Origin of the sequence: Paraburkholderia sediminicola (assembly GCF_902859805.1) — a bacterium.
Classification (GTDB): Bacteria; Pseudomonadota; Gammaproteobacteria; order Burkholderiales; family Burkholderiaceae; genus Paraburkholderia; species Paraburkholderia sediminicola.
This window is the reverse complement of sequence record NZ_CADIKC010000003.1, coordinates 113,261-170,181: the sequence shown is the minus strand read 5'-3', so window position 1 is coordinate 170,181 and position 56,921 is coordinate 113,261. Positions and strand designations below refer to the sequence as shown.

52 protein-coding genes (1 of these 52 cut by a window edge) are annotated in these 56,921 nt (G+C 62.3%); 22 read left to right on the top strand and 30 right to left on the bottom strand.

What is annotated here, in order from left to right:
- The 3 genes from xerD to queG form a co-directional block, all read right to left on the bottom strand.
- Positions 1–636: the 5' portion of a site-specific tyrosine recombinase XerD gene (xerD, locus tag R8871_RS13045; RefSeq protein WP_175050863.1), read on the bottom strand. It extends 300 nt beyond the left edge of the window; the window shows 636 of its 936 coding nt (coding positions 1–636); the start codon lies at positions 634–636; its stop codon lies beyond the left edge, outside the window.
- A complete protein-coding gene (locus tag R8871_RS13040) occupies positions 633–1,103 on the bottom strand; it encodes a methylated-DNA--[protein]-cysteine S-methyltransferase (RefSeq protein ID WP_175050862.1) in 471 nt (156 codons plus the stop codon). The genes xerD and R8871_RS13040 overlap by 4 nt, the downstream gene beginning before the upstream one ends.
- A gap of 109 nt (positions 1,104–1,212) precedes the next feature.
- Entirely contained in the window at positions 1,213–2,454 is a 1,242-nt protein-coding gene (gene queG / locus R8871_RS13035; protein WP_175050861.1) for a tRNA epoxyqueuosine(34) reductase QueG, read from the bottom strand.
- Positions 2,455–2,471: 17 nt separating this feature from the next.
- On the opposite strand from queG, the gene tsaE reads away from it, so the two are divergent.
- Positions 2,472–3,080: a tRNA (adenosine(37)-N6)-threonylcarbamoyltransferase complex ATPase subunit type 1 TsaE gene (gene tsaE, locus R8871_RS13030; protein ID WP_175050860.1), complete on the top strand. Its 609-nt coding sequence runs from the start codon at positions 2,472–2,474 to the stop codon at positions 3,078–3,080.
- Positions 3,062–4,639: an N-acetylmuramoyl-L-alanine amidase gene (locus R8871_RS13025; RefSeq protein ID WP_175050859.1), complete on the top strand. Its 1,578-nt coding sequence runs from the start codon at positions 3,062–3,064 to the stop codon at positions 4,637–4,639. Before tsaE ends, R8871_RS13025 begins: the two co-directional genes overlap by 19 nt.
- Positions 4,640–4,728: 89 nt before the next feature.
- Here the strand turns inward: R8871_RS13025 and R8871_RS13020 are convergent, their stop codons facing one another.
- The gene (locus R8871_RS13020; RefSeq protein ID WP_175050858.1) at positions 4,729–5,610 is read right to left on the bottom strand and encodes an EamA family transporter; all 882 of its coding nucleotides are present in this window, start codon (positions 5,608–5,610) and stop codon (positions 4,729–4,731) included.
- A gap of 177 nt (positions 5,611–5,787) precedes the next feature.
- Here R8871_RS13020 and R8871_RS13015 point away from each other — a divergent pair, with 177 nt between their 5' ends.
- Positions 5,788–6,663 (top strand): pirin family protein, encoded by an 876-nt coding sequence (locus R8871_RS13015; RefSeq protein ID WP_175050857.1) that lies wholly within the window; start codon positions 5,788–5,790, stop codon positions 6,661–6,663.
- Between the two features lie 156 nt (positions 6,664–6,819).
- Complete coding sequence (gene trxA / locus R8871_RS13010; protein WP_093635688.1) at positions 6,820–7,668, top strand: thioredoxin; 849 nt, start codon at positions 6,820–6,822, stop codon at positions 7,666–7,668.
- Between the two features lie 11 nt (positions 7,669–7,679).
- Here trxA and tcdA read toward each other — a convergent pair whose 3' ends face one another.
- Entirely contained in the window at positions 7,680–8,549 is an 870-nt protein-coding gene (gene tcdA, locus R8871_RS13005; protein WP_175050856.1) for a tRNA cyclic N6-threonylcarbamoyladenosine(37) synthase TcdA, read from the bottom strand.
- 245 nt (positions 8,550–8,794) lie between these two features.
- On the opposite strand from tcdA, the gene pdxH reads away from it, so the two are divergent.
- From pdxH to R8871_RS12990, 3 genes are all read left to right on the top strand, one after another.
- The gene (pdxH, locus tag R8871_RS13000; RefSeq protein WP_175050855.1) at positions 8,795–9,436 is read left to right on the top strand and encodes a pyridoxamine 5'-phosphate oxidase; all 642 of its coding nucleotides are present in this window, start codon (positions 8,795–8,797) and stop codon (positions 9,434–9,436) included.
- Positions 9,437–9,576: 140 nt separating this feature from the next.
- On the top strand, positions 9,577–10,791 hold the full coding sequence (locus tag R8871_RS12995) for an SAM-dependent methyltransferase (protein ID WP_175050854.1): 1,215 nt from the start codon (positions 9,577–9,579) through the stop codon (positions 10,789–10,791).
- 103 nt (positions 10,792–10,894) lie between these two features.
- Positions 10,895–12,253, top strand: a complete 1,359-nt coding sequence (locus tag R8871_RS12990) for a DUF72 domain-containing protein (RefSeq protein WP_246287557.1) — start codon at positions 10,895–10,897, stop codon at positions 12,251–12,253.
- Between the two features lie 139 nt (positions 12,254–12,392).
- Here the strand turns inward: R8871_RS12990 and msrA are convergent, their stop codons facing one another.
- The gene (gene msrA, locus R8871_RS12985) at positions 12,393–12,941 is read right to left on the bottom strand and encodes a peptide-methionine (S)-S-oxide reductase MsrA (protein WP_175050853.1); all 549 of its coding nucleotides are present in this window, start codon (positions 12,939–12,941) and stop codon (positions 12,393–12,395) included.
- A gap of 256 nt (positions 12,942–13,197) precedes the next feature.
- Here msrA and R8871_RS12980 point away from each other — a divergent pair, with 256 nt between their 5' ends.
- Positions 13,198–13,707 (top strand): flavin reductase family protein, encoded by a 510-nt coding sequence (locus R8871_RS12980; RefSeq protein WP_175050852.1) that lies wholly within the window; start codon positions 13,198–13,200, stop codon positions 13,705–13,707.
- A gap of 91 nt (positions 13,708–13,798) precedes the next feature.
- Here the strand turns inward: R8871_RS12980 and R8871_RS12975 are convergent, their stop codons facing one another.
- Positions 13,799–14,308: an Lrp/AsnC family transcriptional regulator gene (locus R8871_RS12975; protein ID WP_175050851.1), complete on the bottom strand. Its 510-nt coding sequence runs from the start codon at positions 14,306–14,308 to the stop codon at positions 13,799–13,801.
- Positions 14,309–14,438: 130 nt separating this feature from the next.
- Between R8871_RS12975 and kynB the strand changes: the two genes are divergently transcribed.
- The 4 genes from kynB (at position 14,439) to R8871_RS12955 (ending at position 18,234) form a co-directional block, all read left to right on the top strand.
- On the top strand, positions 14,439–15,077 hold the full coding sequence (gene kynB, locus R8871_RS12970; protein WP_175050850.1) for an arylformamidase: 639 nt from the start codon (positions 14,439–14,441) through the stop codon (positions 15,075–15,077).
- 76 nt (positions 15,078–15,153) lie between these two features.
- Positions 15,154–16,404, top strand: a complete 1,251-nt coding sequence (gene kynU, locus R8871_RS12965) for a kynureninase (protein ID WP_175050849.1) — start codon at positions 15,154–15,156, stop codon at positions 16,402–16,404.
- Between the two features lie 10 nt (positions 16,405–16,414).
- On the top strand, positions 16,415–17,359 hold the full coding sequence (kynA, locus tag R8871_RS12960; protein WP_175050848.1) for a tryptophan 2,3-dioxygenase: 945 nt from the start codon (positions 16,415–16,417) through the stop codon (positions 17,357–17,359).
- A gap of 389 nt (positions 17,360–17,748) precedes the next feature.
- On the top strand, positions 17,749–18,234 hold the full coding sequence (locus tag R8871_RS12955) for a hypothetical protein (protein WP_175050847.1): 486 nt from the start codon (positions 17,749–17,751) through the stop codon (positions 18,232–18,234).
- 106 nt (positions 18,235–18,340) lie between these two features.
- Here the strand turns inward: R8871_RS12955 and R8871_RS12950 are convergent, their stop codons facing one another.
- From R8871_RS12950 to R8871_RS12920, 7 genes are all read right to left on the bottom strand, one after another.
- Positions 18,341–19,078 (bottom strand): SDR family oxidoreductase, encoded by a 738-nt coding sequence (locus tag R8871_RS12950; protein ID WP_175050846.1) that lies wholly within the window; start codon positions 19,076–19,078, stop codon positions 18,341–18,343.
- Entirely contained in the window at positions 19,075–20,619 is a 1,545-nt protein-coding gene (locus R8871_RS12945; protein WP_175050845.1) for an FGGY-family carbohydrate kinase, read from the bottom strand. Before R8871_RS12945 ends, R8871_RS12950 begins: the two co-directional genes overlap by 4 nt.
- Before the next feature lie 51 nt (positions 20,620–20,670).
- On the bottom strand, positions 20,671–21,774 hold the full coding sequence (locus R8871_RS12940) for an alcohol dehydrogenase catalytic domain-containing protein (protein WP_175050844.1): 1,104 nt from the start codon (positions 21,772–21,774) through the stop codon (positions 20,671–20,673).
- 34 nt (positions 21,775–21,808) lie between these two features.
- Positions 21,809–22,816 (bottom strand): ABC transporter permease, encoded by a 1,008-nt coding sequence (locus R8871_RS12935; RefSeq protein WP_175050843.1) that lies wholly within the window; start codon positions 22,814–22,816, stop codon positions 21,809–21,811.
- On the bottom strand, positions 22,803–24,323 hold the full coding sequence (locus R8871_RS12930; RefSeq protein ID WP_175050842.1) for a sugar ABC transporter ATP-binding protein: 1,521 nt from the start codon (positions 24,321–24,323) through the stop codon (positions 22,803–22,805). Before R8871_RS12930 ends, R8871_RS12935 begins: the two co-directional genes overlap by 14 nt.
- A 70-nt stretch (positions 24,324–24,393) precedes the next feature.
- Positions 24,394–25,347: an ABC transporter substrate-binding protein gene (locus tag R8871_RS12925; RefSeq protein WP_175050841.1), complete on the bottom strand. Its 954-nt coding sequence runs from the start codon at positions 25,345–25,347 to the stop codon at positions 24,394–24,396.
- A 123-nt stretch (positions 25,348–25,470) separates the two neighbouring features.
- Complete coding sequence (locus tag R8871_RS12920) at positions 25,471–26,451, bottom strand: AraC family transcriptional regulator (protein WP_175050840.1); 981 nt, start codon at positions 26,449–26,451, stop codon at positions 25,471–25,473.
- A gap of 387 nt (positions 26,452–26,838) precedes the next feature.
- On the opposite strand from R8871_RS12920, the gene dalD reads away from it, so the two are divergent.
- The 3 genes from dalD (at position 26,839) to R8871_RS12905 (ending at position 30,878) form a co-directional block, all read left to right on the top strand.
- Positions 26,839–28,251, top strand: coding sequence for a D-arabinitol 4-dehydrogenase (gene dalD, locus R8871_RS12915; protein WP_175050839.1), 1,413 nt, complete (start codon positions 26,839–26,841; stop codon positions 28,249–28,251).
- A gap of 113 nt (positions 28,252–28,364) precedes the next feature.
- Positions 28,365–29,846 (top strand): xylulokinase, encoded by a 1,482-nt coding sequence (gene xylB, locus R8871_RS12910; RefSeq protein WP_175050838.1) that lies wholly within the window; start codon positions 28,365–28,367, stop codon positions 29,844–29,846.
- 78 nt (positions 29,847–29,924) lie between these two features.
- The gene (locus R8871_RS12905; RefSeq protein WP_175050837.1) at positions 29,925–30,878 is read left to right on the top strand and encodes a sugar-binding transcriptional regulator; all 954 of its coding nucleotides are present in this window, start codon (positions 29,925–29,927) and stop codon (positions 30,876–30,878) included.
- Positions 30,879–30,929: 51 nt separating this feature from the next.
- Here R8871_RS12905 and R8871_RS12900 read toward each other — a convergent pair whose 3' ends face one another.
- The 7 genes from R8871_RS12900 to R8871_RS12870 all read right to left on the bottom strand — a co-directional run bounded on the left by R8871_RS12900 (position 30,930) and on the right by R8871_RS12870 (position 37,376).
- A complete protein-coding gene (locus R8871_RS12900; RefSeq protein WP_175050836.1) occupies positions 30,930–31,226 on the bottom strand; it encodes a DUF1330 domain-containing protein in 297 nt (98 codons plus the stop codon).
- 72 nt (positions 31,227–31,298) lie between these two features.
- On the bottom strand, positions 31,299–32,408 hold the full coding sequence (locus R8871_RS12895) for an ABC transporter ATP-binding protein (RefSeq protein ID WP_175050835.1): 1,110 nt from the start codon (positions 32,406–32,408) through the stop codon (positions 31,299–31,301).
- 70 nt (positions 32,409–32,478) lie between these two features.
- Entirely contained in the window at positions 32,479–33,180 is a 702-nt protein-coding gene (locus R8871_RS12890) for an HAD family hydrolase (protein WP_175050834.1), read from the bottom strand.
- A complete protein-coding gene (locus tag R8871_RS12885; protein WP_234475103.1) occupies positions 33,177–34,010 on the bottom strand; it encodes a carbohydrate ABC transporter permease in 834 nt (277 codons plus the stop codon). Before R8871_RS12885 ends, R8871_RS12890 begins: the two co-directional genes overlap by 4 nt.
- Before the next feature lie 38 nt (positions 34,011–34,048).
- Positions 34,049–34,984 (bottom strand): carbohydrate ABC transporter permease, encoded by a 936-nt coding sequence (locus tag R8871_RS12880; RefSeq protein ID WP_175050833.1) that lies wholly within the window; start codon positions 34,982–34,984, stop codon positions 34,049–34,051.
- Positions 34,985–35,173: 189 nt separating this feature from the next.
- Entirely contained in the window at positions 35,174–36,496 is a 1,323-nt protein-coding gene (locus R8871_RS12875) for an ABC transporter substrate-binding protein (protein ID WP_175050832.1), read from the bottom strand.
- A 97-nt stretch (positions 36,497–36,593) separates the two neighbouring features.
- A complete protein-coding gene (locus tag R8871_RS12870; RefSeq protein WP_175050831.1) occupies positions 36,594–37,376 on the bottom strand; it encodes an L-iditol 2-dehydrogenase in 783 nt (260 codons plus the stop codon).
- A 310-nt stretch (positions 37,377–37,686) separates the two neighbouring features.
- Between R8871_RS12870 and R8871_RS12865 the strand changes: the two genes are divergently transcribed.
- From R8871_RS12865 to R8871_RS12850, 4 genes are all read left to right on the top strand, one after another.
- On the top strand, positions 37,687–38,166 hold the full coding sequence (locus R8871_RS12865) for a Fur family transcriptional regulator (protein ID WP_175050830.1): 480 nt from the start codon (positions 37,687–37,689) through the stop codon (positions 38,164–38,166).
- 87 nt (positions 38,167–38,253) lie between these two features.
- Positions 38,254–39,228, top strand: a complete 975-nt coding sequence (locus R8871_RS12860) for a metal ABC transporter solute-binding protein (protein ID WP_175050829.1) — start codon at positions 38,254–38,256, stop codon at positions 39,226–39,228.
- On the top strand, positions 39,225–40,196 hold the full coding sequence (locus tag R8871_RS12855; RefSeq protein WP_175050828.1) for an ABC transporter ATP-binding protein: 972 nt from the start codon (positions 39,225–39,227) through the stop codon (positions 40,194–40,196). The genes R8871_RS12860 and R8871_RS12855 overlap by 4 nt, the downstream gene beginning before the upstream one ends.
- Positions 40,189–40,971, top strand: coding sequence for a metal ABC transporter permease (locus R8871_RS12850; RefSeq protein WP_154558653.1), 783 nt, complete (start codon positions 40,189–40,191; stop codon positions 40,969–40,971). Before R8871_RS12855 ends, R8871_RS12850 begins: the two co-directional genes overlap by 8 nt.
- A gap of 63 nt (positions 40,972–41,034) precedes the next feature.
- Here R8871_RS12850 and fghA read toward each other — a convergent pair whose 3' ends face one another.
- The 3 genes from fghA to R8871_RS12835 all read right to left on the bottom strand — a co-directional run bounded on the left by fghA (position 41,035) and on the right by R8871_RS12835 (position 44,747).
- Positions 41,035–41,886 (bottom strand): S-formylglutathione hydrolase, encoded by an 852-nt coding sequence (fghA, locus tag R8871_RS12845; RefSeq protein ID WP_175050827.1) that lies wholly within the window; start codon positions 41,884–41,886, stop codon positions 41,035–41,037.
- 35 nt (positions 41,887–41,921) lie between these two features.
- Complete coding sequence (locus tag R8871_RS12840) at positions 41,922–43,028, bottom strand: S-(hydroxymethyl)glutathione dehydrogenase/class III alcohol dehydrogenase (protein WP_175050826.1); 1,107 nt, start codon at positions 43,026–43,028, stop codon at positions 41,922–41,924.
- 225 nt (positions 43,029–43,253) lie between these two features.
- Positions 43,254–44,747, bottom strand: coding sequence for a xylulokinase (locus R8871_RS12835; RefSeq protein WP_175050825.1), 1,494 nt, complete (start codon positions 44,745–44,747; stop codon positions 43,254–43,256).
- Between the two features lie 425 nt (positions 44,748–45,172).
- Here R8871_RS12835 and R8871_RS12830 point away from each other — a divergent pair, with 425 nt between their 5' ends.
- A complete protein-coding gene (locus R8871_RS12830) occupies positions 45,173–46,585 on the top strand; it encodes a nucleobase:cation symporter-2 family protein (protein ID WP_175050824.1) in 1,413 nt (470 codons plus the stop codon).
- Between the two features lie 189 nt (positions 46,586–46,774).
- Here the strand turns inward: R8871_RS12830 and R8871_RS12825 are convergent, their stop codons facing one another.
- From R8871_RS12825 to R8871_RS12815, 3 genes are read right to left on the bottom strand one after another with little or no spacing between them, the layout of a single operon-like run.
- Complete coding sequence (locus R8871_RS12825; RefSeq protein ID WP_175050823.1) at positions 46,775–48,292, bottom strand: efflux transporter outer membrane subunit; 1,518 nt, start codon at positions 48,290–48,292, stop codon at positions 46,775–46,777.
- 1 nt (position 48,293) lies between these two features.
- Positions 48,294–51,515, bottom strand: a complete 3,222-nt coding sequence (locus R8871_RS12820; protein ID WP_175050822.1) for an efflux RND transporter permease subunit — start codon at positions 51,513–51,515, stop codon at positions 48,294–48,296.
- An 18-nt stretch (positions 51,516–51,533) separates the two neighbouring features.
- Positions 51,534–52,766, bottom strand: coding sequence for an efflux RND transporter periplasmic adaptor subunit (locus R8871_RS12815; RefSeq protein WP_175050821.1), 1,233 nt, complete (start codon positions 52,764–52,766; stop codon positions 51,534–51,536).
- A gap of 429 nt (positions 52,767–53,195) precedes the next feature.
- On the opposite strand from R8871_RS12815, the gene R8871_RS12810 reads away from it, so the two are divergent.
- On the top strand, positions 53,196–53,873 hold the full coding sequence (locus R8871_RS12810; protein ID WP_175050820.1) for a TetR family transcriptional regulator: 678 nt from the start codon (positions 53,196–53,198) through the stop codon (positions 53,871–53,873).
- A 4-nt stretch (positions 53,874–53,877) separates the two neighbouring features.
- Here R8871_RS12810 and R8871_RS12805 read toward each other — a convergent pair whose 3' ends face one another.
- Positions 53,878–54,510, bottom strand: coding sequence for a cysteine hydrolase family protein (locus R8871_RS12805; RefSeq protein WP_175050819.1), 633 nt, complete (start codon positions 54,508–54,510; stop codon positions 53,878–53,880).
- Between the two features lie 185 nt (positions 54,511–54,695).
- Between R8871_RS12805 and R8871_RS12800 the strand changes: the two genes are divergently transcribed.
- Positions 54,696–55,694: a helix-turn-helix domain-containing protein gene (locus R8871_RS12800; RefSeq protein WP_175050818.1), complete on the top strand. Its 999-nt coding sequence runs from the start codon at positions 54,696–54,698 to the stop codon at positions 55,692–55,694.
- 27 nt (positions 55,695–55,721) lie between these two features.
- Here the strand turns inward: R8871_RS12800 and R8871_RS12795 are convergent, their stop codons facing one another.
- Together R8871_RS12795 and R8871_RS12790 are read right to left on the bottom strand one after the other, a co-directional pair.
- Positions 55,722–56,483 (bottom strand): CoxG family protein, encoded by a 762-nt coding sequence (locus R8871_RS12795; protein ID WP_175050817.1) that lies wholly within the window; start codon positions 56,481–56,483, stop codon positions 55,722–55,724.
- Positions 56,484–56,515: 32 nt separating this feature from the next.
- Positions 56,516–56,914 (bottom strand): DUF427 domain-containing protein, encoded by a 399-nt coding sequence (locus R8871_RS12790; protein WP_175050816.1) that lies wholly within the window; start codon positions 56,912–56,914, stop codon positions 56,516–56,518.
- Positions 56,915–56,921: the final 7 nt, after the last annotated feature.

The window sequence follows — 56,921 nt, the reverse complement described above, 5'->3', positions numbered from 1 at the left end:
CGGACGCGCTTCGCGCAGATAGCGTTCGATCCAGCCGTGCGCCTCTTCGCCGAAGGGAATCAGGCGCTCTTTCGAACCCTTGCCCATCACGCGCACTACGCCTTCGTTCAGACCCACTTCCACCGTCTTTAGCGTGACGAGTTCGGTGACACGCAAGCCGCTCGCGTACATCAATTCGAGCATGGTGCGATCGCGCAGACCCAAGGGTGTGTCGATATCCGGTGCACCGAGCAGCGCTTCGACTTGCGCCTCGGTGAGCGTCGACGGAAAACGCGGCGGTTGCTTGGCCGATCGGATACGCACCGTTGGATCGGCCTTTGCGCGATGCTCGCGCACGGCCCACCCGTAATAGCGGCGAAACACCGAGAGCCGCCGGTTCGCCGAGGTGGATTTGTCTTTCTGACGGGCCGCGCTGTAGGCGTTGAGATCAGCCTCGCTGGCCGTGTCGAGCGACGTGTTGCGGGTTTGCGCGAGCCATTCGCAGAACAGGCGTAGATCGCGCCGGTATGCATCGAGCGTGTTGCGCGACAAGCCGTGCTCGAGCCACAACGCGTCGCAGAAGGCGTCGATCGAGGCCGAGCTGGATAGAAAAAGAGGTGACGCGCTCGGCGCGTCTTCGGTCACGGTGTCGCTCATGCGTACGGAATGCCTTCGTGCGCCAGAAGCCAGCGCTTGACGTTGCGAAAGAAGCCGTCTCCGGCGTGATGCGCGAATCCGCCGATGCCGCTCGCACTGACCACCCGATGACACGGAATCACGATCGGAAAGTAATTGGACCCGCAGGCCTGGCCGACCGCGCGCGGGACGCTACCTAGCTGCCGCGCCAGTTGACCATAGGTCAGCACGACGCCCGGCGGGATGTCGCTGATTGCTTGCCACACGCGCCGTTGAAACGGGGTGCCCACCGCTGCCAGCGGCAATTCGAACTTCGCGGACGCCCGCTCGAAATATCGCTCGATCTGCTCGACGGCCTGCTTTGCCAGCGGCGTGTCCGGCGTCACGCTCTGCACGGACTCCGGCAGATAGACGATCTCACGCACAGCATCGCCTTCGAGGCGGATGCCGACCTTGCCGAACGGTGCATCAATCACTGCATTGAACATGGTTGCTTGCCTCTTGACACGACCGGCGCCTTTTAACCATCAAGGTAGCGTACCTGCTTGGGGTGCAGGCGGCTGCGCGCAGAAAAACCGCCGCCGAATGGCCGCTACTTTACGCCGCTTCCAACGCCCATTCCACATGCTCGCGCACCACGGCAGAAGGGTCCTCAACGCGCAACTTCAGCGCATCGACAATCGCCTCGCGCGCGTCCCCACTCAAACTCTCCGGCGAAGCCCGCAGCGCATTACCCATCCCCACCGCCAGATTGCGCAGCCAACTCTCATAGCCGATGCGACGAATCGCACTGCCCTGCATGCGCGTATCGAACTCGTCGGCGGACCACGCAAATAGTTCGACCAGCGTCGCGCGATCGAGTCCATGCCGCACATCGAAATCGGCGACCGGCGCGGCTTGCGCAAACTTGTTCCAGGGACACACGAGCTGGCAATCGTCGCAGCCATACACACGATTACCGATCAGCGGCCGCATTTCCAGGGGAATATTGCCCTTCAGTTCGATCGTCAGATACGAAATACAGAGGCGTGCATCGACCTTATAAGGCGCCACGATCGCACCTGTCGGACATGCGTCGATGCAGCGCGTGCAACTGCCGCAATGCGAACCCGGCGTTTCGGGCGCATTGTCGGGCAAAGTCTCGGCATCAGTCGGCAAGGGCACGTCGACGTAGATCTCACCGAGGAAAAACAGCGAGCCGGCATCGCGCTGCAGCAGTAGCGTGTGTTTGCCGCGCCAGCCGATTCCGGCCTTCTGGGCAAGTTCTACTTCGAGCACGGGCGCCGAATCGGTAAATACGCGGTAGCCGAACGCGCCGATCTCCGCCTCGATTTTCTCGGCCAGATGTTGCAAACGGTTACGCATTACCTTGTGATAATCGCGGCCCCGAGCATAGATCGACACCACCGCAGCCGACGGGTCCGCGAGCCGCGCATGCTCGGCTGCGCGCCAGTCTGACGGCGCTGACGGTGCTTCGTGCAAAGCGCTTTCGGGCGCCTTTCCGCTCAATGTCTCTGCGGGTAAATAGGCGATGCGCGCGGTAATCACACGTCGCGTGCCGGCCACAAGCTCGGCGGGGCGCGCGCGTTTCATGCCGTGTTTCGCCATATAATCCATCTCGCCGTGGCACCCCGCTTCCAGCCATGCTGCAAGCGGCGCTTCGGCAGCGGAGAGGTCGGTGTCGCTGATGCCGATCGCCCCGAAACCCAGTTCACGGCCCCACGTTTTGATGTTGAGCGCGAGCGCATTCAGCGCCGCTTCATCGAAATGACGCTCGGCACGCACATCGTCGTTTGACGCAGGCGTGCAGGAAACAGGGGACTCCGGACTTCGGTTCATCACGCCATTTTACGAGAATGCCCGTCAATCCCGATCTCGCGATCCAACCGCCCGCCGATGTCCTGCTCGAACGCTCCTTCGCGCTCGCGGATGAGGCCGCCACCAACGCATTCGGCGAGCGCTTCGCGCAGGCGATCGAAAGCGTGCGCGAGGTGCAGCAAAACCCACGGCAAGAGGCGCAGCAAGCAGCACAACAACACACGCCAGGCGCCACGGGTCATCAGGCATTCCACGGACTGCAAGTCCAACTCGTCGGCGACCTCGGCGCCGGCAAAACCACACTTGTGCGCGCGACCTTGCGCGGCCTCGGCCACACCGGCCGCGTGCGCAGTCCCACCTACACACTCGTCGAACCCTACGTGCTCGAGCGGCCCGCTGGGGAACTCGCGCTCTATCACTTCGATCTGTACAGATTCACCGACCCGGCCGAATGGGCCGACGCGGGCTTTCGCGAGTACTTCGACAGCGGCGCGATCTGCCTCGTCGAATGGCCGCAGCGTGCCGGGCGTCTCCTTGGCGTGCCGGATCTCGTCTTCGCGCTCGACCTGGACCACGAGGGCGACGGCCGGGTACTCGTTGCACGGGCATACAGCGAATCAGGAAAGGCATGTCTCGAAAGATGTTGATCAAACCGTTCCGCTCGATCGAATCGGCGGCTACCGCAACACATAACTGGCGGCGCCGGCAGATTCTGCGCGCGGGTGCGTCCACGCTGGTGCTCGGCCTTGTCGCTCCACGCCTCGCGTGGGCAAGCTCGGTGCTGGGTGTGCGGGTCTGGCCGGCGCGCGATTACACGCGCGTGACGATCGAATCGGACCAGCCGTTGCAGAACGCGCAGCAGTTGCTGCAGGGTCCTGACCGGCTGGTGGTCGATCTGAGCGGCCTCGATCTGGATCAGGCGCTGAAGGATCTGGTATCGAAGATCACGCCGAACGATCCGCAGATCCAGTCGGTGCGTGTCGGGCAATATCAGCCGCACGTCGTGCGTATGGTGTTCGATCTGAAGGGCTCGGTGAAGCCGCAGGTGTTCACGCTGCCGCCGGTCGGCGCGTACAAGTACCGGCTGGTGTTCGACCTGTACCCCGCTGTCGCGCCCGACCCGCTGATGGATCTGCTCGCGCAGACCGAGCGCAAGCAGCAAACGCTGGACGAAAACAACGCGCCGCCCGCCACGCTGAGCGGCCCCGGCACTACGCCGCCCACCGCCGACAACAGCGAAGCCTTCTTCGAGCGTTACGCGCAGAACGGCAGCGGCGGGACGGCGCCGAGCGCACCGCGCCCGCCGGTGCACGTTGTGCCGACACCGGCTCCGCCCATCCTCGGCAAGCCTTCCACCCCGACGGCGCCCGTCGCACCGCCCACAGCAATCGCTCGCAACAAGGGAGGCACGGGCGGCAGCAACCTCGGTGGCGACGACAACGACGGCGACGATAACTACGCCTTCACTAATCCGAAAACCGGCAAGAGCAACACGGTGCGTCTGCTCACCGTCGCGGTCGATCCGGGTCACGGCGGCGAAGACCCGGGCGCAATCGGCGGCTCGGGCACCTACGAGAAACACGTCGCACTCGACATCGCGAAGAAACTGCGCGCGAAGATCGACGCACAGCCGAATATGCGCGCCATGATGACGCGCGACGCCGATTTCTTCGTGCCGCTGAACGTTCGCGTGCAAAAGGCGCGACGCGTCGGCGCGGACCTCTTCGTGTCGATCCACGCGGACGCGTTCACCACGCCCGACGCGAAGGGCTCGTCGGTGTTCGCTTTGTCGGAGCATGGCGCATCGAGCGCCGCGGCGCGCTGGATGGCGAACAAGGAGAACTCGTCGGATCAGATCGGCGGGATCAACATCAAGTCCGCCGACGCGACCGTCAACCGCGCGCTGTTCGATATGTCGACCACCGCGCAGATCCGCGATTCGATGCGCTACGGCAATTTCGTGCTGAAGGAAATCGGCGGCATCAACAAATTGCACAAGGGCTCGGTCGAGCAGGCTGGGTTTGCTGTGCTGAAGGCGCCGGACATTCCGTCGATCCTCGTGGAAACTGCCTTCATCAGCAACCCGGATGAAGAGCGGCAACTGAACGACGACGCGTATCGGGAGAAAATGGCCGATGCGATCATGACCGGCATCAAGCGCTATTTCGCGGCGAATCCGCCGTTGGCGAAGAACCGCATGACCTGACATTAGCCTGCGTGACACCGCGCCATGCAGGTGATAAAAAAACGGCCGCTCGATGCGGCCGTTTTTTCTGCTTCACGCTTAAGAGGCCATCAACGCGCCGGTGAAAATCGCTGTACGACCCAACCGCCGAACACATTCACCGCCAACCCCGCCATCACCAGCAAGGCGCCCACGATCTGCGCCACGGACAACTGCTCGTCGAGAAACAACGACGCCGACGCCAATCCGACAATCGGTACCAGCAGCGAGAACGGCGCCACCTGGCTCGCCGGATAGCGCGACAGAAGCCGGCTCCACAGCCCGTAGCCGATCAGCGTCGCGATAAACGCGAGATACACGATGGCGAAAATCGACATCGCACTGATCCCCGACAGCGCCGCGACGATCCGCTGCGGCCCCTCAAACGCGTACGACAACGCAAAAAACGGCAACGGCGGAATCAGGCTGCCCCACACCACCAGCCCGACCAGATCGACGTTCCCGACCTTCTTCGTGACGATGTTGCCGAGCGCCCACGAACACGCCGCGCACAGCGTGAGGACGAAGCCCGCGAACGTCATCGCATGGCCGCCTCGCATGCCGATGACTGCGAGGCCGCCCGCCGCGATCAGCAAGCCGACGATGTTTGGCACGCGAAAGCGCTCATGCAGAAACAGCGCCGCGAAGATCAGCGTGAAGAATGCCTGCGCCTGCAAGACGAGCGACGCGAGTCCTGCGGGCATGCCGACGTACATCGCAGAGAACAGGAAAGCGAATTGCCCGAATGAAATTGTCGCACCGTAAGCGAGCAGCCAGCGCCACGGCATCTGCGGCCGCTTGACGAAAAACACCGCCGGCACGGCGGCGAGCGCGAAACGCAACGCGCCGAGCAGCATCGGCGGCACGCCATGCAGACCCACCTTGATCACGACGAAATTGACGCCCCACGCAATCACGACGACCAGCGCGAGCAGTAAATCCCTGGGCGACATCCCGGTCTCCATTTCGTTGTTGGATCCGGCAGTTTAGCGGAGCCAGCAGCGTCAGGGGATGGCGCGCATTACGGAATCCCGGAGCGCTAGAGCAGCGCAAACCGTCGCCATTCCGCCCTCCGCAGTAGAATCATCCATTAAGCAAAATCCCACTCACTCTTCCAGCCGAGCCTGCCCATGTCTTCCTCGATCAAAGCAGTTCTCAAACCACATCTGCGCGACGTCGGCAGCCTCACCGTACGGCGTGTGCTGCCTGCCATGGCGGCGCGCCTGATCGGCCCGTTCATCTTTTTCGACCACATGGGCCCCGCCACGCTCGAACCCGGCGTCGGGCTCGACGTGCGTCCGCACCCGCATATCGGCCTCGCCACGGTCACTTATCTGTTCGAAGGCTCGATCATGCATCGCGACAGCCTCGGCTCCGAGCAGAAGATCGTCCCGGGCGACGTCAACTGGATGACGGCGGGACGCGGCATCGTCCATTCCGAGCGCACGCCAGACGAAGACCGCGCGAGCGGCCTCGCCATGCACGGCATCCAGACCTGGGTCGCGCTGCCGCTCGACGACGAAGACACCGAACCGTCCTTCGCGCATCACGCGGCCGATACCCTGCCGGTGGTCGAGCGCAACGGCGTCACACTGCGCGTGATCGCAGGCACAGCCTTCGGCGAAACCTCGCCGGTCGCGACCTTTTCCGGCACGCTCTATGTGGCCGCGGAGTTCGCCCCGGGCGGCGCCTTCGCGCTCGAACCGGAACACGAGGAACGCGGCGTCTATCTGGTGGACGGCGATCTGGAAATCGACGGCACGCCGCTCGAAGTGGGCCAGATGGCCGTGCTCGCACTCGACGAAACCGTCACGCTGGCCAGCACCCACGGCGCGCGCGTAATGCTGCTAGGCGGCGAGAAGCTGGATGGCGAGCGCTTTATCGAATGGAACTTCGTCGCCAGTTCGCGCGAGAAGATCGAAGCCGCGAAGCTGGCGTGGACTAATCAGGAGATGGGCAAGGTGCCGGGCGAAACCGAATGGATTCCGCTGCCGGCCAGAAAATGAGTGAGCGAGGCGGCGCCCATGCGGTCGCCACCGGCAAGCCCACCGTCTATGCGAGCATGCGCAGCCGCGGTGGCTTGCATCCGCCGCGTTGAACCATTGAATTCGCGGCATACGGCCCCATCTAGCCGACAAACCGTTTTTATCGACGAGGACGCAATGGACACCACTCTGGCCACATTCGAACAGGACGTCATCACGGCGTCGACACTGGCCCCCGTGCTGGTCGATTTCTGGGCGCCATGGTGCGGCCCCTGCAAGACGCTCGGCCCGATGCTCGAAAAGCTCGAAGCCGAAGCCGCCGGCAAATGGAAGCTGGTGAAGGTGAACGTCGACGAGAATCAGGAACTGGCCGCGCACTTCCAGGTGCGCAGTATTCCGCACGTCATGGCGTTTGCCGACGGCCAGCCGGTCGATCAATTCGTGGGCGTGCTGCCGGAAGGCCAGTTGCGCGAGTTTATCGAGCGCCTCGTGCCGCAAGGCGCGGACGCGGCACGTCTTGAAGCGCAAGCCGCGTTGGCCGAAGGCCGTCGTGAGGATGCGTATGACGCGTTGCAAGCGGCCCTTGCCTACGACCCTGGCTTCGACGAAGCGCGCATGGATCGCATCGAAATGCTGCTCGAAGATAACCGCATCGACGAAGCGCGCAATGAAGTCGACCTGCTGTCGCCGAAAACCACGCAAGGGATCGACGCCCGCTTCAACGCGATCAAAACACGGCTCGATGCGGTGGACGCGGCGGCTGACCTGCCGCCTACGGATGCACTCGAAGCCAAAGTTGCAGCGAACCCGGACGATCTCGAAGCACGCTTTGACCTGGCTAGCGCGTTCATCGCACGCCGTAAATACGAAGGCGCGCTCGAGCATCTGCTAGCCATCGTGCAGCGCGACCGTACGTTCCGCGACGACATCGGCCGCAAGACGATGCTGTCGGTGTTCGATCTCGCCGCGCATCAGCCGGAGCTGGTGTCGCAATGGCGGCGCAAGCTGAGCGCGTTGCTGTATTAACTGGCTGTGTTTCAGGCGCGGCGAACGAGCCGCGCCTGCTCCGCCAACGTCCGCAACACATGCGCGGCCGCAGCAAAACCGAAGCTCGCCGTCACGCACACGCTCGAACCAAACCCCGCACAGTTCAAACCCACCGGTCCCGTATGTCCCGGCGACGTCGTGACGTGCTCCGCTTCCTCGTCGATATCGCAAACAGCGGCTTCCGGATAGATCAGCGGCTCGTCGGAATAAACCGCGCTCACCTTGAACTTCGCCTTGGGACCACGCGGAAAGCCATGTAGTTTGCGCAACTGCCCGCGCACTTTCGACAGCAGCGGGTCCTGGATGGTCAACGCGAGATCGTCGATCCGAATCCGCGTCGGGTCCAGTTGGCCACCCGCCCCGCCCACCGTAATCAACGGCTGCTTCTTCTCGACGCACCACGCGATCAACGCGGTTTTGGTGCGCACGCTGTCGATCGCATCGATCACGTAATCGAAACCACCGCCGAGCGTCGCCGCAAAATTGTCCGGCTCGACGAAGTCTTCAATCAGCCGCACGTCGCAGAACGGATTGATTGCCGCGATGCGTTCGGCCATCGCCTCGACCTTCGGTTTTCCGTAGTTGCCGTCCAACGCATGGATCTGGCGGTTAGTGTTGCTCTCGGCAACATTGTCGAGATCGATCAAGGTCAGCGTGCCGACCGCGCTGCGCGCCAACGCTTCGGCCACCCATGAGCCGACCCCGCCAATGCCGATCACAGCAACATGGGCCCCTTCGAACGCAGCGAGCGCCGGCGCGCCGTACAGGCGGGCAATGCCGCCGAAGCGCCGCGCGTGATCGGCGGTTTCACTCCCGTCGAGGCTGGTAGTAAGATCGGGCTGCGCGGTGGGGCTGGACATGGTGGAAGGCTCGTTCAAAGCAGGCAAAACATAAAGTGGCAAAAAACGCTCAGGTACGCTCAAGCGTTCGCAGCCCGTATTTTGCCTGATCGCGACGATCCACATGGCCGCACCCTGTCCGGCACAAACGGCCGCGAAACAATGTGGCGCGGATGTCCACACAGCCCGGCGGGGCTTGACCTGGTCGCGCGCAAAAAATTCAAGCCCTGGCTATACTGGGTAGACTGAAGCGTTCGCATAAGAACATGACCTCACTCGCCGAACTTCGAAAAAACTATTCGCTGGGTTCTTTAGACGTTGCCGATATCAACCGCAACCCGTTTCGTCAATTCGACACGTGGTTTCAGCAAGCGGTAGACGCCCAACTGCCCGAACCGAATACGATGACGCTGGCCACCGTCGACTCGCGTGGCCGGCCGTCGGCGCGCATCGTGCTGATCAAAGGTGTCGACGAACGCGGCTTTGTGTTCTTCACCAATTACGAAAGCCGCAAGGGCCGCGAACTGGCCGCCAATCCCTACGCGAGCCTGCTGTTCTACTGGATCGAACTCGAACGCCAGGTGCGCATTGAAGGCCGCATCGTCAAAACCAGCCCGGAAGAAAGCGATACGTATTTCGCGTCGCGTCCGCTCGGTTCACGCATCGGCGCATGGGCATCCAATCAAAGTCAGGTAATTGAAAGCCGTTCGCAGCTCGAAACACGTGAACGCGAAATCAGCCTGCAATACGGCGACCAGCCGCCGCGCCCACCGCACTGGGGCGGCTATCGTTTGGTACCCGAAGCAATCGAATTCTGGCAGGGCCGACCGTCGCGCCTACACGACCGTTTGCTCTTCACGCGTTCAAGCGAAAGTAGCGACTGGCAAATCTCCCGCCTATCGCCTTGAATCGAAATACAACACGTACGCGCGTTGCCAACGCAGCAGCGCGCGACGGCTGGATTGCGCCCAGCGGTATGGGAGTTGCACCGCAGTGAGCTGCGATCCACACAGGCTTTGCTTTAGTTCAACGGACACGGAGAAATCACATGTTCTGGGAGAAAAAGCTGGCGCAGTGGGTGGAAGATGTAAAAACCAAGGCTAACCTGCCAGCACGCCTTGTGCTGTGGGACGGTCAGCAACATGACTTCGGGCAGTTCGCCGCGCCTCAGGTCACGCTACATGTCAAAAGCGCCACAGCGCTGCCCTATCTGCTCGAACCGAGCCTCGACAATCTCGGCGAGGCGTATGTGAAGGGCAAGATCGACATCGAAGGCAAGCTGTCGGACATCATCAATATCAGCTATCAGCTCGCGCGCAATACCGTCACCAGCGCGAGCAAGCTGGCGCGCGTGCGGCGCTACTTCCAGCACTCGAAGTCGTCGGACAAGAAGGCCATTCAGTATCACTACGACGTCTCGAACGAGTTCTACAAGCTGTGGCTCGACGAGAACATGGTGTACTCGTGTGCGTACTTCGAGAATGGCGACGAAGATCTCGCCACCGCGCAGATCAAGAAGATCGACCACATCCTGACCAAAATCCAGTTGCAACCGGGGCAACGCCTGCTCGATATCGGCTGCGGCTGGGGCGCACTCGTGCTGCGCGCGGCGCAGAAGTTCGGCGCGAAGTGCGTGGGTGTGACGCTGTCGCAGAACCAGTTTGATCTTGCTACCGCACGCGTGAAAGCCGCGGGCCTGGAAAACCAGATCGAGATTCGTCTGCAGGATTACCGCGACGTCGAAGGGCAGTTCGACCGCATCACCAGCGTCGGCATGTTCGAGCACGTCGGCCGCAAGAATCTGCCGGGCTACTTCCAGAAGATCCACGATCTGCTCGTCGACGACGGCGTCGCCATGAATCACGGCATCACGTCGAGCGATTCGGACAGCGGCGAAACCGCGCTGGGCGGCGGCGAATTCATCGACCGTTACGTGTTTCCGGACGGCGAGCTGCCGCATATCGGCCTTGCGCTCGAAGCGATGCAGCGCGGCGGGCTCGAAGCGGTTGACGTCGAAAGCCTGCGCCGTCACTATGCGCACACGCTGGACATCTGGGCGGAAAACTTCGAGGCACATGCGGACGAAGCCCGCACGCTGGTCGACGACGAAAAATTCCGCATCTGGCGCGTGTACCTCGCCGGCTGTGCGTACGCGTTCGAAACCGACGACGTCTCGATCTACCAGGTGGTGTGCCGTAAAGCCGGCCGCAGCGCGAAAACCTTGCCGTGGTCGCGTCACTATATGTACGACAAATCACTGTGATACGGTTGCGCCACGGCAACGTGCCGTGGCTGCGTGCCGGGTCTGCGTGTATTGCGTAGGCGGCCCGACGCGGCGCAAACCTTAAACAGCAGGTCGAACATCGATGGACCAGAGCGGGACAAGTGAAGTTGAACAGCCGGTGAGCGGCGAGCAGGACACACAGGCCGATGCACCGCAGTTCGATCTGTTCGGGATGCCGGTCGAGCAGGCGCCGGCTTCGGCGGCGCTTACGGTTGCCACCCCGGCAACGGCCACCGACGAAACGGCCCAGCTCGAGCGGCGGCGCCAGCCGCGCGCGAAGAAGAGCGCCACCACCCTCTGGCAGGAAGATGACGCCCCACCGGCGCCCATTGCCGACTCCGACTCCAGTTCAGTGCCGTCTGCACCGGATACGCCGAAGAAACGTCGTACCCGCGACGTGCTCGCCGCTCCACCCTCTGCCGAACTCCTGGCGCTCGCCGCCGAACTACCGGCGCAGATCCATCTCGGTACGTCGACGTGGTCGTTCCCGGGCTGGAACGGCATTGTCTACGGCGACGAGTACAGCAACAGCAAACTCTCGCGCGAAGGTCTGACGGCCTACGGCGCGCATCCGCTGCTAAAGACCGTCAGCATCGACCGGTCGTTTTATCAGGCGCTCACCGTCACCGAATACCTGCGCTACGCGCAGCAGGTGCCGGAGCACTTCCGCTTCATCGTCAAAGCGCCGATGACAATCACCGACGCCACCGTACGCGCCGAACGCGGCGAGCCGGTTTCGTTAAACCCGTGCTTCCTGAACGCGCAAATGGCAATCGACGAATTCGTCACGCCATGTCTCGAAGGCCTCGGCACGAAAGCCGGCGCGCTGGTGTTTCAGCTCTCACCGCTGCCCGATCAGATGCTCGCGCAACCGGCGGTGTTCATCGAGCGACTCGCCGAATTCCTGACGGAGTTGCCGAAGCTGCCCGAAGGCACGTGCTACGCGATCGAAATCCGCGACGGGAGTTTGCTCACGCCGCGCTTTATCCGCACGCTAAAGGCGGCGGGCGTACGGTACTGCGTGGGGATTCATGCGCGGATGCCGGATCCGCTGCGCCAGGCGGCGGCGCTCGCGCTACTGGACGGCGAGCCCGCCGGCCCGCTGATCGTGCGCTGGAGTTTGCACGGCGGTTTCAAATACGAACAGGCGAAGGCCAAGTACGAACCGTTCAATCAGCTGGTCGATCAGGACCCGTCGACCCGCGCCGCGCTCGCCGAGCTGGCCGCGCGCTATGCGCTGGCCGGCCAGCCGGTGGTGATCGCGATCAACAATAAGGCGGAGGGGTCGGCGCCGTTGAGTTGCGTGGAACTGGCGCGGGAGATTATTGAGGCGTATGCACGGATTGCTCATGAGCACGAGCACGAGAATGACCAGGCGCAAACGCGCCCGGAGTCGGAGCCGAACGAGAATGGGCAGCAAGAAGGCGACGAGGAAGGCTGAACCGCGGCGCAACGCCCACGCGTGACGAGCCTTCTGAGCTCACGTGGCTTGTGTTGAGCTGCCATTCAAGCGGCGGCGGCCCATGTCGAAACCTGAACCGCCGCCCGTCCCGCCATCAACTCTCCATCACTGCGCCGCCTCAGCTCGCCTTGATCCGATGCGCGAACTTCTGACGAAACTTCGCGACCTTCGGCGCCACCACGAACGAGCAGTACCCCTGATTCGGATGCTGCGCGAAGTAGTTCTGGTGATACGCCTCGGCGGGCCAGTAGTTGCCGTCGAGCGGTAGCACCTGGGTGACGATCTGGCCGTCGTAGATACCCTGTTCGCCGATCTCGCGGATCGCCTGCAGCGCCGTTTCACGCTGCGCTTCGGAGTGGGTAAAAATCACAGAGCGGTACTGCGTGCCGACATCGTTGCCCTGCCGGTTCAATTGGGTCGGATCGTGGATCGCGAAGAAAATATCGAGAATCTCGCGATAGCTGATCTTGGCCGGATCGAAGTCGACGTTCACGACTTCCGCGTGGCCCGTCACGCCGTCGCAGACCTGCTCGTAGGTCGGCCGCTGGGTCTGACCGCCCGCATAGCCCGACTCCACCGAGTTCACGCCTTCGACGCCCAGATACACCGCTTCGAGGCACCAGAAACATCCGCCACCGAGGGTGGCGACTTCGCCTGTCTGACTCATGCTGCTTGCTCCTTGATACTCATAGTCGGCCGATGCCGGTCCCAGTTAACCGCAACGCTCATGCCACCACCACGACTTTCCAGCTTAGCGGTTTTTCCATTAACCGGCAGGTGTCGCGGCCAGTCCACCGCGATTGCAGTTAAAATTGGGGCAAATCGACGATTTTCACTATGACTTTTGAATCATTTGTTTCCGGCCGCACGCGCGATGGGTTCACTCCGGGGTTCACCCGGTTTGCGCCGAAGGCTTCCGCCCGATGAAGCGCGCCAGCCCGCCCAATTTCGACCAGCCCGCCTTTAAACAGGCGCTCGGCCAATTCGCCACCGGCGTCACCGTCATCACCACGCGTGCAGCGTCCGGCCAATTGATCGGCATCACGGCCAGTTCGTTCAATTCGGTTTCGCTCAATCCGCCACTGGTGCTGTGGAGCCTCGCCACGCGCTCGGCGTCGATGTCGGTGTTCCGGGAGAACAGTCACTACGTGGTCAACGTACTGGCTGCGTCGCAGCTCGATTTGTGCAAGCGCTTTGCCACCGTGAAGGGCGATCGGTTCGAAGGTGTCTCGCACGCAGAAGGCGACACCGGCATGCCGGTGCTCGACGGCGCGCTCGCCTGGTTCGAATGCCATAACCGCAGCCGCTACGAAGAAGGCGACCACGTGATTTTCGTCGGCGAAGTGGAGCGCTGCGGCATCCACGAGAGTGCCGCGGAGATTGCGCCGCTAGTCTTCCACAGCGGTCAATTCCACGGACTCAAGCCGCTCTGAACGCGGCGCCGCTGTGTTTTAACAGCGGTCCGCAAGCAAGCGGGTAAAACGGGCACACGCAGGCCGCCGCAAGCTGAGCAGCGACTCGCGCTCAGCTGTGCGGCGCGCTATGTCCGGCCGTTTTCGGCACCAGTGACACTGGCACGCCCGAATCTTCTTTCAACGTCTGCAACACGATATTCGAACGAATATCCATCACGCCCGGCGCCTTATAGAGGCGTTGCAGCACGAAATCCGAATAGTGTTTGAGATTGTGGGCGAGCACCCGCAGCAGATAATGGGTTTCGCCGGTCACGACAAACGCGCCGACCACTTCCGGCCAGTCCCGCACCGCCTCCGCAAAACGCTCGTGCCAGTTCTCCTGGTCGTTGCGCATTGACACCTGCACGAACGCTTCCAGTTCGAAACCCAGCACTTCGCGATTCAGACACGCACGGTAATGTTCGATGACGCCCTGCTCTTCCAGCAGGCGCAGGCGTCGTAGACAGGCCGATGGCGAAAGCGAAATGCGCTCCGCCAAATCGAGATTGCTGATCCGTCCTTCTTGCTGAAGCACCGTCAAGATACGGCAATCGGTGGCGTCGAGCGAGATCGCGTTCATATTCGGTCTCCCTTTCCCATTTGACTCAAATTATGTTCCAAGACAGAGCTCAGAAGGAGATTTTTTCGCAATCACATTTCGCGCCAAGCCACCTATCATTCCCGGATAGACACAATCCGCAGATGGAGACATGGACACACTCTGGGACATCACCCCCGCCGTCGATACCGCGACGCCCGTCTGGCCCGGCGATACGCCGGTCGGCATCGAACGCGTATGGCGCATGGAGGCGGGCTCGCCCGTCAACGTCGCGCGGCTGACGTTGTCGCCGCATACCGGCGCCCACACGGACGCCCCGCTTCACTACGACGCCGAAGGCGCGGCGATCGGCCAGGTTGCGCTCGATGCGTACCTTGGACGCTGCCGCGTAATTCATTGCATCGGCGCTTCGCCTGTTGTCACGCCACAACACCTGACTGGCTCGCTCGACGACCTGCCGCCGCGAGTCTTACTACGCACTTACAAAAACGCGCCGACTGCGGTCTGGGACAGCGCGTTCTGCGCGGTTGCGCCGGAAACCATCGATCTGCTGGCAGCGAAAGGTGTGAAGCTGATCGGCATCGATACGCCGTCGCTCGATCCGCAGGAATCGAAGACCATGGACGCGCACCACCGGATTCGCTCGCATCGCATGGCGATTCTCGAAGGCATCGTGCTGGATGCCGTCGCGCCCGGCGACTACGAACTGATCGCGCTGCCGCTGAAGCTGACCACGCTCGATGCGAGTCCCGTGCGCGCCGTGTTGCGTGCGCTGCCCAAATCTCGCTGATCGTCGACGCTTAGCAAACTGAATCTCCGCACTCGTCGCCCCCACCGAATTCCCTGATCTGACTGACTGGACCATCATGAACACTCGTGAAGAAGCATTGGCGCTGGATAGCGCCGACCCGCTCGCATCGCTGCGCGACCAATTCGCGCTGTCGCCGACGACCATCTATCTCGACGGCAACTCGCTGGGCGTGCCGCCGGCCGCCGCCGCTCAACGCGCGCAGACCGTGATCGGCGCCGAATGGGGCGAAGGTCTCATCCGTAGCTGGAACACCGCTGGCTGGTTCGAATTGCCGCGCCGCCTTGGCAACAAGCTCGCGCCGCTGATCGGCGCGGCTGACAACGAAGTCGTCGTCACCGATACGATTTCGATCAACCTGTTCAAGCTTTTATCGGCTGCTGTGCGGGTGGCGAATGCGCGCGATCCGAAGCGTCGCGTGATCGTTTCTGAGCGCTCGAATTTCCCGACCGATCTGTACATCGCGCAAGGGTTGATCGAACAGCTCGACCGCGGCTATGAGTTGCGCCTCGTTGACGATCCGTCCGAATTGCCGACCGCCATCGGCGACGACACCGCTATCGCGATGATCACGCATGTGAATTACCGCACCGGCTATATGCACGACATGGCCGCGCTGACCAAGCTGATTCACGACAAAGGCGCGCTCGCGTTGTGGGACCTCGCGCATTCGGCGGGCGCGGTGCCGGTCGATCTGAATGGCGTCGGCGCGGACTATGCGGTGGGCTGTACGTACAAGTATCTGAATGGCGGCCCGGGTTCGCCGGCGTTCGTGTGGGTGCCAAAGCGTCATCAAAACGATTTCTCGCAGCCGCTGTCCGGTTGGTGGGGTCATCGTGCGCCGTTCAAGATGGACCCGGCGTATCAACCCGACGATGGCATCGGCCGCTTCCTGTGCGGCACGCAACCGATGGTGTCGATGTCGCTGGTCGAATGCGGTCTCGATGTGTTCCTGCAAACGGATATGCAGACGATCCGCGCGAAGTCGCTCGCGCTGACCGATCTGTTTATCGAACTGGTCGAAGCGCGTTGCGGCGAATTTCCTTTGAAGCTTGTAACGCCGCGTGAGCATGCGCAGCGCGGCTCGCATGCGAGCTTCGAGCATCCGCATGGTTATGAAGTGATGCAGGCTTTGATCGCGCGTGGCGTGATCGGCGACTATCGCGAGCCGCATGTGTTGCGGTTTGGTTTTACGCCGCTGTATACGCGCTTTGTTGATGTATGGGACGCGGTGGAGACGTTGCGCGAGGTGCTTACGCAAGAGACCTGGCGGGCACCTGAATTTGCCGCTCGCGGCGCTGTGACCTAAGGAGCGCGCGATGACCGATCATATGCAAACGCCGGGACTGCCGGAAGAGAAACCGGCGCAAGGGTGTCCGTTTGGGCACGGCAGTGGGGTTGCGCCTTCGGCCTCGACTACGGCTACTGCTGCCGCCGATTCCGGCGATGGCTGGCACGACGCGCAGCTCGATTTCTCGGAGTCGATGAGTTACGGCGACTATCTTTCGCTGGGGACGGTGCTGGATGCACAGCATCCGATGTCGCCAGATCACAACGAGATGCTGTTCATCATTCAGCACCAGACGAGTGAGTTGTGGATGAAGCTCGCGTTGTATGAACTGCGCGCGGCGTTGAAGGCAGTGCATCGCGATGAGTTGCCGCCCGCGTTCAAGATGCTCGCTCGTGTGTCGCGGATCATGGAACAGCTCGTGCAGGCATGGAGCGTTCTCGCGACGATGACGCCGTCCGAGTACACGGCTATGCGGCCTTATCTGGGTAGCTCTTCCGGGTTTCAGTCTTATCAGTATCGGCAGATCGAGTTTTTGCTCGGCAATAAGAATGAGCAGATGCTGAAACCGCATGCGCATCGGGCGGATGTTCTGGCTGAGGTGACGGCTTCGCTGGAAGCGCCTTCGTTTTACGATGAAGTTGTTCGACTGCTGGCGCGGCGTGGGTTTGCGATTTCACCTTCCAGGCTGGAGCGGGATTGGACGCAGCCGACTGTGCACGATGCTTCCGTTGAGGCTGCGTGGTTGGAGGTTTATCGGAATCCTTCGCAGCATTGGGAGTTGTATGAGATGGCGGAAGAGCTTGTCGACCTCGAGGATGCGTTTCGACAGTGGCGGTTCAGGCATGTAACGACGGTTGAGCGGATTATCGGGTTCAAGCAAGGTACGGGCGGTACGAGCGGTGCGCCCTATCTGCGGAAGATGCTGGATGTGGTTTTGTTTCCTGAGCTTTGGCATGTGAGGACGATGCTTTAGGCGTCGTCACATCGTTGCCAATGCGCGATGCGTTGTCCTCGTTCACTCAGCGCGAGGAGGCCCGACAACGCACAGGTGAAAATGTAAAGATTGGTCACAACTTGCGCGTTTAGCCTGTGTGGTTGATCTTCTTAAAAAACGGTTGGGTTAGATTGCTACTTGCCGTTGGAAAGACGGCCGGGTGTGAGAGCCTGAACGGTAGTTCGCATAACCTACATTCGTAGGTCGTGCACTTGCTTCAGCACGTCTATTCAATGGGCGGGTCGTAGTGAGGGGGTCGAAAGACCCGCCGGATTGAACTACCGCCGGTCTCTCAAACTCGCTACGTGCCCGCTCACCCATCTGTTAGAGAGTGTCGGGCGTTTCAGGAACACATCGGAAATCGCACCATGACCAAAACTACGAAAAAGACTCAAACGGCATCACGCAAGCCCGTTGATGCGCGCCAGTACGAAAAACTTGCGCTATCGGCTTTTGGCGCGTGCGATCGGCAAATCCAACAACTTCGAACGCTGATTGATCTCGCGGCAAGCATCACGCGATGCCCGGCAACGACGGTCGATGAAAGACGCAGAGAGCGCAACCTGCTGGAACACCTGCTCCATACCGTCGAGCAATACCAGCAGGAAGTTGAATGCGACCGCGAGCTTTATCAGGTCATTGCGCTCGATGCGAAAGGGGTCCCTCACAGTCGCATCACGGCCAAGCTTGCGACGAAGCTTCTTTCAGATGCTGCGGAGGCAGGACGGGACGCAGCGGAAGCTGCGGCCGAAGCTGAAACCGTGTCAGACAAAGCGGTGACGCTTAAGCGGGAGCGCGTAAAGACAGCCGCGTGCGCGCGGGCCGATGCTCAGCAGACGGCAGTGAAACATTGAATGAAGTAGTGGCCACCACACTGCTGAAATGAAGAAGGCGCGAATTGCTCGCGCCTTCTTCATTCAAACGCACTAACCGCCAGCGCTGCGCCGCCAAACCAATCACCTAGCGAGCCGTATACCCCCCATCAATCGGCAAACAAACCCCACTAATCATCGAAGCCGCGTCGCTCAACAAAAACATAATCGGCGCAGCAACCTCCGCGGATTCCGCGAAGCGGTGCAGAGGAATCGCCTTCAACGCAGGATCGCGTTTCACAGGATCACTCCACGCCTGCACCGCCATCGGCGTCAGCGTCACCGTAGGATTGACGCTATTCACCCGGATACCGTATGGCCCCAACTCGATACACAAAGCCCGCGTCACAGCATCGAGCGCCGCCTTCGAAGCCGAATAACTCAAATGGTCATCCAGCGCAACGAGCGCAGCTTGGCTGGAAACATTCACGATACTGCCAGCGCGTTTAGCGTCGATCATCCCGCGAGCCACGTGTTTGGCAACCAGTACCGCCCCACGCGTATTCACTCCCATCACACGATCGAAACTCGCGCCGGTCGTATCCACGCCACGCTCAAGCAAAGCAATCCCAGCACAGTTCACGAGTCCATCAAACGCATCAAGCGAACTCAATGCATCATCAATAGCGGACTCATTGCTCACATCGAGCATCATCGGCTCGCAGCCCGTTTCCTCAGCCAACCGCGCAAGCTCATTCACATTCCGCGCCGCCGCAACCACACTCGCGCCGGAAGCGCACAACGCTTCCACCGTCGCACGCCCAATTCCACTCGACGCACCCGTCACAAGAATCGAGCGGCCGGAAAAATCAAAAGTAGCGTTCATGATGTCTGCAACCGATGCATGACCGGCTTCAATGCCGGATACAAATCCGTATAAACGCCGAACCGCTGCTCGTATAGCGCCATCCGCTGCGCGTTCGGTTCCGCACGTTCAATCAGCGTGACCCATCCGTTCTGCGCCTCTTCACGCGATACCAGACCGACGCCGACACCCGCCAGCAACGCAGCCCCCATCGCCGCCTCCACGTCCTGCTCGATCGTATAGACCGGATAGCCGGTAATGTCGGCAATGATCTGCATCCAAAGATCCGAATGCGCGGCGCCGCCCACGACGATCAACTTGTCATCCAACGATTGCGCGCCTTTACGTCCCGCTTCGATGTTGTGCTTCAACGCGAACGACACGCCCTCCAGCACCGCGCGATACAGATGTGCCCGCGTGTGAAACAGGCTCAGACCGACAAACGCCCCACTCGCCTTCGCATCCCATACGGGGCTTCGTTCTCCCATCAAATACGGCAAGAACATCACACCATCAGAGCCCGCCGGAATCTGAGAAGCACTCTCTTCAAGCAAGCGATGCGGGTCCCCATTCGGCATCGCACGCGCCGCCTCGGTCTCCGCATGACAGAACTGCTCGCGATACCACGTCACTGAAGCGCCCGCCGTAATCGCGCCACCAAAAACATAAATATCGCGTTGGCCGTTGAACACGTGCGGCATGCTGATCAACCCATGCCGCGCATCGACGGTCTGATTGATATAGCCCCAGCACATACTCGTACCGATCATGGCAACGTGCTGCCCCGCGCGCGTCACACCCGCGGCAAACGTCGCCACCGCTGCATCCACACCGCCCGCAACGATCGCCGTGCCCGCTTCCAATCCAAGCTGCCCGGTCCACTGCGACAACAACCCACCCACCACGTCCGACGATTCCACCAACCGCTCCGGCATCATCGTCGCGGGAATGCCGAGCATGTCGAGCGCTTCGTCCGACCAGTCGCGTTTCGCAATATCGTAGATGCCGCCAATATTGCCCGCCGAACTATGATCCACGGCGACCTCGCCAGACAGCATATAAATCACGTAAGCATTCGGCGGCAGGAAGTAACGCGTATGCGCCCAGATTTCCGGCTCATGATCGCGCAACCACAGCATCTTCGTGTAACCGTAGTAGCTGTCCACGCCGTTGCCCGTGATCGCATACAAGCGCTCGAGGTCGATGTTTTTACGCACCCACTCGACCTGATCGGTCGCACGCCGGTCCATCCAGATCAGACACGGATAAAGGGGCCGCATATCGCTATCGACGGGAATCCCCGAGCCGCCATAGAGACTGCTCACGCACACCGCTTTGATCGACTTTGCCGCGACACCCGCCTCCTTCGCCTTGCGCACACAAGCCGCAATACACTCCACCACCGCCTTCAACCACACTGCCGGCCATTGCTCGGCCCATAGCGGCTTGGGCGTATCCGGCTGATAGCTCGACGCATGCTGCGCGACGATCGCGCCGTGCTGATCGACCAGCAGCGCTTTGGTGCTCTGCGTGCCGATATCGACGCCGATGACGTAGTCCATACAGTCTCCGTTTATATGCCGCTGGTCTTTGCCGCGCGCCGCGCCAAGCGCTCAGGCACGCGGCTTCATCAATACCTTGATCGAATCGAGGGAATTGGCGACCTTGATCGCTTCGTCCCATTCTTCCAGCGAAAAGCCGTGCGTGACAATACCCTTCGACGTAACCAGTCCGCGGGCCAGCAGATCGATCGCAATCGGATAACAGTATGGACCCAGATGCGCGCCGCGCACATCGAGCTCCTTGCGATCGCCGATCACCGACCAGTCCAGCGTCGTATCCGCACCGAACACGGAAAACTCGACGAAGCGACCAAGCTTGCGAATCAGGTCCATGCCCTGATTAACGCCGATCGGCGCACCAGTCGTTTCGATGTAGACGTCGCAACCATAGCCATCGGTCAGCGAATGAATGATCGCCAACGCGTCTTCCTGTTTCGGATTGATCGTCACGTCCGCGCCGTATTCGCGCGCGAGTGCCAGACGCTCTTCAACCAGATCGATCACGACGAGCTTCTTCGGCGTTTTCAGATGCGCGACTTGCGTCATCATCAGGCCAAGCGGACCGGCTCCGGCAATCACCACCACGTCGTCGAGTTGCAGATCACCGCGATTCACCGTGTGGATCGCGCAAGCTAGTGGTTCGATGATCGCCGCGTCTTCGAGCGAGATGCCATCGGGAATCTTATGGACGATTGCGGTCGGCGGAATACGCATATATTCGGCCATGCCGCCGTCGGCGACTTCGCGCTGGAAGCCGAAGATGTTGTGCACTTCGCACATCCAGTACTGGCCGGATTTGCAATAACGGCATTTGCCGCACGGCACAATCTGTTCGGCGATCACGCGATCGCCGATCTTCACGCCGAAGTGATCGGCCGCGCCTTCGCCGATTTCTTCGACGAAACCGAAGAACTCGTGGCCTGGAATCACCGGCGCTTTGACCCACGGGCTCGGGCCACCCCAAAACATCTTCGCGCCCGAATGACATTTGCAGTCGCTCGCGCAGATGCCGCACGCGGCGATGCGGATCACCAGCTCATGTGCGCGGGCCTTTGGTTTCCTCACCTGTTCGACGCGATAGTCTTTCGGTGCGTGGCAGACGATCGCCGTCATTTCCTGCCTATCGGATTGCGTGGATTGCGTGGATTCAGTCATTGCATGGTCCTGCTAAAAGGAGGTCGTTTAAGAGTTACTTTCTACGGTCGCGGCTGATGTAGATCGCCAGCAAAATAATTCCGCCCTTGATTACGTTCTGCACATACGGATTCACGCCGACCATGTTGAGGCCGTTGTTCAATACGCCCAGCAGCAACGCACCGATCAAGGTGCCGATGATCGAGCCACGCCCGCCGGAAATCGAGGTACCGCCCATCACCACGGCGGCAATGGCATCGAGTTCGAAACCGACGCCGGCGTTTGGCTGACCGCTCATCAAGCGTGCTGTCAGCACGATGGCGGCAAAGGAGGACGTCAAACCAGCAATCGAGTAGACGATCAGCTTCACGCGAGCCACGCGTACACCGGACAGACGCGTCGCCTGCTCGTTGCCACCGATCGCATACACGTAGCGGCCGAACGGCATCCGTTCGAGCAACACCCAGGCAATCGCATAGATCACCACCATGATCACAACCGGCGCCTGAATACCGAGGATCTTGCCGCTGCCGAAGAAACTGACCCACTCAGGCAGACCGTCGATCGGATACCCGCCCGTGTAGATCAGCGCGAGACCACGGGCGATGCCCATCGTCGCGAGCGTGACGATGATCGGCGGCATACCGGCGAACGCAACAAAGAAGCCGTTCGCAGCACCAAATCCCAGGCCAACTGCAATACCCACAGCCAACGCAGCGACTGCATTCATCCCGGCCACCATCAAGCCCGCGGCGAGCGTGCCCGCCAAAGCCATCACGGAGCCAACCGACAGATCGATACCACCGGTCAGAATCACGCATGTCATCCCCACTGCAATGATCGCGTTGATCGACACCTGGCGCAGCACGTTCTCCAGATTCGCAGCGGAGAGGAAACTGTCGCTCGCGAATACCATCACGATGCACACCACCAGCAAACCGATGAACGGATAGAACAGCGTCGAGCGTTTCAACGCGGCCCACGTAAAACGCACCGGTGCGCCCGGCGTGTCACTAGTGACAGTCGATGTTTTCGGCGATGAAGAAGGATTAGGCGTGTTCATGAGCTGCTCCACGGGTGCCGGCTGTTGCATAGGTCATCACGGCGTTCGAGTCGATCTCGCCGCCTTCGAGCATCGCTTCGATGCGGCCCTGCCGGAACACGGCGACGCGGTCGCACATGCCGACGATCTCCGGCAGTTCGGACGAGATCATGATGATCGAGTAGCCGCGCGCGGTGAGTTCGCGCATTAGCAGATAGATTTCGGCTTTGGCGCCGACGTCGATGCCGCGCGTCGGTTCGTCGAAGATGAGAATGTTGGTGTGGTGATTCAGCCAGCGCGCGATCACCACCTTTTGCTGATTGCCGCCGGAGAGGGTCGCGACTTCGGTGTGCATCGTCGGGGCTTTGACGCCGACGCGCTTCATGATGTCGGCGGTCGCGCGCGCTTCGCTGCGCTGATCGATGAAGAAACGCAGCGAGCGGTATTTGCCGAGGTTGTTGATCGAGATGTTCTGCTTGATCGAGAAATCCGTGATCAGGCCTTCGGTCTTGCGGCTCTCGGGAAGAATGCCGACACCGGCGCGCAAGGCATCGGCGGGATCGGATAGTTTTTCGGTTGTGCCGTTGATGCGGATTTCTTTCAAGTACGCCGGGTCAGCGCCGATCACGGCTAAAGCGGTTTCCGTGCGGCCCGAGCCGACCAGTCCCGCGAAACCGAGAATCTCGCCTTCGCGCAAATTGAAACTCAGCACCGGGCTGTCTTTCAGCAACTGCAGCTTTTTGACGTCGAGCACGATCTTCGCATCGGTCCGCAATGGCGGCTTCGGCGGAAAGCTGTTTTCGATGCGGCGTCCCACCATCATTTCCACCAGACGGCTCACATCGGATTGGGCGACTTCCGTCATGCCGACGTACTGACCGTCGCGTAACACCGTAATGCGATCGCACACCTCGAAGATTTCTTCCAGGTGATGCGAGATGAAGATCATCGCGACGCCCTGAGTCTTCAGCTCACGCATGATCGCGAACAGGTGTTCCGCTTCAGCGGGTGTGAGCGTCGCAGTCGGCTCATCCAGAATCAGAATGCGCGCCTCCAAAGACAACGCCTTGCCGATTTCAACAAACTGTTGCTGCGCGACTGACAACTCACGAATCGGCACCGACAAATCGATCGCCACGCCCAGGCGCTGAAAAATCGCCGCGGCCACGCGCCGCATCTTGCCGCGTTCTAGCAGACCCAAACCGTTCTTCAATTCACGGCCGAGAAACATGTTCTCCACCGCGTTCAGATACGGAATCAGACTGAACTCCTGAAACACGATACCTACGCCCGCGGCGACCGCATCGTGGTAATTCGTGAAGTGCCGCACTTCGCCCGCGATCGTGATCGTGCCTTCGTCCGGCTGATAGATGCCGCACAGGATCTTCATCAACGTCGATTTGCCTGCGCCGTTTTCGCCGAGCAAGGCGTGAATCTCACCCCGTGCGATTTCCAGGTGAATGCCTTGCAGCGCCTTCACGCCTGGAAAGCTTTTGGTGATGTTGTCGAGCTTGAGTATCGTGTCCATCGGGTCCTCCTCTGCTGCTCGTCGCCATGTTCATCGAAGAAACATATGCACATGGCAGCGAGCATTCGGCTTACCAGCTGAAGCCCTTGGCATTGCTCTTGTCGATCATCTTCACGTCGACCGGAATCGCCTTCGGCACATTGGCGCCCCACTTCTTCGCGAGCGCAATGCCAAGCGCGATACGCACCTGGTCGGCCGGGAACTGCGCGGACGTTTCGATGAACTTCGAGTTCGGTTTCTGGATCGCCGCAATCGCTTCCGGTGCACCATCGACACTGGTCAGCTTGATGTCCTTGCCCGACGATTCGATCGCCGAGAGCGCGCCCATCGAGCCGCCGTCGTTCACGCTGAACACGCCTTTGAGATTAGGATGCGCCTGAATCATGTTCTCGGTGACGGACAACGCGGTCGCGCGTTCCTGCTTGCCGTTCTGCGTATCCACGAGTTTGATGCCCGGTACTTTAGCCAGCGCCGCCTTGCAGCCGCGCACACGTTCGAGAATCGGCACGACCGGAATGCCGTCGAGAATCGCCACTTCGCCGCTGCCGCCAAGCGACTTCGCCAGATACTCGCAAGCCATCTCACCCGCGTCGTAATTCTTCGACCCGACGAACGAATCGACCGGGCCGTTCGCATTCGCATCGACGGCGACCACCACCACGCCCGCCTTCTTCGCCGACGTCACCGCCGATTGAATGCCGGTCGAATCGGTCGGATTCACGAGCAGGATGTCGATCTTCTTTTGCAGCATGTCTTCGACGTCGCTGACCTGCTTGCTGACGTCATGATGCGCATCGGTCACGACCACCGTCGCACCAATCGACGCCGCCGCGTCGTTCAGCGCCTTTTGCATCGTCACGAAGTACGGGTTGTTCAGCTCCTGAAATGTCATGCCGATTTTCAGCGGTGCAGCCTGTGCGGCCGGCGCAGTGATGAACGACAGGCCGAACGCGAGCGTCGCGAGCGCTGCCGTGCTGCGCGCAAAGGTCTTCAACGATGCCTGCTTTGAAATGGATTGCGTCATGGTTGTCTCCGTTATTAAAACTATTCGATGAGATGAGCACGTCCCTCACGCTGTCCGGGGACAGCGCGAAAGGTGTTGAAACGCGGGTGAAGTGAAACGCTTCGGCTTAAAGCTTGATGCGGACTACGTCGGTGGATAGGCAGCGGCAGCGGTGCGTGGCAAACCTGGCGCAAGCACGATTGCGGGCGCATCGTCGATGCCCGCGCCGCGCGCGGCGGCTTCTTCGGAAGCGTCGCGGCTCGCATCGTTCAGTTGCTGGTAGCGGCGGAATTTCGAAGGCGCCATGCCTTTGACCGCGAGGAACTGCCGGTTGAAATTCGACAGGTTGTTAAAACCCGCCTTGAAGCAGATATCGGTGACGCTCAGCTCCTCGTCCGTGAGCAACTGGCACGCGAGGTTGATGCGCATACGGTTCACGTACTGCACGAACGGCAGGCCCGTATGACGGCGGAAGTAACGCGAGAACGCACTGACGCTTTGTCCGGCGAGTTGCGCCAGATCCGATTCGCGCAGGTCGTTGGACAGGTTCTTGCCGATATACGAGAGCGCATGATTGATGCGCGTCGACGCGAAGCCGGTCGGGTCGGCCTGATAGGCGGGACTCGCGAGCGTCTCGCGGTCTTCGGCGTTCATCAGGATCTCGAGCATCGACATGAACAGCACGAGACGGCGCAGTCCGCGCGCGGCCAGCAATTCGAGGAACAACGGCTGGATCGCCGCACTCGTTTCAGCACCGAACGACACGCCGCGGCGCGAATCAGCGAGCAAGGCTTCGACCTGGCGCCACTCCGGAAAACTGCCCATGCAGCCCGACACGAACTCCTGCCCGAACTGAACGACCAGGTTGCGCTGCGCAATCGTCTCGCCTTCCGGCACGTCGCTGACCCAGTTGTGCGGCAGGTTCGGCCCCATCAACACGAGGTTGCCAGGCGTAAAGCTGCTGATGTGATCGCCGACGAACATCTTGCCGGTGGTCGCCACGATCAGATGGATTTCGTATTCCGGGTGAAAGTGCCAGCGCACCGTGCGGTACGGATAGCCGTGCGACCACACTTTGAAGGATTCGTCGCGCCGTACGGCGACGACTTCCAGATCGGGTTGCATTCGCGTCTTCCTCCATGAAGCGGCGTGCTGCGAGTGCCGCTGAACTTCATCTTGTATAGCGAAAAGTAGCCCTCTAGCGCCTGATCCACCACTAAAAATCAAACCGCAGACCGATACTTTTTTGCATTCGGGTTAGTCCTGGCGCGGCGAAAGTCAAATTTGATGCAATGCAATACGCACCGCGAGACGCGTCCCATAACGCGCGGACGTCACGCGAGTCGCGTCGGAAGTCCCGCCACGCCGCGCTGCGCCACGGAAAGCCGTCTACGTCGCCTTGACATTCGTTCCGCCGGGTACGATCATTCGCTCACAGACAGAGCAAATGCTCCACCTCAAAAAAAACCGCACGCGCCGAGCCGTGCGATCAAGGACACTCAGGAGACGCACATGAACAGCGGGCAAGGCAGCGGCGCGGCCGCACACGTGATCCTGCACATCGGCGCGGGATCGTTTCATCGCGCGCATCAGGCGTGGTATCTCCATCGGTTGAACGAGGCGAAGGTGACGGGCGAGCCGCACTGGTCGCTGACGGTGGGCAATATCCGCAGCGACATGAACGCCGTGCTCGACGCGCTCGCTGCGCAAAAAGGCGTCTATACGCTTGAGACCGTCACGCCGCAGGGCGAGCGCGCGTACGAGACGATTCGTTCGATCGAGCGCGTAGTGCCGTGGACCGAAAGTCTCGATGCGCTGATCGAAGCGGGCGCCGATCCGGCGTGCAAGATCATTGCATTCACCGTGACCGAAGGCGGCTATTACCTCGACGAACACGACGAACTCGACACAGCCAATGCCGATCTCGCGGCCGACCTGAAAGGCGGCCACACCACGATTTACGGCGCGCTAGCGGCGATTCTCGACGCACGCATGAAGCGCGGCGCCGGCCCGGTCACGCTGCAGACCTGCGATAACCTGCGCAGCAACGGCGAGCGTTTTCATGCGGGCATGAGCGAGTTTCTCGAACGGTGCGGCGCGGACGATCTCGCGCAATGGTTCGACGACAACACGGCCTGCCCGAGTTCGATGGTCGACCGCATTACGCCGCGTCCGACACCCGACGTGCGCGAACGCGTCAAAGCCGCCACCGGTGTCGACGATACCTGCCCGGTGATGGGCGAATCCTTCATCCAATGGGTGATCGAAGATCGCTTCATCGCCGGACGCCCCGCGTGGGAAAAGGTCGGCGCGGAACTGGTCGACTCCGTGCTGCCGTACGAGGAAGCGAAAATCCGCATTCTCAACGCGACGCATAGCTGCATTGCATGGGCAGGCACACTGGTCGGGCTGACCTACATCCACGAGGGTACGCTCGATCCGGACATCAACAAATTCGCCTTCGACTACGTGACCGAAGACGTGATTCCGTGCCTCACACCGAGCCCGCTCGATCTCGAACGCTATCGCGACGTGGTGCTCGAACGCTTCGGCAATCCCTACATCCAGGATACGAACCAGCGCGTCGCGGCAGACGGCTTTTCGAAACTGCCCGGCTTTATCGCGCCGACGCTCGCGGAATGCTTCGAACGTGGCGTCACGCCTTCAGCAACGGCGCTGTTGCCGGCACTGTTCTTCCGCTTCCTCGAACGCTGGAACGCCGGAACGCTGCCGTATGCGTATCAGGATGGCGTGATGGACGAAAAAGTTGCGCGCGGTTTCTTTGCCGCGCCCGATCCGTTGCAGACGTTCGCCGCTGACCGCCTGCTCTGGGGCAGCATGGCGCAGACGCCGGAGTTGGAATCGGCGTTGGCAGGCGCGTTGGCGCGTGTCGACGTATGGCTGGCCAAACGCGGTGCGGCCTGACCCGCGCAGTATCGAACCACGCGAAACACGCCGGTGCCAGGCTTAATGCGCATGACACCGAGCGCCATGTGCGGCTAAAGTAGCGCATCCCTAACGACGAAGGTTTCGCGCCCATGTATCTCGGCATCGACCTCGGCACGTCCGAAGTGAAAGTCCTGCTGCTCGCCTCCGATGGACGCGTGATCGGCACCGCAGGCTCACCCTTTACCGTTTCGCGCCCGCATCAGCGCTGGGCCGAACAGAATCCCGAAGACTGGTGGGCCGGCACGCGCGCGGCGCTGGCCGCGTTGCGCGCCAAACATCCGGACGAGTTCGCGCAGATTCGCGGCATCGGCCTCTCGGGGCAGATGCACGGGGCCGTACTGCTCGATGCGCAGGATCGCGTATTGCGGCCCGCGATCCTGTGGAACGACATGCGCAGCGACAAGGAGTGCGCGGAGCTCACCGAGCGCGCGCCGGACTTGCACACCGTGGCCGGCAATCTCGCGATGCCCGGATTCACCGCGCCAAAGCTGCTATGGGTCGCGCACCACGAACCGGAAATCTTCGCGCAAACCGCCTGCGTGCTGCTGCCGAAGGACTACCTGCGTCTGCAACTGACCGGCGGCAAGGTGTCCGATCCATCGGATGCAGCCGGCACGCTGTGGCTCGACGTCGCCAAACGCGACTGGTCCGATTCGCTGCTCGCCGCCTGCAACATGACGCGCGCGCAGATGCCGGCCCTGTGCGAAGGCAGCGAGCCGTCCGGCACCCTGCTTCCCGCGGTGGCGCGCGAGTTCGGTTTGAGCGACGGCGTGATCGTCGCGGCCGGCGGTGGCGACAATGCCACGAGCGCAATCGGCATCGGCGCGACGCAACCGGGCGATGGCTTCGTCTCGCTCGGCACGTCCGGCGTGTTGTGCGTGGTCGGCGACAGTTTCCGGCCGAACCCGGCTTCCGCGGTGCACGCGTTCTGCCATGCGATTCCGGATCGCTGGCATCAGATGAGCGTGGTGCTGTCGGCGGCAAGCTGTTTGCGCTGGGTCTGCAAGCTCACCTCCACCGACGAACCGACCCTGCTCGCCGAAATCGAGGCGCTGCCAGCGGAAGCGTTGACCACCGCGCCACTCTTTCTGCCCTATCTTTCCGGTGAACGCACGCCGCACAACGACCCGTACGCGCAGGGCGTGTTCTTCGGCATGAATCACGCGACCGATCGCGCGTTGCTCGGCTACGCGGTGCTCGAAGGCGTCACGCTCGCGCTCACCGACGGCCTCGACGCGTTGCGCGCGGCCGGCACCGAAGCGAAGGCGCTGTCCCTGCTCGGCGGCGGCGCTCGCAGCGACTACTGGGCGCAACTGCTCGCCGATGCGCTCGACACCGCCACCCGCAAGCACGGCGGCGGCGAAACCGGCGCGGCGCTCGGCGCGGCCCGCCTGGGCTGGCTGGCCGCAGGCGGCGACCCGGCCAAGGTGTTGACCAAGCCGCCGATCGAAAAGGAGTTCACGCCGAACCCGCGACGCCACGCCGAACTGCGTACCCGGCTCGAAGCGTATCGCGCGCTCTACCGCCACGTGCGGCCGCTGTTCGACCCTGCGCGGCAACCGCTCGCCTAACCGGCAAAGCACAGCCGGTTCCCGTTGAGACGCGGGGACCGGCTGCTATCATCGGCGCACTTCAAGCGAACCGTCACCGTGCCCAAGTCCACAGAAAAATTAGACCTTGCTACCCGCGCCGCGTGGCTTTACTACGTCGCCGGCAACACCCAGAACGAGATCGCCGAGAAACTGCAGGTGTCGCGCCCGGTCGCGCAGCGGCTGGTTGCCTTCGCGGTGGAAAAGAACCTGATTCGCGTGCGCGTCGATCACAAACTGGCCGATTGCCTGGCGCTCGCCGATCAACTCTCGAAACGCTACGGCCTGAGTATGTGCGAAGTCGTACCGATCGACAGCGATACTTCGGAGGAAGTCGATCGCAAGCTGGCCGTGGCCGGGGCGCAGATCATGGAGCGCTATCTCAGCGAAGAAAAGCCGATGGTGGTCGCCGTGGGCAGCGGCCGTACGCTGAAGGCCGCTGTCGATCAGATCGCGCAGCTGGAGCGTCCGCAGCACCGGTTGGTATCGATGGTCGGGGCGATCGCCCAGGACGGCTCCTCGAACCGCTACGACGTCGCGCTGCACATTTCGGAGAAGACCGGCGGCAAGCATTTTCTGCTGCCCGCGCCCTTGCTCGCCGATAGCGAGGCCGAACGCGCGCAGTGGTGCAATCACCGGCTCTACCGGATCGTCGAATCGCTATTGGCCAAGGCGGATGTCGCGTTCGTCGGCGTCGGCAATATCGGGCCGAAATGTCCGTTGCACGAAGACGGCTTCATCACCTCCGCGGAAGTGAAGGAGTTGATGCAGAACCGCGCAGTGGCCGAAATGCTCGGCCTGCCGATCGACGCGGCCGGCGCGCACGTCGAATCGCCGACCGGCCGGCGCGTCACCAGCATTGCGCTCGATTCGCCGCCGCGGCGCCCCACCATCGGTTTTGCCGGCGGTGAACGCAAGCGCGAGGCGCTGATTGCGGTGCTTAAAGGTGGCTGGCTGTCGGGACTGGTGACTGACGAGCTGTGTGCGCGGGCAGCGCTCGAAGCCGTGGCTTAAAAGGTCTGCAGGCAGGGCTTGGAGGCCTGGTCTAGAAGCGGCCCACCGCCTTTACAACACCGGCAGCCCTTCCGTGATGATGATGCGGTACTCGCCGCCCTGCAGGCGCGTCTTGCTGACCGCCTGATACGCCGGGCTGCGATACCACGCGATCGCTTCGTCGTAACTGGGGAACTCGAGGATCAGGATTTCGTCGATCGGCGGCCCCTCCACCACTTCTTTCTGTCCGTGGCTCGCGAGCACCATGACGGCATGCTTCTCGAAGACTGCGGGCGCGTTCTGTTTGTATTCTTCCAGTTTGGCGGGGTCGAGCGTTTTCTCGCGCGTGATGACGACGTAGGCGGGCATGAACGTTTCCTGGGCGTGAATAAACGTGACCGAACGGAAAGCGGCGCGCCCACCGCTTTCCCAATCACATACTCACGCGGCGAGCACTTCCACGATCTTACGCTGGAAGGCTTTCCCTTCGCTGTCGAATAAATGACAGTGCTCAGGTGTGGCGCCGAGCTTTTGCGTTTCACCCTTGCTGTGCCGCTCGAGCGGCGGAATGCGGGCGATCATGCCATCCGGCGCCACGCTCGATTCCGCATACAGATACGCTGCATCGCCAAGCGATTCGACCGCCATGGTTTTCGCCGACACGCCGTCGTCGGTCATTCCCACATGCAGATGCTCCGGGCGAATGCCAACTGTCACCTTGTCGCCCTGTTTCACCGCGCCTGGCTCCACCGCGACGCGCTGAGTCTCGCCGGATTCGTAACGCACGGTGACACCGTCGTGCGTGACGGACTGCACGACACCTTCCATAAAGTTCATCTTCGGCGAACCGATGAAGCCAGCGACGAAGCGATTGGCCGGCGCGTGATACAGCATGGTCGGGCTGCCGACCTGCTCCACATTGCCCGCCGACAGCACCACGATCTTGTCGGCGAGCGTCATGGCCTCGACCTGATCGTGCGTCACGTAAATCATGGTGGTCTTCAGCTCGTCGTGCAGACGCGCGAATTCGAGGCGCATCTTCACGCGCAGCGCGGCGTCGAGATTCGACAGTGGCTCGTCGAACAGGAACACCTTCGGCTTGCGCGTAATCGCGCGGCCGATTGCAACACGCTGGCGCTGGCCGCCGGAAAGCTGCTTCGGCTTGCGGTCGAGCAGATGGTCGATGTGCAGGATCTTCGCCGCGTTGCGCACGGCGGCGTCGATTTCGGGCTTCTTGGTGCCGGCGAGTTTCAGGCCGAACGCCATGTTGTCGTACAGCGTCATGTGCGGATACAGCGCGTACGACTGGAACACCATCGCGATGCCGCGCTTCGCGGGCGGTACGTCGTTCACGCGTGTGCCGTCGATGGTCAGATCGCCGCCGCTGATGTCTTCGAGGCCGGCGATCATCCGCATCAGCGTCGATTTACCGCAACCGCTCGGACCCACGAAGACGACGAATTCGCCGTCCAGGATGTCGAGGTTGATGTCCCGCATCACTTCGTTGTCGTCGTAGGCTTTTCGGATGTTGCGCAGAGTTACGCTTGCCATGATGTGTCTCCGTGTGTTGCTCTTGCTGCGTTAATTCGTTTATCCAGGTGCTGCGCCAACGCGGCCGCCCTTACGGCGTCGCCGCCGTCGCGCTCAGCGTCCATTGCGCGACCAGGTCCGGCAACTGCAGCATGTCGTCGAACACAGTCCGCGCACCCGCCGCATGCAACGCGTCGATCTGTGCGTCGCTCGCATGACCGCCGCCGATAAAGCCCAGCACCGTCATGCCCGCCGCGGTTGCCGCCGTCACGCCCGTCACGCTGTCTTCCACCACGAGGCAGGCGGACGGCGCGAGGCCGAGACCCTGCGCTGCGGCGAGATAGACATCAGGCGCGGGCTTCGGATTCGGCACCGCATCGGCGCAGAAAAGCCGGTTGCCGAAGAACTTCACGAGGCCCGTGCGCGCCAGCACGTTCTCCACATACGGCCGGAAACTGTTGCTCGCGCATGCCTTGGTGAGCGGCACCTGCGCGAGCGCAACCTCGATGCCAACGACCGCCGGCGCCTGCATCGCGGCTGCTTCCACCGCCCGGCGGATCGCCTCGATATCCTCGACGCTGAGGCTCTTGCCCAGTTTCGCCGCCGTGCCCTGCAGCACCGTTTCAATGCGCAAGCCAAGCAGCGGCAGCACCACAGGCTCGACATCGGCATCGGGCCAGCGCGCCTCGAGTTCGTGCACCAGCATGTGCGCGGCCACGGCTTCGCTGTCGATCAGCACGCCGTCGCAATCGCAGATCAGCGCAAAGTGACCTACTGTCGTACCTGCGGTCATTTGACCGCCCCAAAGGTAAGGCCGCGCACCAGTTGCTTCTGCGACAGCCAGCCGACGATCAGGATCGGCGCAACCGCAAGCAGTGAAGCAGCGGAGAGCTTGGCCCAGAACAAGCCTTCAGGACTCGAATACGACGCAATGAACACAGTCAGCGGCGCGGCGTTCGAACTCGACAGGTTGATGCTCCAGAACGCTTCGTTCCACGACAGGATCACCAGCAGCAGCGCGGTGGAGGCCAGCCCCGGCAGCGACATCGGCATCAGCAGATAAACGATTTCCTGCCACGTCGCCGCGCCGTCGATCCGGCCTGCTTCGAGAATGTCGCGCGGAATTTCCGCGAAGTACGTGAACGACATCCACACCGCAATCGGCAGGTTGATCAGCGTGTAGACGATCACCAGACCGGACACCGAATCGAGCAGGCCACTGTTCTTCCACAACAGATAGATCGGCACCAGCACGCCGACCGACGGCATCATCTTGGTCGACAGCATCCACAGCAGGACTTTCTGCGTGCGGCGCGTCGGAAAGAAGGCCATCGCGTACGCGGCCGGCACGGCGAGAATCAGGCACAGCACCGTGACGCCCGCCGAGATCAGGATCGAATTCCACGCGAACGAAAAGTAATTGCTGCGCGCGAACACCTCGCGGAAGCTATCGAGCGTCGGGATGAAAAACAGCGACGACGAATACGCCTGTTGCTCCGTCTTGAACGCGGTGATCGTCATCCAGAAGATCGGGAAGAACAGCAGCAACGCGACGAGCCAGGCGATCACGCCGGGAATGCCGCGCCGAATCGCGGCGAACGGCGACTTGGCCGGCACGGTCATGGGCGCCGTGCCCGACGCAGAGGTAGAGGCAACGTGGCTCATTTTTCGTACTCCCCTTTCAGGTTCTTCGCGAGCATCCGCACAAGGAAGAACGACACGATGTTAGCCAGCACGACAGCCAGAATGCCGCCCGCCGAAGCGAGACCGACGTCGAACTGTTGCAGGCCCAGCGAATAGATCAGGTACGACAGATTGGTGGTCGCGGTGCCCGGACCGCCGCCTGTGGTCGTATAGATTTCGGCGAAGATCGACAGCAGGAAAATCGTCTCCATCATCACCACCACCGCGATCGCCCGTTTCAGGTGAGGCAGCGTGATGTAGAAGAACATCGAGAACGGACCCGCGCCGTCGATACGCGCCGCTTCCTTCTGCTCCTGATCGAGCGACTGGATCGCGGTGAACAGAATCAGGAACGCGAACGGCAACCACTGCCAGGCGACGATCATGATCACGGCAGTAAGCGGGTACTCGGCGAACCAGTCGATCGGCTGCATGCCGATTGCGCGCATGCCCTGCGCAATCAGCCCATACACCGGATGCAGGATCATGTTCTTCCAGATCAGCGCGCTAACCGTCGGCATCACGAAGAAAGGTGCGATCGCCAGTAGCCGCGCAATGCCCTGGCCGTAGAACTTACGGTCGAACAGAATCGCCATCAACACGCCGCCGACCACCGTGATCACCAGCACCGAGATGATCAACTCGAGCGTGTGACCGATCGACGGTCCGAACGACGGATCGCCCGCGAGATACTTGTAGTTATCGAAACCGGCGAAGCCTTTCAGATCCGGATTCAGCAGGTTGTAGCGCGAAAACGAAAACCAGATCGTCATCGCCAGCGGAATCGCCATCCACAGTACGAGCACGGCGACTGAGGGCGTCACGAGCCAGCGGGCCGAATTGGCTTTGCGGGTTTCGCGTTCTTTCTCTGTTTGGGGATGGGCGTGCATAAGAGGCAGGCGTAAAGGACGCATGATTGACCACCTGTTCGGTAATGCGCGGGCCGGCGCTTTATCCGCCGTGATCGCATAAACCGCCTGGCTACCGTGACGCGATGCGATGTCGCGGTGCCCACGCGGCGGGGACGGCCCGCTGTGCTGCGTGGGCCGGCTGACGGGCGTCAGCCGGCGCGTGCCACAAGACTCATGTGGCTGGCTTCCGCTTTACTTCTGATACCCGGCCTGTTGCACGGCGCGATTCGCCGTTGCCTGACCGGCTGCCAGCGCCTGATCGACCGTCATCTGACCGGCAATCGCGCCGGAGATGCTTTGACCGACCACGGTGCCGAACGACTGGAACTCAGGAATGCCGACGAACTGCACACCGGTGTACGGCACCGGCTTCAGAGTCGGATGGTCCGGGTCAGCCGTTTCGATTGCCTTCAGCACGAAGTCGCCGAACGGTGCAGCCTGTTTGTATTCAGGACGTGCGTAGGTGGAGTGGCGCGTTCCCGGCGGCACCGAGGCCCAGCCCTCATCCTTCGCAACCAGCTCGATGTACTGCTTCGACGTGGCCCACGCGATGAACTTCTTCGCGGAGTCAGCCTGCTTCGACGACTTCGGAATAGCCAACGCCCACGCCCACAGCCAATGCGAACCCTTCGGCGTGACGGCGATCGGCGCTGCCGCAAAGCCCACCTTGTCGGCGATCTGCGACTGCTGCTTGTTGTAGAGCATGCCGGCCGCCACCGTTGCGTCGATCCACATCGCGCACTTGCCCGAGGACATCAGCGTCAGGTTTTCGTTGAAGCCGTTCGAGCTGGCTCCCGGAGGGCCGTCTTTCTTCAGCAGATCGACGTAGAACGTCATCGCCTTCTTCCATTCCGGCGACGTCAGCTGCGCCTGCCACTTCTCGTCGAACCAGCGGCCGCCGAAGGTGTTCACCACCGTCGTGCCATACGCCATGTTCTCGCCCCAGCCGGCCTTGCCGCGCAGGCAGATGCCGTACATGCCGTTGGCTTTGTCGGTGAGTTTGTCGGCGAATTGCGCGATCTGGTCGTAGGTCGGCTGATCGGGCATTTTCAGGCCCTTGGCCGCGAACAGATCTTTGCGGTAATACGTCATGGAACTTTCGACGTAGAACGGCAGCGCATACAACTGGCCACCGCTCGAGAGGCCGTCGCGGGCCGTCTTCACGACGTCGTTCAGATCGTAATCAGCGGGCAGATTGGTGAGCGGCGTAAGCCAGCCGCGCTTGCCCCATTGCGGCGTTTCGTACGCGCCGATCGTCATCACGTCGAACTGGCCGCTGCCGGTCGTGATGTCGGTGGTAGCGCGCTGGCGCAGCACGTTTTCTTCGAGAATCACCCAGTTGAGCTTGATATCCGGATTCGCCTGCTCGAAGGCGGGCGAGAGCTTCTTCAACTCGATCATGTCCGGATTGTTCAAGGTGGCGATGGTCACCGTACCCGCCTGAGCGTGCAACGCAAAGCATGCGACAGCGCCGGCACTGACCGCCTTCAGCGCGGATTTTGTAGCTGGTTTCATGTGTTGTCTCCTTTCTCGTACGTTATGTGATGCTGCGTTTGTTCTACGAAAATGACGAAGGGTGAAACAGGTTCGACTCATCCACTCTGCGATTCGCTCAGCTCATCCAGTTGCCACCGTCGACGTTCAGGGTTTGCGCGGTGATGTAGTCGGCATCCGCCGACGCGAGAAACAGGGCGGCGCCGGTCAGATCGTCCGGCACACCCATGCGCCCGAGCGGCACCGCTTCACCGACGAGGCGCTTCTTCTCGCCGAGCGGCCGGTTTTCATAGCGGGCGAAGAGCGCGTCGACCTCTTTCCACATCGGCGTATCGACGACACCCGGCGCGATGCCGTTCACATTGATCTGGTGCGGCGCGAGGGCGAGCGCGGCGGATTGCGTGTAGCTGAGTACGGCGGCTTTGGTCGCGCAGTAGTGCGACACCAGCGCCTCGCCGCGACGCCCGGCTTGCGACGACATATTGACGATCTTGCCACCGTGGCCCTGCTCGACCATTTTCCGGGCAACGGTTTGCATCAGGAAGAACATGCCCTTCACGTTGACGGAGAAGAGGCGGTCGAATACGTCCCAGGATTCATCGAGGATCGGGCGCATATCGAAGAGCGCCGCGTTGTTGAACAGGATATCGACCTGGCCGAAGCGCTCCAGCGTACTCGCGAGAATGCGTTCGATATCCTCGCGGTGCGTTACATCGGCGCTGACGGTCAGCACGCGGTCGCCGTAGGCGGCGCGCAGCGCATCGCCGAAACTGTCCGCCGGCTTCACGTCGACCAGCACGCAGCGTGCGCCTTCGTCCAGATAGCGCCGGGCCACGGCTTCACCGATTCCGCTTGCCGCGCCCGTCAGAATGGCCACCTTATCTTGCAATCGTGCCGCCACTGCCTGTCTCCGGTTCGTTTCGCTTCTTGAGGCGCGGTGAGCGAACGCTCGTTGCGCGAACAATTGCTCTGTTAGTGATCGAATGATCGGATACGGACCGGGTCATGTCAAGGCGCTCGACCAGATTTCGATGGTGCAGCGCGGCAGGACCATCGCACACCCTCTTCCAGCTTCGACCCACACAAATACGAGAAATCGAAGACCGCGAAGCTGCTTTCTGCGCAAGCCGCTGACAAAAAATCGAGATACGTTATATCATTGCGGCCTCGCTTCGCTCCGAAGCTTCGCAGGTTCGTCAGGGAGTTGGCTGATGGCTACATCGATGGCAGAACACCATGCCGTGCGGCTCGCCCATGCCGAGGCGCACGCCGCGCTGCATGGGCTCGCGCTCACGCCGCTGCGGCGTCAGGTGTATGCGGCGATCGTCGCCAGCGACCGGCCGATCGGCGCTTACGAGTTGCTGGACGCGCTCGAGCCGCAACGCGGCCGGGTGCCGCCGACCACGATCTACCGCGCCCTGGACTTCCTGCTCGCGCACGGCTTCGTCCATCGGATCGAATCGAAGAACGCGTTTTTTGCCTGCTGCGAGGTCGGCGTACCGCATCGCAGCCAGTTTCTGATGTGCGACGGCTGCGGCGCGACGGTCGAGATTCCCGGCGGCGATCTTGCCCAGCAGTTGTCGCATAGCGCGCCGGCGCACGGTTTCGAGGTGCATCGCCAGGTGGTCGAACTAAGCGGTTTGTGCGCGCGCTGCGCCCGTGCGACGCGGCCCGCCGGTGCGCCTCTATAAAAGCGGCGTGAACGCCGGCATGAACGCAGAAGCGCGCCGCTCTCAAGGTTTGTAGTTCATTCAACTCTCACGCAGCAGGAAACAACGATGAAGAAATTCGGCTCGATGTTGAACGGGGCGCGCCATGCGCTGAAGCTGTCGAAGACCGTGGCCATGGGCGCGACGGTGGCTGCCGCTTTCACGCTCAGCCACGGCGCATTTGCGGCGGATGCGAAAATCCCGGTAGTGGCAGCGGAGAATTTTTACGGCGACGTCGTGCAGCAACTGGGCGGCGACCGCGTCGACGTGACCAGCATCCTCAGCAATCCGGATCAGGACCCGCACCTGTTCGAAGCCAGCCCGAAGACGGCGCGGGCCCTGCAGCATGCGAGCCTTGTGGTCTACAACGGCGCCGACTACGATCCGTGGATGGCGAAACTGCTGGCCGCTTCCAAGGGCTCGAATCGCACGACGATCGTTGCCGCCGAGCTGACCGGCAAGAAGAGCGGCGATAATCCTCACCTCTGGTACGACCCGGCCACCATGCCGAAAGTGGCGCGCGCGGTGAGCGCGGCGCTCGTCGCGGCTGACCCGGCGCACAAGTCGGCGTACGATGCGAACCTCGCGAAGTTTCTCGATTCGCTGAAACCCATCGACGCCAAGGTCGCCGATCTGCATGGCCGCTACGCCGGCGTGCCGGTGACGGCAACCGAGCCGGTGTTCGGCTATATGTCGGACGCAGTCGGCCTCTCGATGCGCAATCTGCGCTTCCAGCTGGCGACGATGAACGACACTGAAGCAAGCGCGGCCGATATCGCCGCGTTCGAACGCGATCTGCGTGAAAAGCGCGTACGCGTTCTGATCTATAACAGCCAGGCAACCGAGGCCCTGACCAAACGCATGTTGAAGCTCGCGCAGCAATCGAAGGTGCCGACCATGAGCGTCACCGAAACCGAACCGGCCGGTAAGACCTATCAGACGTGGATGCTGACGCAGCTCGACGCGCTGGGCACGGCGCTGGCTGCGGGCGATGCGGGCGGAGCGAATGCGGCGGCGAGCACTGCCAAAGGAAAAACCCAATGAACGAAACTGGCCGCAGCACGCCAGCCAATGCATCGACGGGCGCTCGCAGCAACGCGCCCGTGCTTGAACTCGAGCGCGTAACGCTCGAACTCGGCGGCCGCACGATTCTGCGCGACGCCGGCTTCGTGGTGAACCAGGGCGAATTCATCGGCGTGCTCGGGCCGAACGGCGCGGGCAAGACCACGCTGATGCGCGCCGTGCTCGGTCTCGTGCCGGCGGCGAGCGGCGCGATCCGCGTGTTAGGGCAGCCGGTCGAACGGGGTAACTCGTCGATCGGTTATATGCCGCAGACGCGCAGTGCGCTGGCCGGGCGCCGCGTGCGCGGCCGCGACTTCGTCGCCATGGCCGCCGATGGACACCGCTGGGGCCTGCCCCACGCGGACAGCAAAACCCGCGCGGATGTCGAGCGGGTGTTGGATCTGGTGGGCGGCCGTCAGCTGGCCGAGCGGCCGTTATCGGAACTGTCGGGCGGCGAACGTCAGCGTCTGCTGCTCGCGCAATGCCTGCTCGGCGACCCCAAGCTGCTGCTACTCGACGAACCGTTGATCAGCCTCGATCCGCATCATCAGAAGAGCGTGGTGGAGCTGGTGCGGCACGTGCAGCAGGAGCTCGGCATTGCGGTGCTGTTCTCGGCGCATGAACTGAATCCGCTACTGCACGCGCTCGATCGCGTGCTGTATCTCGGTAGCGGCGTCGCCGCACTCGGCACCGTCGATGAAGTCATTACGCGGCCGGTGCTGTCGCGTCTCTATGGCTCACCGATCGATGTGATGCGCGTGAATGGCCGCATCTTCGTGATGTCAGGCGATGTCGAAGTCGAAAAACACGATCACGAGCACGAACACGACGAGAACGGCGGCCATAGCCACTCCCACTCGCACGGGCATTCACATTCGCACGACCACGGTGGCGCACACAGCCACTCACACCAGCACGACTCACGCGACGGACACAAGCACGATGTTTGAATACGATTTCATGGTGAACGCGTTCGCGGCGTCTGGGATCGTCGCGGTGCTGGCAGGCGTGGTCGGTTATTTTCTGGTGATGCGTGGACAGACCTTCGCCGGTCACGCGCTCTCGCACGTCGGCTTCACCGGCGCGACCGGCGCTGTGCTGATCGGCATCTCGCCGATCTGGGGGATGATCGGCTTCACGCTCGCGGCAGGCGTCGGCATGGGTGCGCTCGGCGAGAAACTGGCCGGACGCGATGTCGCGATCGGCGTGATCCTGTCGCTGTCGCTCGGCTTCGGCTTGCTGTTCCTGCACTTCTTCACCGCGTACGCGACCCAGGTCACCGCGCTGCTGTTCGGCAACGTGCTCGGCGTGAATGCGTCGACACTCGGCGTGCTGGCGGCGTTGGGCGTTATCAGTTTGCTGGCGCTCGCGGCGATCATGCGGCCCTTGCTGTTTGCTTCGTTGCAGCCGGAATTGGCGGAAGCCAAGGGCGTGTCGCTGCGCAGGGTATCGGTACTGTTTCTGTCGATTGCCGCGCTCGCCGTGGCGGCGTGCACGCAGATTGTCGGCGTGCTGCTGGTGTTCACGCTGATGGTTGGGCCGGCCGCCGCCGCGCAAAACGTGACGACACGGCTCTCGACTGGTCTCGTACTCGCCGCCGTGTTCGCGCTGGTGCAGGCATGGCTCGGTCTGACGCTGGCGTTCTATACCGACTGGCCGACGAGCTTCTGGATCACCGTGCTGTCGGCAGTGGTGTATGGCGGGAGCCTGCTAAGGCGTCGTTGAAGCCGCGTTGAAGCGGCGGCTGGCGGCGACACACTGCATGCCGCCGCCATCGCCCTGCGAATTTCAGCCGAGCAGCACCTTCGCGTGATGCGCGAGATGATCCTCGATGAACGTCGTGATGAAGTAATACCCGTGGTCGTAGCCAGCATGACGACGCAAGGTCAGCGGCTGTCCCGCGGCCTTGCAGGCGGCTTCGAACACATCCGGGTTCAGTTGCTCGGCGAGAAACTGATCCGCCAGCCCCTGATCGATCAGAATCCCCTCCGCGAATTTGCGCTTTGCATGGGCGACCAGTTCGCTCGAGTCATACTGCCTCCACGCTTCACGGTCCTCACCCAGGTATCCGCTGAACGCCTTCACGCCCCACGGGCACTGTGAAGGCGCGGCGATCGGCGCGAAGGCCGACACCGACCGATAGATCTCCGGGTTGCGCAGCGCCAGCATCAGCGCGCCATGGCCACCCATCGAATGCCCGAAGATGCCCAGACGCGCACCGTCCACCGGCAGATTTGCGAGCACGGTTTCGCGCAGTTCATCGCGCACATACGAGTACATCCGGTAGTGCTTCGCCCACGGCTGCTGCGTCGCGTTGACGTAAAAGCCCGCGCCCACGCCGAAGTCCCACGCCGCGCTTTCGCCCGGCACGCCCGCACCGCGCGGACTGGTGTCCGGCGCGATCAGCGCGATACCATGCTGCGCCGCGAAGCGCTGCGCGCCCGCCTTGACCGGGAAGGTTTCTTCCGTGCAAGTCAGCCCGGCGAGATAGAACAGCGCGGGCACGTTCGCGTTGGCCTGCAAAGCCTGCGGCGGCAGATACACCGAGAAGCGCATCGGCAGACCGACGGTCTGCGAGTCGTGCCGGTAGATCCGCTGCTCGCCGCCATGGCAGGCATGCGACGACAATAGTTCAAGCATCGACATGCTCCTTTCTGTGCCGGGTCGGTGACGTATTAGTACAGCACGACCGAGCGGATCGACTCGCCCTTCTTCATCAGATCGAAGCCTTCGTTGATGCGCTCGAGCGGCAAACGATGCGTGATCAGGTCGTCGATATTGATCTTGCCTTCCATGTACCAGTCGACGATCTTCGGCACATCCGTGCGGCCGCGTGCGCCGCCGAACGCCGAGCCCTTCCACTCGCGGCCCGTCACCAGCTGGAACGGGCGCGTGCTGATCTCTTCGCCCGCCGCCGCCACACCGATGATGAACGACTGCCCCCAGCCCTTGTGCGTACACTCCAGCGCCTGACGCATCACCTTCGTGTTGCCGATGCATTCGAACGAATAGTCCGCGCCGCCGTCGGTGAGCTGCACGATATGGTCGACCACGTTCTCGACTTCGTTCGGGTTGATGAAGTGAGTCATGCCGAACTTCTTCGCCAGTTCAATACGGCCAGGGTTGATATCGACGCCAATGATCTTGTCCGCGCCGACCATCTTCGCGCCCTGGATCACATTCAGCCCAATGCCGCCGAGACCGAACACCACGACATTCGCGCCCGCTTCGACTTTCGCCGAATACACAACAGCGCCGACGCCCGTCGTCACGCCGCAGCCGATGTAGCAGATCTTGTCGAACGGCGCGTCTTCACGCACCTTCGCGACCGCGATTTCCGGCACGACGATGTAGTTCGAAAACGTGGACGTGCCCATGTAGTGAAACAGCGGCTTGCCGTCCAACGAGAAACGCGACGTGGCATCGGGCATCAGGCCACGGCCTTGCGTCGAACGGATCGCCTGGCAAAGATTGGTCTTGCGCGACAGACAGAATTTGCACTGACGGCATTCCGGCGTGTACAGCGGAATGACGTGATCGCCCTTCTTCAACGTGCCGACACCCGGACCCACATCCACAATCACGCCCGCGCCTTCGTGGCCGAGAATCGCCGGGAAAATGCCTTCCGGATCGGCGCCCGAGAGCGTGTAGTAGTCGGTGTGGCAGATACCCGTCGCTTTCACTTCAATCAGGACTTCACCGGCGCGCGGACCTTCCATATCCACTTCTTCGATCGTCAACGGGGCGCCTGCTTTCCATGCGATTGCTGCTTTGGTTTTCATCGTGAATGCTCCTGTGAGTCGGTGAATGCGTGGCGCGTCGCGGTGAGATATCGCGCGGCGTGCCGGTGTTGCGGTTCGCGGTCGCGGTTAATTCGTGTGCCGGGCTGGGGACGGACAGTGTCGTTGCCGCCCGGCATCGTTCGCCGGCCTATACCTTAGCGTGCGAAAGCCGTCATGGTATTGCAAAGTACGTCGCGGCATTGTCTGTAGCTGACATCGCGTTGCTCAGCGAAGCGGCGTTTCGCCGAACCATGATTCGACGCGGCCATACAGATCGAGAAAGCGGGCATAACGTTCGGCGAGCGCCGCATCGCCTTGCGGTCCGGCAACGCGCGTCGCGCCTGGTGCAAGCGCGACGAGGTCGCTCGCGTGCCAATGCCCGCTCGCCAATCCGCCAAGGATCGCGGCGCCACGCGGCGCCGCGTTGGGACAGTCGACGGCATGGAGTTCGACGTTTAACGCATCGGCGAGCAACTGCCTCCAGCGCGCATCGACAGAACCGCCGCCCGCGAGTTTCAAGGTCGTCACGGTCGCGCCGCTCGCGCGGATCGCGTCGAGGCCGGCACGCAGCGAGAACGCGACGCCTTCGAATGCGGCGCGCATCATCGTGCCGCGCGTGTGGTCGAGCGCGAGGCCAAGCCAGCCGCCACGTGCGGCGGGGTTGAGCCACGGGGTGCGCTCTCCTGTCAGGTACGGCAGAAAAGTCAGGCCGGCTGCTGCGCTGGAAATAGCGGTCGTTGAATCGCCAGGGGCACCGTCCGATACGTTGCCGGCGAGACTGCCGGATGCATCGCCGAACGCGTCACGATAAGCATCGGCCCATTCATACGACAACCAGCCCCGCACGCGTTCGAGCGCGACGCCGACGTTTTGCATCGCCGCCATCCGATACCAGTGATCGCTCGCGGCCCGATAGCGATGCAGGCCTCTTACCGCTTGCGGTGCGTGCTCGGCGAGTACGACGATTTGTCCTCCGGTGCCGGTGGTGAGCAGTGCGTCGCCGTCGCGTGCAAGACCGCTGCCAAGCGCCGCGCACGGCGTATCGGCGGCACCGATTGCAAGCACGATGCCGGCGCGCAGACCCAGCTCCTGTGCAGCTTCCGGCGACAAGGTGCCGCCCGCCGCGTAGGAAGGCGCAAGCGGCGCAAACCATTCATGCGGCAATTCGAGCCGCTCGAGCAGTGCCTGATCCCACACGCCCGCGGGGTCGGCAAGGGCAGTCGCGCAGGCGTCCGAGGGATCGGTTGCGACCACGCCGCCCAGCGCGACGCGCAGCCAATCCTTCGGTTGCAGCGCCCACCGCGTCTTGCGCGCGGACTGCGGTTCGTTCTGCACGATCCAGCGCAGCAACGGACCGGCCATGCCGGGCGCAACCGGATTCGACTGCGGTTCGGGCCACTGATCGAGGAGACTCAACGCGCGCGTGTCGGGCCAAAGCATCGCGGGGCGCACGGCTTCGCCATCGGCGTCGATCAATACGACACCGTGCATCTGTCCGGAGAAACCGATCGCTTGCACTTCACGGCGCAACCCGGCAGGCAACCGCCCCGCGGCTTCGCATAGTGCGCGCCACCAGGTTTGCGCCGAGATTTCGGCCCATCCGGGATGCGGTGTTTCGAGTGCATACGCGACACTCGCCGCGGCCTGTTCGCGGCCGTTTTCGTCGACGATTGCAACTTTGAGGGAGCCGGTGCCGAGGTCGATGCCAAGAAAACTCATGGGCGATAGGACGTCAATGTGAGCTTAGGAACAGGCACGCGAAAGGTGCCTGGAAAGACGTATTTTGCGTCACCGCTGGGCGGCTTCGGAAGCGCGCCCAAATGCGCGCTGAAAACTCGAAATCGCGGGTTAACCCCGCCACGCCGCGAGCCGCACAAAAACAGCACTATGCGTCGAGCGAGATACACCTCATTGATTCTCACACATATCCCGCCAGGACGGGCACGCGCGACGCGTGAGCGTCCATCGCCGCTGCAAGGGGCTAACAGCCGATTTGTGCGACGCACGCATTTCTTTTAGCTTTCAAACAGGCTTCATCCATATCGTCACCGGGAATGCCGGAATAGGCCCCAGTGGTCTTGTTGCAGCTTTTCGTTCCGCATACCTTGGAGTCATCCCAAAACTAGATGGTGGAGAGAGACAAAATGCAATCGAACACGGTTCACCCGTGCGACGAGCGACTGCCCGCGGGCCAGTTGCTGACGCTCGGCATTCAGCACGTTTTGGTGATGTACGCAGGCGCGGTTGCGGTGCCGCTGATCATCGGCGCGGCGCTGAAATTGCCGAAAGACCAGATCGCGTTCCTGATCAGCGCCGATCTGTTTTCCTGCGGCATCGCCACGCTGATTCAGACCCTCGGTCTGTGGATCTTCGGCATCCGTCTGCCGGTCATCATGGGCTGCACGTTCGCGGCTGTCGGTCCGATGGTCGCGATCGGCACCAACCCTTCGCTCGGCATTCTCGACATCTTCGGCTCGACTATCGCGGCCGGCGTCATCGGCATCCTTCTCGCGCCAATGGTCGGCAAGCTGCTGCGCTTTTTCCCACCGGTCGTGATCGGTGTGGTGATCTCGGTGATCGGTCTCTCGCTGATGGAAGTGGGCATCAACTGGGCAGCCGGCGGCGTGGGCAATCCTGATTACGGCAACCCGGTCTACCTTGGTTTGTCGCTGATGGTGCTGATGCTGATCCTGCTGATCAACAAATTCGCCAAGGGCTTCCTCGCCAATATCTCGGTGCTGCTCGGCATCGTTGCGGGTTTCGTCATCGCGCTGGCACTCGGCCGCGTGAACATGGACGGCGTCACGCACGCACCGTGGGTCGGCATCGTGATGCCGTTCCACTTCGGCCTGCCGCATTTCGATCCGCTCGCGATCGCGACGATGGTCACCGTGATGTTCGTCACCTTCATCGAATCGACCGGCATGTTCCTCGCAGTCGGCGACATGGTGGATCGTCCGGTGGATCAGAAGACGCTGGTGCGCGGTCTGCGCGTCGATGGTCTGGGCACGCTGATCGGCGGCATCTTCAATTCGTTTCCGCATACCTCGTTCTCGCAGAACGTCGGCCTGATCGGTGTGACGGGTGTGAAGAGCCGCTTTGTCTGCGCGATGGGCGGCGTGATCCTGGTGCTGCTGGGCCTGTTCCCGAAGATGGCGCAAGTGGTGGCCTCGGTGCCCGCCTTCGTGCTCGGCGGTGCGGGCATCGTGATGTTCGGCATGGTCGCGGCGAACGGCATCAAGGTGCTGGCCAAGGTCGACTTCGTGAAGAACCATCACAACCTGTTCATCGTCGCGGTGAGCATCGGCATGGGTCTGGTGCCGGTGGTGTCGCCGCAATTTTTCTCGAAACTGCCGCCGGCGCTCTCGCCGCTGTTGCATAGCGGGATCTTGCTGGCTTCCGTATCTGCGGTCGTGCTGAACCTGATCTTCAACGGTGTGAAGAGCGAGAAGAAGGCGCAGTGCGAAATTCGCAAAGCCGGACATGATTTCGACGGACGCGGCGGGAATGAGCCGACGGGCGGCGACGAGATGCTGCGTGCGGTGGATGCGCACTAAGCATCGAACTGCAACCGGCGCCGCGCGAAAGAGATTGCGCTAAGCGCCGGGTCGAATTCGGTTCAAGGCAAGCATCAATAAAAAAAGCCACGGCATGCCGTGGCTTTTTTTATTACCGGATGCGCAGGTTGGCTTTCCCGATAGAACTGAAAGCCGCCCTGCGCACCTGCTACTGCAAAACTACAGACCTCAACCCGCGGTCGCCGCCGAAGCCGCCACCGGCGCACTCGCCGCACCGTAATCGACCGGTGCATCGGCCGGACGCGGCTGCTCGCCGGCCCGTTCGATCCAGCCGCCGCCGAGTGCCTGGTACAGGGTGACCAGGTTCTGCAGACGCTGCATGCGCGCGGTCACCAGCAACTGCTGCGCCGTGTACAAATCGGTCTGCGCGGTCAGCACCGACAGATAGCTGTCGACACCGTTCTTATAACGCAGGTCCGACAGATCCAGCCGGCGCTGTTCGGCAAAGGTATTGCGCTCGAGCGCCTGGATCTGCTGATCGTACGTGCCGCGCGCCGCCAGTGCATCCGCCACTTCGCGGAAGGCCGTCTGGATCGCCTTCTCATACGTGGCGATCTGGATGTTCTTCTGCACGGTGGCGAGATCGAGATTGGCCTTGTTCTGGCCGCCTTCGAAGATCGGCAACGTGATCGACGGCGCGAAACTCCATGCCGCCGAACCCGGCTTGAACAGACCGCCGAGCGTCGGGCTCAGCGTGCCGAAACTGCCGGTCAGCGAGACCTTCGGGAAGAACGCTGCACGCGCCGCGCCGATGTTCGCGTTGGCCGCCAGCAGATTCTCCTCGGCCTCCATGATGTCCGGACGACGTGTCAGCAGATCGGACGGCAGACCCGCCGGAACATCCGTCAGCAGGTTCTGATTGTCCAACGTCATGCCCGGCGGCAGATCGTCCGGCAACGGCTCGCCGAGCAACAGCACGAGCGCGTTATCCGCCTGAGCCCGCAGACGCGCCTGCGACTGCAGGTTGGCGTTCGCCTGCTCGACCACCGTCTGCGACTGCCGCAGATCCAGTTCCGAACCCGTGCCGTTGTCGAACTGCAGCTTGGTGATGCGGTACGACTCCTGCGCGGTCTTCAACGTGTTCTGCGTGACCTTCAGCAGATCGTCGAGCTCGAGCACCGTCATGTACTGATTCGCCACCTGCGAGACCAGCGCGATTTCCGCGGCCTTGCGTGCCTGAGCGGTAGCCAGGTACTGAGCCAACGCCTGATCCTTCAGGCTTTGAATCCGCCCGAAGAAGTCGATTTCCCAGGAAGCGTTCAGACCCACCGAGTACGTGTTGCTGATCGTAAGACCCGTGGACGTCAGATCTTTCGGCGTGCGCTGCTTGCTTTGCGACGCCGCGGCGTCCAGCGTCGGGAACAGCGCCGCGCGAGCGATCTGGTACTGCGCCTGCGATGCCTGGATATTCAGCACCGACACGCGCAGATCGCGGTTGTTCTTCAGCGCGATTTCGATCAGCCGCTGCAAACGCGCATCAGCGAAGAAATCACGCCAGCCGATATCGGCGGCCGCCTGGCCGTTCGCGGTCCGCGAGGCGCCCGCCGCGCCCGGCTGCGTGTCGTACACGCCGCCGGTCGGGAAGGTCGCCGTCACGGGCTCATCCGGGCGATGGTACTTCGGCGCCATCGTGCAACCCGCGGCGAACAGCGCAACCGCCACTGCAATCAAAGAGTGTTTTTGCATCTCAATGTCCGTCCTTGCCCGAGCCTTGATCAGTCGACCCGCCAGCCGACCCGCCACCTTGCGGATCATGCGGATGGTGCTGGTTGTAGTGTGCGAGCGCCTCATCCGGGTCTTCCTTCTCACCGCCGAACTTCGCGCGGATCACGACGAAGAACATCGGGATCATGAAAATCGCGAGGAAGGTCGCCGTCAACATCCCGCCGATCACGCCGGTACCGATTGCGTGCTGGCTGGCCGAGCCCGCGCCGTTACTGATCGCAAGCGGCATCACGCCGAGAATGAACGCGAGCGAGGTCATCAGAATCGGACGCAACCGCAGACGCGCTGCTTCCAGCGCGGCCTCGATCGGCCCCATTCCTTCACCCTGCTGCAACTCCCGGGCGAATTCCACGATCAGAATCGCGTTCTTCGCCGACAGCCCCACCGTAGTCAACAGACCCACCTGGAAGAACACGTCGTTCTCGAGCCCGCGCAGCGTAGCGGCCAGCAGTGCGCCGATCACGCCGAGCGGCACCACCATGATCACCGAGAACGGGATCGACCAGCTTTCATACAGCGCCGCGAGACACAGGAACACAACCAGGATCGAGATGCCGTACAGAATCGGCGCCTGCGAACCGGACTGACGTTCCTGCAACGACAAGCCCGTCCATTCGTAGCCGATACCCGCCGGCAGCTTCGCCACGAGTGCTTCCATCGCCGTCATGGCCTGACCGGTCGACTTGCCCGGTGCAGCCGCGCCCTGGATTTCCACTGCCGAGATACCGTTGTAGCGCTCGAGCTTCGGCGAACCGTAGGACCACGTACCGCTCGCGAACGATGAGAACGGCACCATGCTGCCCGCCGTATTACGCACGTACCACGCGTTCAGGTCTTCCGGTTTCATCCGGAACGGTGCGTCGCCTTGCAGATACACCTTCTTGATCCGGCCATCGGTATCGAGGAAGTTGTTCACGTACTGCGACGCCCATGCGATCGAGAACGTCTGGTCGATCACCGACAGCGACACGCCGAGCGCGGAAGCCTTCTCGTGATCGATGTTCACCGTGAACTGCGGCGTATCGTTCAGGCCGTTCGGACGCACCTGAGCCAGCGTCGGATCTTTCGCGGCCATGCCCAACAGCATGTTGCGAGCCTGCATCAGCTTCTCGTGACCGATACCGGCGCGATCCTGCAACTCGAAGTCGAAGCCGGCAGCCGTGCCGAGTTCAGGAATCGACGGCGGATTCACCGGATACACCAGCGCGTTCTTGTAGCTCGAGAAGTGCATGAAGAGGCGGCCAACCAGCGCCTGCACCTTCTGATCCGAGTGCTGACGCACCGCATAGTCCTTCATCCGCACGAACACGAGACCCGCGTTCTGACCGCGGCCGGCGAAGCTGAAGCCGTTCACCGTGAAGGTCGATTCGACGATGCCCTTTTCGGTGTTGAGCAGGTAGTCGGACACGTCCTTCAGCGCATGCGCCGTGGTTTCCTGCGTCGAGCCGGACGGCGTTTGCACCAGCACGAACATCGTGCCCTGGTCTTCATCAGGCAGGAACGACTTCGGCAACTTCACGAACAGCAGGCCGACCGCGAAGATCACCACCATGTAGATGATCAGCCAACGGCCCGAGCGCTTGATCACGTGGTGAACGCCCGAGTGATACTTGTCGCGGCTCTTGTTGAACGTGCGGTTGAACCAGCCGAAGAAGCCGGTGGTTTTTTCCTGGTGACCCTTTTCGATCGGCTTCAGGATCGTCGCGCACAGCGCCGGCGTCAGAATCAACGCGACCAGCACGGACAGCACCATCGCCGCCACGATCGTCAGCGAGAACTGCCGGTAAATAGCCCCGACCGAACCGCCCGAGAACGCCACCGGCACGAACACCGCCGACAGCACGAGCGCCACGCCGACCAGCGCGCCGGTAATCTGGTCCATCGCCTTGCGGGTCGCATCTCGAGGCGATAAGCCCTCCTCCTGCATCACCCGCTCGACGTTTTCCACCACCACGATCGCATCGTCCACCAGCAAGCCGATCGCCAGCACGAGCCCGAACATGGACAGCGTGTTGATCGAGAAGCCCACGATACCCATGATCGCGAACGTGCCCAACAGCACCACCGGCACGGCGATCGTCGGGATCAGCGTGGCGCGCAGGTTCTGCAGGAACAGATACATGACCAGGAACACCAGCACGATACCTTCGAGCAGCGTCTTGACCACTTCTTCGATCGACAGGCGCACGAACGGCGTGGTGTCGTACGGATACTGCACGACGAGGCCGTGCGGGAAGTACTTCGACAGTTCGGCGACCTTCGCGCGGACTGCCTTGGCCGTAGCCAGCGCGTTCGCGCCGGTGGCGAGCTGAATACCGAAGCCTGCCGTCGGCTGACCGTTGTACTTGGTGTCGAAGTTGTAGTTTTCGCCACCGAGTTCGATACGGGCCACGTCCTTGATACGAACTTGCGAACCGTCTGTATTCACCTTCAGCAGCACATTGCCGAACTGTTCAGGCGTATTGAGCAGCGTGGCTTCCGTGATGGTTGCCTGCAGCACCTGACCCGGCACCGACGGCGTGCCGCCGAGCGAACCGCCCGCGACCTGCACGTTCTGCGCCGTCAACGCCGTTTGCACATCTACCGGCGTCAAACCGAAGTTGGTCAGCTTGTTCGCGTCCAGCCAGATCCGCATTGCGTACTGCGAGCCGAACAGCGTCACCGTACCCACGCCGTCGATCCGGCTAACCGGGTCTTCGACGTTCGACGCGACGTAGTTCGCCAGGTCGTACTTGTTCATGCTGCCGTCTTCGGACACGAACGCCATCACCAGCAAGAAGCTGCTGCTCGACTTCGTGACCTTGGTGCCCAACTGCTGCACGGCTTGCGGCAACAGCGGCGTGGCGAGCTGCAGCTTGTTCTGCACCTGCACCTGCGCGATGTCAGGATTGGTGCCGGCTGCGAACGTCAGCGTGATGGTTGCCGTACCCGAGTCGTCCGATGTGGACGACAGATACAGCAAGTGGTCGAGACCACTCATCTGCTGCTCGATCACCTGCGTGACGGTGTTTTCCACCGTCTTCGCCGATGCACCCGGGTACGTTGCGCTGATCTGCACGGCCGGCGGCGCGATGGTCGGGTATTGCGCGATCGGCAACGTAAAGACCGACGCGATACCCGCGAGCATCAGAATAATGGCGATCACCCATGCAAAAATTGGGCGATCAATAAAGAACTTTGCCATGAAGCGGGCTCCCTGTTATTACGCGCCCGATGCAGCAGAAGCGGGTTGAGCCGTCTGCGTAGCACCGCTGGCGGCCGGCGCACCCTGAGCGGATGCGTCGGAGGCGGGTGTGGCGGGAAGTTGCGCGGCAACGGCCTTGACCTCCTGCCCCGGATGCGCCTTGTCGGTGCCCTGGACAATCACGCGGTCGCCGGCCTTCAGGCCGCTTTCCACCACCCAGTTCGAACCGTACGTGCCCGAGGTGACGAGCTGGCGCAATTCGACCTTGTTCGACGCGTTGACGACGAGCGCGGTCGGCTGGCCCTTCTGGTCATGCGTGATGCCGACTTGCGGCACGACGAGCGCGTTGTCGTTGATGCCTTCCTCGATCCTCGCGCGCACGAACATGCCCGGCAGCAGCACCTTGTCCGTGTTCTTGAAGATCGCGCGCACCGTTACCGAGCCGGTGGTCTGGTCGACCGTCACGTCGGTGAACTGCAGCTTGCCCTTTTCCGAATAGGTGCGGCCGTCTTCGAGGATCAGCGAGACCTTGGCGGCGTCCGGGCCACTCGTCTTCAGGCGCCCTTCCTGCACTTCGCGGCGCAGCTTCAGGCCGTCGAGGCTGGATTGCGTCAGATCCACGTAGACCGGATCGAGTTGCTGGACCGTTGCCAGCAGCGTGGCGGCGCTCGCCTGCACATACGCGCCCGGCGTAACTTGCGACACGCCGATCTGGCCGGTCACCGGCGAGGTCACGTCCGTGTAGCCGAGGTTGATCTGCGCCGTGTCGACCGCTGCCTTGCCGGCGGCCACGTCAGCCGCGGCCTGGCCTGCAGAGGCCACCGCGTTGTCGTAGTCCTGCTTGCTGACCGCATTGGCGGCCACCAGGACCTTGAAGCGGTTGGCTTGCGCGGTGGTCGAGACGAGATTGGCCTGGGCCTTCGCCAGCGTTGCCTTCGCGTTGTTCAACGTCGCGATGTAGGGCGCCGGGTCGATCTTGTACAGACGCTGACCGGCCTTGACCTCGCCACCTTCCGTGAACTCGCGGCGCAGCACGATGCCGTCGACCCGTGCACGCACTTGCGCGACGAGGAAGGCACTGGTGCGGCCAGGCAATTCGGTGACGACGGGCACAGCCGTCGGCTGGACGGTGACAACGCCCACTTCGGGCGTTTGTTGCGGCGGGGCAGATTGTTTTGGTCCGCACGCTGCCAGCAATACGGCAGCCGTCGCGGCACTGATTAAGCGGAATGGAACCCGTTCGACGCGCATGGAGCGACCTCTGTCAAAGACTGAGAATGAAAAAGTGCGCGCATCCCTACCCCGGGGACGACAGCGCACACATGCGTCTTGCGACGCGTGACCGGAAGCCCGTGGATGCAAACCGCACCTGCAGGGGCATCCTGAGCGAAATGCGCCATACCGGGGAAATGCCGCACGGCGCCGCCCATCGAGGCACGGCGCAAGAGCGTTTTGAAAGGCAACAGTGACGGATATTAACCGGTCGTCACGGCTTGGGCTATCCGATCGTGGGATGCTATTATATATACATCCACGAATGCATGTAAAAGTGCGTTTAGTTCTTTGCAGGCAGGGGGCCTGCAAGATCGCTTCGTAAATTGCTTAACAGCAGACAGATTGTCATCGAGCGTACTTAAAAGCGCCCGGGAAAACCCCACAATCAGGGCAGGTCACCACTATATGGTCAGAAGAACCAAGGAAGAGGCGCAGGAGACGCGCAACAGCATTCTCGACGCGGCCGAACGGGTTTTCTTCGAGAAAGGTGTATCGCGCACGTCGCTCGCCGACATCGCACAGGCCGCCGGCGTCACGCGCGGCGCCATCTACTGGCATTTCGCGCACAAGGGCGATCTGTTCACCGAAATGTTCGACCGCGTGCTGCTGCCGCTGGACGAACTCAAGGCCGCCTCGCAAGACCCCAATGAACCCGACCCGCTCGGGCGTCTTACGGAAATCTGTACAGTCTGCCTGCGTGACACGGCTAACGATCCGCGCCGCCGGCGGGTGTTCGACATCCTTTTTCTGAAGTGCGAGTTCGTCGAAGAGATGGGTCCGGTGATGATCCGCTATCAGACCAACATGCGCGAAGGGCTGTTGAAGATCGAAGGCGGTCTGCGCAATGCAATCTCCAAAGGGCAATTGCCGGCCGATCTCGACACCAGAATCGCCGCGGCGATGGTGCATGCGTTCATCAGCGGCTCGCTGCGCGACATGCTGTTTTTGCCGGAGGCGACCGATTTCAGCAAACACGCTGAGCAGATGGTCGCCGGAATGTTCGATGCGCTACGGCTGAGTCCCGCACTGCGTATCGGGAATCGGGCGGCGACGGCCGCCCGGTTACCCGGTCAGACTAGCTAGATACTTACGCTGCGACCCGGCGCGCCCGCGCCGTCTGATTTGACGTGTAGATATTGCCGCGCTCGAGCGGCGCCCCGCCCTGCACCGTGGCGATCCACTGCTCAGTACTCGCTACCGCCGCGAAGTTCGACTGCAGGACCACGCTGAAGACCCGGTGAATCTCCTCAGCGCTCACAAAGCCCGCACTGTTCTCATAGGGCAGCGAGCCGGTTGCGTCGTGCAGAAATTCGACGGCAAACCCGGCGTGGTAGGCGTGGTTGATCGTCGACGCGTCGCAGTTGTGCGTCATGTAACCGACAACCGTCAGCGTGTCGACCTGTTGCGCGGCCAGCCAGTCGGCGAGATCGGTACCCGTAAAGGCGCTCGCCCGCGACTTCTCAATATAGTGATCGTGCGCCCGCCCACCCACCACTGGATGCAACTCAGCGCCTTCGCTGCCGCGCGCGAACACCGGCGAGCCGGCCGCGGAGAGATGTTGCACGACCACCACCGGCACGCCGGCGGCACGCGCCGCATCCATCGCCCGGCCGATGTTGGCGAGCGAGGTTTGCACATCCGGGTATTCGATCGGCAGATCGCCTGTAACGTATTCGTTCTGCACATCGATGACGATCAGCGCGCGGCGGGGTGCGGTCATGGCAAGACTCCTGTCGGTTGAGCAGTTAGGGCTCGCGCTGCACGGCCCGGGATGGGCGTTCTGCAGGCAGCGGCGATGAAGCATTGTTCGTCAGCCGCCATTTCGACGATAGCGACCCGAATGACAATCTTCGCTAGAATCGGGCCATCGTTGGGTCATCGTTAAATGTCACGGGGCGATTGAGAATGACGGCTACATCCACCTCCTCTACCGTCGGGCGCGTCGACGCGCCTCGCCACGTCGTCGCGGTCGTCGCGTTCGACGGCATCAGCCCGTTCCATCTTTCGGTACCGTGCGTGGTGTTCGGCGAGGACCGCAGCAATGGCGGCTTGCCCGATTTCGACTTTCGCGTCTGCGCCAGCGAACCCGGCGCGCTGACCACCACCGCCGGCTTCTCGATCGCGGTCACCCATGGGCTCGAAGCGCTCGCCGACGCGGATACGATCATCGTGCCAAGCTGGCGCGATCCGGACGAGACGCCGCCCGCCGCCCTGCTCGACGCACTGCGCGCCGCCCATTCACGCGGCGCCCAGCTGGTCGGGCTGTGCCTGGGCGCGTTCGTGCTGGCCGCCGCCGGCATTCTCGACGACCGGCCGGCGTCGACCCACTGGGCGTGCGCAGACGACTTCGCGCGCCGCTTTCCGCGCGTGCGGCTCGATCCCGACGTGCTCTATGTCGACGACGGCAACGTACTGACCTCGGCCGGCACCGCCGCCGGCCTCGACTGCTGTCTGCACGTCCTGCGCAAGATGTGCGGCGCCGAGGCGGCGAACTATGTCGCGCGGCGCCTGGTGGTGCCGCCGCATCGCCAGGGTGGCCAGGCGCAATTCATCCAGCAACCGGTGGCGCCGAACGTCCGCGGCGACCGTCTGTCCTGCCTGCTCGATTGGGTAAGCGGGAATCTGGATGCGCCACATACGCTCGACACGCTCGCCGAACGCGCGCTGATGAGCCGCCGCACATTTACGCGGCGCTTCCGGCTCGCCACTGGCACGACCGTCGGCGCATGGCTGCTGGCGCAGCGGCTCGGCCGCGCTCAACAGTTGCTGGAAAGCACGGATGAGTCCGTGGAAGCGATCGCGGGGATTGCCGGATTCGGCTCGACCGCCTCGCTACGACAGCATTTCGCGGAGGCATTCCGCACCTCGCCATCCGCATGGCGGCGAGAGTTCCGCGGCGTGTGAGCAACGAATGAGCGCGGGTGAAAGCGCTTACTGTTCGCTAATCCAGCGCGCCACATACAACAGCAGCGCCACCAGAAAAATCATCACTGCCCACGCCCAGTTCGGCACCACGTGCGGATTGGGCTCGCGATGCGAAACCCCATGCGACACGCCGTGGGCCGCCCCATGCGATGCGCTCGCCGCCCGCCCCGTCAGCGCATTGCCATGATCCACGCGCGTGCGCCGGGCAATCCCGCCGAGGTTAATCGGCCGCAGAAACACGTGCTGCCGACGCGCCGCCGACCCGCGTGCACGGTTCGGCCCTTGCCCGTGCTTGGCGCGCACAACAGCGCCGAACTCGTCGAAAAAATCGTCGGCCAGTTGGTGCAGCGCATTTTCGAGCTGGCGCGTGGGCAACTCAGCAAGCGGCCCGGACGAGGTCGCCCAGATCGTGTAATCGATCCGCGTGCCGCGCTCCCTGCCGACGCCATGCGAGCCGTCGTCCGCGCGCAATCTCACTTCAATCTGTCCGCGCAAGGAGCCAATGCCCTCGGCGCGCGCCTTGAAGTTGATGGTGCGGCGCTGCGCGTCCGCCGGTCCGGAATCCTGGCCGGCTACGTGGGCGCGCGCTTCGTAACGCGCGCGCAACGGCCCGAGCGGCACCGTCATGGTGAGTGCGTATTCGCCGTGGCCAAGGCGCGTGAACGACTCGCAGTTGTCGAGGCTGGCACGCAACAAGGCGAGGTCCTGCAACGCGTCCCAAACGTCGGACGGCGCAAGCGGAATCCGTAACGCGTCGTTCAGTTCCATGGCAGCCTCCCCGATGAACGCGCGACAGCCGGTCAGGACGTCTGATCGATACGGTCGACGCGCGATGCGTAAAACGCGAGATACCCTTTTATTTGTCGCACCGGTTCAAGCGGCGTCTCATAGCTCCAGACGGCGTTTTCGATCAGACCGTCTTCGGTGCGCAGATGATAGTACGAGGCGTCGCCCTTGAACGGGCAGTGCGAAGTATGCGTGGAGCGTTCGAGGCGTGCCATGTTGACATCGCCGCGCGGAAAATAGAACACGTCCGGCAGGCCGGTTTCGGTGAGTGTCAGGCCTGCCTGGGTGTCGGCCATCGTCACGCCGCCGTGAATCACACGCACCCGATGGTTGTTGCCGCTGATGGCGATGGCGTGCCCGCCCGTGCTCGCGCCGGGTCTGGGGCTTCCGTGAGGCGTCAAGGCATCGCTCATGTCTCGG

What these genes read in the sequence shown, in the direction of transcription:
- R8871_RS13040 (WP_175050862.1), bottom strand. Translation starts at nt 1,103, where the DNA reads ATGTTCAATGCAGTGATTGATGCACCGTTCGGCAAGGTCGGCATCCGC.
- queG (WP_175050861.1), bottom strand. Translation starts at nt 2,454, where the DNA reads ATGAACCGAAGTCCGGAGTCCCCTGTTTCCTGCACGCCTGCGTCAAAC.
- tsaE (WP_175050860.1), top strand. Translation starts at nt 2,472, where the DNA reads ATGCCCGTCAATCCCGATCTCGCGATCCAACCGCCCGCCGATGTCCTG.
- R8871_RS13025 (WP_175050859.1), top strand. Translation starts at nt 3,062, where the DNA reads ATGTCTCGAAAGATGTTGATCAAACCGTTCCGCTCGATCGAATCGGCG.
- R8871_RS13020 (WP_175050858.1), bottom strand. Translation starts at nt 5,610, where the DNA reads ATGTCGCCCAGGGATTTACTGCTCGCGCTGGTCGTCGTGATTGCGTGG.
- R8871_RS13015 (WP_175050857.1), top strand. Translation starts at nt 5,788, where the DNA reads ATGTCTTCCTCGATCAAAGCAGTTCTCAAACCACATCTGCGCGACGTC.
- trxA (WP_093635688.1), top strand. Translation starts at nt 6,820, where the DNA reads ATGGACACCACTCTGGCCACATTCGAACAGGACGTCATCACGGCGTCG.
- tcdA (WP_175050856.1), bottom strand. Translation starts at nt 8,549, where the DNA reads ATGTCCAGCCCCACCGCGCAGCCCGATCTTACTACCAGCCTCGACGGG.
- pdxH (WP_175050855.1), top strand. Translation starts at nt 8,795, where the DNA reads ATGACCTCACTCGCCGAACTTCGAAAAAACTATTCGCTGGGTTCTTTA.
- R8871_RS12995 (WP_175050854.1), top strand. Translation starts at nt 9,577, where the DNA reads ATGTTCTGGGAGAAAAAGCTGGCGCAGTGGGTGGAAGATGTAAAAACC.
- R8871_RS12990 (WP_246287557.1), top strand. Translation starts at nt 10,895, where the DNA reads ATGGACCAGAGCGGGACAAGTGAAGTTGAACAGCCGGTGAGCGGCGAG.
- msrA (WP_175050853.1), bottom strand. Translation starts at nt 12,941, where the DNA reads ATGAGTCAGACAGGCGAAGTCGCCACCCTCGGTGGCGGATGTTTCTGG.
- R8871_RS12980 (WP_175050852.1), top strand. Translation starts at nt 13,198, where the DNA reads ATGAAGCGCGCCAGCCCGCCCAATTTCGACCAGCCCGCCTTTAAACAG.
- R8871_RS12975 (WP_175050851.1), bottom strand. Translation starts at nt 14,308, where the DNA reads ATGAACGCGATCTCGCTCGACGCCACCGATTGCCGTATCTTGACGGTG.
- kynB (WP_175050850.1), top strand. Translation starts at nt 14,439, where the DNA reads ATGGACACACTCTGGGACATCACCCCCGCCGTCGATACCGCGACGCCC.
- kynU (WP_175050849.1), top strand. Translation starts at nt 15,154, where the DNA reads ATGAACACTCGTGAAGAAGCATTGGCGCTGGATAGCGCCGACCCGCTC.
- kynA (WP_175050848.1), top strand. Translation starts at nt 16,415, where the DNA reads ATGACCGATCATATGCAAACGCCGGGACTGCCGGAAGAGAAACCGGCG.
- R8871_RS12955 (WP_175050847.1), top strand. Translation starts at nt 17,749, where the DNA reads ATGACCAAAACTACGAAAAAGACTCAAACGGCATCACGCAAGCCCGTT.
- R8871_RS12950 (WP_175050846.1), bottom strand. Translation starts at nt 19,078, where the DNA reads ATGAACGCTACTTTTGATTTTTCCGGCCGCTCGATTCTTGTGACGGGT.
- R8871_RS12945 (WP_175050845.1), bottom strand. Translation starts at nt 20,619, where the DNA reads ATGGACTACGTCATCGGCGTCGATATCGGCACGCAGAGCACCAAAGCG.
- R8871_RS12940 (WP_175050844.1), bottom strand. Translation starts at nt 21,774, where the DNA reads ATGACTGAATCCACGCAATCCACGCAATCCGATAGGCAGGAAATGACG.
- R8871_RS12935 (WP_175050843.1), bottom strand. Translation starts at nt 22,816, where the DNA reads ATGAACACGCCTAATCCTTCTTCATCGCCGAAAACATCGACTGTCACT.
- R8871_RS12930 (WP_175050842.1), bottom strand. Translation starts at nt 24,323, where the DNA reads ATGGACACGATACTCAAGCTCGACAACATCACCAAAAGCTTTCCAGGC.
- R8871_RS12925 (WP_175050841.1), bottom strand. Translation starts at nt 25,347, where the DNA reads ATGACGCAATCCATTTCAAAGCAGGCATCGTTGAAGACCTTTGCGCGC.
- R8871_RS12920 (WP_175050840.1), bottom strand. Translation starts at nt 26,451, where the DNA reads ATGCAACCCGATCTGGAAGTCGTCGCCGTACGGCGCGACGAATCCTTC.
- dalD (WP_175050839.1), top strand. Translation starts at nt 26,839, where the DNA reads ATGAACAGCGGGCAAGGCAGCGGCGCGGCCGCACACGTGATCCTGCAC.
- xylB (WP_175050838.1), top strand. Translation starts at nt 28,365, where the DNA reads ATGTATCTCGGCATCGACCTCGGCACGTCCGAAGTGAAAGTCCTGCTG.
- R8871_RS12900 (WP_175050836.1), bottom strand. Translation starts at nt 31,226, where the DNA reads ATGCCCGCCTACGTCGTCATCACGCGCGAGAAAACGCTCGACCCCGCC.
- R8871_RS12895 (WP_175050835.1), bottom strand. Translation starts at nt 32,408, where the DNA reads ATGGCAAGCGTAACTCTGCGCAACATCCGAAAAGCCTACGACGACAAC.
- R8871_RS12890 (WP_175050834.1), bottom strand. Translation starts at nt 33,180, where the DNA reads ATGACCGCAGGTACGACAGTAGGTCACTTTGCGCTGATCTGCGATTGC.
- R8871_RS12885 (WP_234475103.1), bottom strand. Translation starts at nt 34,010, where the DNA reads ATGACCGTGCCGGCCAAGTCGCCGTTCGCCGCGATTCGGCGCGGCATT.
- R8871_RS12880 (WP_175050833.1), bottom strand. Translation starts at nt 34,984, where the DNA reads ATGCGTCCTTTACGCCTGCCTCTTATGCACGCCCATCCCCAAACAGAG.
- R8871_RS12875 (WP_175050832.1), bottom strand. Translation starts at nt 36,496, where the DNA reads ATGAAACCAGCTACAAAATCCGCGCTGAAGGCGGTCAGTGCCGGCGCT.
- R8871_RS12865 (WP_175050830.1), top strand. Translation starts at nt 37,687, where the DNA reads ATGGCTACATCGATGGCAGAACACCATGCCGTGCGGCTCGCCCATGCC.
- R8871_RS12860 (WP_175050829.1), top strand. Translation starts at nt 38,254, where the DNA reads ATGAAGAAATTCGGCTCGATGTTGAACGGGGCGCGCCATGCGCTGAAG.
- R8871_RS12855 (WP_175050828.1), top strand. Translation starts at nt 39,225, where the DNA reads ATGAACGAAACTGGCCGCAGCACGCCAGCCAATGCATCGACGGGCGCT.
- R8871_RS12850 (WP_154558653.1), top strand. Translation starts at nt 40,189, where the DNA reads ATGTTTGAATACGATTTCATGGTGAACGCGTTCGCGGCGTCTGGGATC.
- fghA (WP_175050827.1), bottom strand. Translation starts at nt 41,886, where the DNA reads ATGCTTGAACTATTGTCGTCGCATGCCTGCCATGGCGGCGAGCAGCGG.
- R8871_RS12840 (WP_175050826.1), bottom strand. Translation starts at nt 43,028, where the DNA reads ATGAAAACCAAAGCAGCAATCGCATGGAAAGCAGGCGCCCCGTTGACG.
- R8871_RS12835 (WP_175050825.1), bottom strand. Translation starts at nt 44,747, where the DNA reads ATGAGTTTTCTTGGCATCGACCTCGGCACCGGCTCCCTCAAAGTTGCA.
- R8871_RS12830 (WP_175050824.1), top strand. Translation starts at nt 45,173, where the DNA reads ATGCAATCGAACACGGTTCACCCGTGCGACGAGCGACTGCCCGCGGGC.
- R8871_RS12825 (WP_175050823.1), bottom strand. Translation starts at nt 48,292, where the DNA reads ATGCAAAAACACTCTTTGATTGCAGTGGCGGTTGCGCTGTTCGCCGCG.
- R8871_RS12820 (WP_175050822.1), bottom strand. Translation starts at nt 51,515, where the DNA reads ATGGCAAAGTTCTTTATTGATCGCCCAATTTTTGCATGGGTGATCGCC.
- R8871_RS12815 (WP_175050821.1), bottom strand. Translation starts at nt 52,766, where the DNA reads ATGCGCGTCGAACGGGTTCCATTCCGCTTAATCAGTGCCGCGACGGCT.
- R8871_RS12810 (WP_175050820.1), top strand. Translation starts at nt 53,196, where the DNA reads ATGGTCAGAAGAACCAAGGAAGAGGCGCAGGAGACGCGCAACAGCATT.
- R8871_RS12805 (WP_175050819.1), bottom strand. Translation starts at nt 54,510, where the DNA reads ATGACCGCACCCCGCCGCGCGCTGATCGTCATCGATGTGCAGAACGAA.
- R8871_RS12800 (WP_175050818.1), top strand. Translation starts at nt 54,696, where the DNA reads ATGACGGCTACATCCACCTCCTCTACCGTCGGGCGCGTCGACGCGCCT.
- R8871_RS12795 (WP_175050817.1), bottom strand. Translation starts at nt 56,483, where the DNA reads ATGGAACTGAACGACGCGTTACGGATTCCGCTTGCGCCGTCCGACGTT.
- R8871_RS12790 (WP_175050816.1), bottom strand. Translation starts at nt 56,914, where the DNA reads ATGAGCGATGCCTTGACGCCTCACGGAAGCCCCAGACCCGGCGCGAGC.